Annotated in this window: 46 protein-coding genes and 3 pseudogenes (1 of these 49 running past the window's edge); 26 read left to right on the top strand and 23 right to left on the bottom strand. The window is 66.6% G+C overall.

From position 1 onward, the window contains the following. Positions 1-693, bottom strand: the 5' portion of a protein-coding gene (locus tag C487_RS07765) for a DUF4397 domain-containing protein (RefSeq protein ID WP_006185165.1). 21 nt of this gene lie to the left of the window's left edge; only the first 693 of its 714 coding nucleotides appear in the window; the start codon lies at positions 691-693; its stop codon lies beyond the left edge, outside the window. 287 nt (positions 694-980) lie between these two features. Here C487_RS07765 and C487_RS07760 point away from each other — a divergent pair, with 287 nt between their 5' ends. Genes C487_RS07760 through C487_RS07755 form a run of 3 tightly spaced genes read left to right on the top strand, consistent with a single transcriptional unit; the run spans position 981 to position 3,495 of the window. Beyond that, positions 981-1,250, top strand: a complete 270-nt coding sequence (locus C487_RS07760; protein WP_006185164.1) for a DUF7553 family protein — start codon at positions 981-983, stop codon at positions 1,248-1,250. A 28-nt stretch (positions 1,251-1,278) separates the two neighbouring features. Continuing rightward, entirely contained in the window at positions 1,279-1,434 is a 156-nt protein-coding gene (locus C487_RS20630; protein WP_161605709.1) for a hypothetical protein, read from the top strand. 21 nt (positions 1,435-1,455) lie between these two features. Beyond that, entirely contained in the window at positions 1,456-3,495 is a 2,040-nt protein-coding gene (locus C487_RS07755) for an SLC13 family permease (protein WP_006185163.1), read from the top strand. Positions 3,496-3,527: 32 nt separating this feature from the next. Here C487_RS07755 and C487_RS07750 read toward each other — a convergent pair whose 3' ends face one another. Further along, positions 3,528-4,658, bottom strand: a complete 1,131-nt coding sequence (locus C487_RS07750; RefSeq protein ID WP_006185162.1) for an ORC1-type DNA replication protein — start codon at positions 4,656-4,658, stop codon at positions 3,528-3,530. A 128-nt stretch (positions 4,659-4,786) separates the two neighbouring features. Here C487_RS07750 and C487_RS07745 point away from each other — a divergent pair, with 128 nt between their 5' ends. Further along, positions 4,787-5,107, top strand: a complete 321-nt coding sequence (locus C487_RS07745; protein WP_006185161.1) for a hypothetical protein — start codon at positions 4,787-4,789, stop codon at positions 5,105-5,107. Between the two features lie 154 nt (positions 5,108-5,261). On the opposite strand, the gene C487_RS07740 is transcribed toward C487_RS07745, so the two are convergent. Next, positions 5,262-5,957 carry a hypothetical protein gene (locus C487_RS07740; RefSeq protein ID WP_006185160.1) on the bottom strand — a complete coding sequence of 232 codons (696 nt, stop codon included), beginning with the start codon at positions 5,955-5,957 and terminating at the stop codon, positions 5,262-5,264. Between the two features lie 217 nt (positions 5,958-6,174). Between C487_RS07740 and C487_RS07735 the strand changes: the two genes are divergently transcribed. The 6 genes from C487_RS07735 (at position 6,175) to C487_RS07710 (ending at position 10,864) form a co-directional block, all read left to right on the top strand. Next, positions 6,175-6,945, top strand: coding sequence for a GTP cyclohydrolase IIa (locus tag C487_RS07735; RefSeq protein WP_049908023.1), 771 nt, complete (start codon positions 6,175-6,177; stop codon positions 6,943-6,945). Positions 6,946-6,949: 4 nt separating this feature from the next. Further along, the gene (locus C487_RS07730; protein WP_006185158.1) at positions 6,950-8,014 is read left to right on the top strand and encodes a zinc-dependent alcohol dehydrogenase; all 1,065 of its coding nucleotides are present in this window, start codon (positions 6,950-6,952) and stop codon (positions 8,012-8,014) included. Positions 8,015-8,112: 98 nt separating this feature from the next. Next, positions 8,113-8,490 carry a 6-pyruvoyl trahydropterin synthase family protein gene (locus tag C487_RS07725; protein ID WP_006185157.1) on the top strand — a complete coding sequence of 126 codons (378 nt, stop codon included), beginning with the start codon at positions 8,113-8,115 and terminating at the stop codon, positions 8,488-8,490. A gap of 4 nt (positions 8,491-8,494) precedes the next feature. Then, positions 8,495-9,583, top strand: coding sequence for a glycosyltransferase family 4 protein (locus C487_RS07720; protein ID WP_049908015.1), 1,089 nt, complete (start codon positions 8,495-8,497; stop codon positions 9,581-9,583). A 40-nt stretch (positions 9,584-9,623) separates the two neighbouring features. After that, positions 9,624-10,547: a class I SAM-dependent methyltransferase gene (locus tag C487_RS07715; RefSeq protein WP_006185155.1), complete on the top strand. Its 924-nt coding sequence runs from the start codon at positions 9,624-9,626 to the stop codon at positions 10,545-10,547. A gap of 65 nt (positions 10,548-10,612) precedes the next feature. Continuing rightward, a complete protein-coding gene (locus C487_RS07710; RefSeq protein ID WP_006185154.1) occupies positions 10,613-10,864 on the top strand; it encodes a hypothetical protein in 252 nt (83 codons plus the stop codon). 23 nt (positions 10,865-10,887) lie between these two features. On the opposite strand, the gene C487_RS07705 is transcribed toward C487_RS07710, so the two are convergent. Beyond that, positions 10,888-12,894 carry a MutS-related protein gene (locus tag C487_RS07705; RefSeq protein ID WP_006185153.1) on the bottom strand — a complete coding sequence of 669 codons (2,007 nt, stop codon included), beginning with the start codon at positions 12,892-12,894 and terminating at the stop codon, positions 10,888-10,890. 321 nt (positions 12,895-13,215) lie between these two features. Between C487_RS07705 and C487_RS07700 the strand changes: the two genes are divergently transcribed. Further along, positions 13,216-14,175 (top strand): DUF368 domain-containing protein, encoded by a 960-nt coding sequence (locus C487_RS07700; protein WP_006185152.1) that lies wholly within the window; start codon positions 13,216-13,218, stop codon positions 14,173-14,175. Positions 14,176-14,212: 37 nt separating this feature from the next. On the opposite strand, the gene C487_RS20795 is transcribed toward C487_RS07700, so the two are convergent. Beyond that, positions 14,213-14,440 carry a hypothetical protein gene (locus C487_RS20795; RefSeq protein WP_006185151.1) on the bottom strand — a complete coding sequence of 76 codons (228 nt, stop codon included), beginning with the start codon at positions 14,438-14,440 and terminating at the stop codon, positions 14,213-14,215. A 132-nt stretch (positions 14,441-14,572) separates the two neighbouring features. Here C487_RS20795 and C487_RS07690 point away from each other — a divergent pair, with 132 nt between their 5' ends. Together C487_RS07690 and C487_RS21470 are read left to right on the top strand one after the other, a co-directional pair. Further along, on the top strand, positions 14,573-15,061 hold the full coding sequence (locus tag C487_RS07690) for a YIP1 family protein (RefSeq protein WP_006185150.1): 489 nt from the start codon (positions 14,573-14,575) through the stop codon (positions 15,059-15,061). Then, positions 15,058-15,273: a hypothetical protein gene (locus C487_RS21470; RefSeq protein ID WP_006185149.1), complete on the top strand. Its 216-nt coding sequence runs from the start codon at positions 15,058-15,060 to the stop codon at positions 15,271-15,273. Before C487_RS07690 ends, C487_RS21470 begins: the two co-directional genes overlap by 4 nt. 61 nt (positions 15,274-15,334) lie before the next feature. On the opposite strand, the gene C487_RS07680 is transcribed toward C487_RS21470, so the two are convergent. Next, positions 15,335-15,904: a hypothetical protein gene (locus C487_RS07680; protein WP_006185148.1), complete on the bottom strand. Its 570-nt coding sequence runs from the start codon at positions 15,902-15,904 to the stop codon at positions 15,335-15,337. A gap of 476 nt (positions 15,905-16,380) precedes the next feature. Here C487_RS07680 and C487_RS07675 point away from each other — a divergent pair, with 476 nt between their 5' ends. Then, positions 16,381-16,737, top strand: a complete 357-nt coding sequence (locus C487_RS07675; RefSeq protein WP_006185147.1) for a hypothetical protein — start codon at positions 16,381-16,383, stop codon at positions 16,735-16,737. A 64-nt stretch (positions 16,738-16,801) separates the two neighbouring features. Here C487_RS07675 and C487_RS07670 read toward each other — a convergent pair whose 3' ends face one another. The 4 genes and pseudogenes from C487_RS07670 to tatC form a co-directional block, all read right to left on the bottom strand. Then, positions 16,802-17,086, bottom strand: a complete 285-nt coding sequence (locus C487_RS07670) for an amphi-Trp domain-containing protein (protein ID WP_006185146.1) — start codon at positions 17,084-17,086, stop codon at positions 16,802-16,804. An 83-nt stretch (positions 17,087-17,169) separates the two neighbouring features. Continuing rightward, complete coding sequence (locus C487_RS07665; RefSeq protein WP_006185145.1) at positions 17,170-19,077, bottom strand: nitrite/sulfite reductase; 1,908 nt, start codon at positions 19,075-19,077, stop codon at positions 17,170-17,172. Between the two features lie 446 nt (positions 19,078-19,523). Continuing rightward, positions 19,524-21,637, bottom strand: a pseudogene (gene nasA, locus C487_RS07660) (assimilatory nitrate reductase NasA). A gap of 349 nt (positions 21,638-21,986) precedes the next feature. Then, entirely contained in the window at positions 21,987-22,955 is a 969-nt protein-coding gene (tatC, locus tag C487_RS07655; RefSeq protein ID WP_006185143.1) for a twin-arginine translocase subunit TatC, read from the bottom strand. Positions 22,956-23,096: 141 nt separating this feature from the next. On the opposite strand from tatC, the gene C487_RS07650 reads away from it, so the two are divergent. After that, entirely contained in the window at positions 23,097-25,433 is a 2,337-nt protein-coding gene (locus tag C487_RS07650; protein ID WP_006185142.1) for a twin-arginine translocase subunit TatC, read from the top strand. Between the two features lie 184 nt (positions 25,434-25,617). Beyond that, complete coding sequence (locus C487_RS07645) at positions 25,618-25,794, top strand: hypothetical protein (protein WP_006185141.1); 177 nt, start codon at positions 25,618-25,620, stop codon at positions 25,792-25,794. A gap of 62 nt (positions 25,795-25,856) precedes the next feature. Here C487_RS07645 and C487_RS07640 read toward each other — a convergent pair whose 3' ends face one another. Both C487_RS07640 and C487_RS07635 read right to left on the bottom strand, forming a co-directional pair. Next, the gene (locus tag C487_RS07640; protein ID WP_006185140.1) at positions 25,857-26,630 is read right to left on the bottom strand and encodes a 23S rRNA (uridine(2552)-2'-O)-methyltransferase; all 774 of its coding nucleotides are present in this window, start codon (positions 26,628-26,630) and stop codon (positions 25,857-25,859) included. A gap of 175 nt (positions 26,631-26,805) precedes the next feature. Further along, complete coding sequence (locus tag C487_RS07635) at positions 26,806-27,807, bottom strand: arsenic resistance protein (RefSeq protein WP_006185139.1); 1,002 nt, start codon at positions 27,805-27,807, stop codon at positions 26,806-26,808. A gap of 287 nt (positions 27,808-28,094) precedes the next feature. On the opposite strand from C487_RS07635, the gene C487_RS07630 reads away from it, so the two are divergent. Together C487_RS07630 and C487_RS07625 are read left to right on the top strand one after the other, a co-directional pair. Next, on the top strand, positions 28,095-28,838 hold the full coding sequence (locus C487_RS07630; RefSeq protein WP_006185138.1) for a DNA polymerase sliding clamp: 744 nt from the start codon (positions 28,095-28,097) through the stop codon (positions 28,836-28,838). Positions 28,839-29,218: 380 nt separating this feature from the next. Continuing rightward, positions 29,219-33,154, top strand: coding sequence for a S8 family serine peptidase (locus C487_RS07625; RefSeq protein WP_006185137.1), 3,936 nt, complete (start codon positions 29,219-29,221; stop codon positions 33,152-33,154). Between the two features lie 26 nt (positions 33,155-33,180). Here C487_RS07625 and C487_RS07620 read toward each other — a convergent pair whose 3' ends face one another. Beyond that, positions 33,181-34,050 carry an alpha/beta fold hydrolase gene (locus C487_RS07620; protein WP_006185136.1) on the bottom strand — a complete coding sequence of 290 codons (870 nt, stop codon included), beginning with the start codon at positions 34,048-34,050 and terminating at the stop codon, positions 33,181-33,183. 218 nt (positions 34,051-34,268) lie between these two features. On the opposite strand from C487_RS07620, the gene priL reads away from it, so the two are divergent. Beyond that, positions 34,269-35,357 (top strand): DNA primase regulatory subunit PriL, encoded by a 1,089-nt coding sequence (gene priL, locus C487_RS07615; protein ID WP_006185135.1) that lies wholly within the window; start codon positions 34,269-34,271, stop codon positions 35,355-35,357. A gap of 72 nt (positions 35,358-35,429) precedes the next feature. On the opposite strand, the gene C487_RS07610 is transcribed toward priL, so the two are convergent. After that, the gene (locus C487_RS07610; protein WP_006185134.1) at positions 35,430-35,699 is read right to left on the bottom strand and encodes a DUF7472 family protein; all 270 of its coding nucleotides are present in this window, start codon (positions 35,697-35,699) and stop codon (positions 35,430-35,432) included. 184 nt (positions 35,700-35,883) lie between these two features. On the opposite strand from C487_RS07610, the gene C487_RS07605 reads away from it, so the two are divergent. After that, positions 35,884-36,516, top strand: a complete 633-nt coding sequence (locus C487_RS07605) for an SWIM zinc finger family protein (protein WP_049908014.1) — start codon at positions 35,884-35,886, stop codon at positions 36,514-36,516. A gap of 126 nt (positions 36,517-36,642) precedes the next feature. Here the strand turns inward: C487_RS07605 and hjc are convergent, their stop codons facing one another. From hjc to C487_RS07590, 3 genes are all read right to left on the bottom strand, one after another. Next, the gene (gene hjc / locus C487_RS07600; RefSeq protein ID WP_006185131.1) at positions 36,643-37,161 is read right to left on the bottom strand and encodes a Holliday junction resolvase Hjc; all 519 of its coding nucleotides are present in this window, start codon (positions 37,159-37,161) and stop codon (positions 36,643-36,645) included. A 55-nt stretch (positions 37,162-37,216) separates the two neighbouring features. Further along, positions 37,217-38,029 carry a CPBP family intramembrane glutamic endopeptidase gene (locus C487_RS07595; protein ID WP_006185130.1) on the bottom strand — a complete coding sequence of 271 codons (813 nt, stop codon included), beginning with the start codon at positions 38,027-38,029 and terminating at the stop codon, positions 37,217-37,219. Positions 38,030-38,103: 74 nt separating this feature from the next. After that, positions 38,104-42,567, bottom strand: a complete 4,464-nt coding sequence (locus C487_RS07590; RefSeq protein WP_006185129.1) for a PAS domain S-box protein — start codon at positions 42,565-42,567, stop codon at positions 38,104-38,106. 271 nt (positions 42,568-42,838) lie between these two features. On the opposite strand from C487_RS07590, the gene C487_RS07585 reads away from it, so the two are divergent. Both C487_RS07585 and C487_RS07580 read left to right on the top strand, forming a co-directional pair. Then, positions 42,839-43,117 (top strand): HalOD1 output domain-containing protein, encoded by a 279-nt coding sequence (locus C487_RS07585; protein ID WP_006185128.1) that lies wholly within the window; start codon positions 42,839-42,841, stop codon positions 43,115-43,117. Between the two features lie 94 nt (positions 43,118-43,211). Then, entirely contained in the window at positions 43,212-44,030 is an 819-nt protein-coding gene (locus tag C487_RS07580) for a PAS domain S-box protein (protein WP_049908013.1), read from the top strand. A gap of 43 nt (positions 44,031-44,073) precedes the next feature. On the opposite strand, the gene C487_RS07575 is transcribed toward C487_RS07580, so the two are convergent. From C487_RS07575 to C487_RS07565, 3 genes are all read right to left on the bottom strand, one after another. Then, on the bottom strand, positions 44,074-45,363 hold the full coding sequence (locus tag C487_RS07575; protein WP_006185126.1) for an adenosylhomocysteinase: 1,290 nt from the start codon (positions 45,361-45,363) through the stop codon (positions 44,074-44,076). Between the two features lie 253 nt (positions 45,364-45,616). Beyond that, positions 45,617-46,411, bottom strand: a complete 795-nt coding sequence (locus C487_RS07570; RefSeq protein WP_006185125.1) for a hypothetical protein — start codon at positions 46,409-46,411, stop codon at positions 45,617-45,619. Positions 46,412-46,591: 180 nt separating this feature from the next. Then, positions 46,592-47,890, bottom strand: a complete 1,299-nt coding sequence (locus tag C487_RS07565) for an amidohydrolase (RefSeq protein ID WP_006185124.1) — start codon at positions 47,888-47,890, stop codon at positions 46,592-46,594. Positions 47,891-47,991: 101 nt separating this feature from the next. Here C487_RS07565 and C487_RS07560 point away from each other — a divergent pair, with 101 nt between their 5' ends. Beyond that, a complete protein-coding gene (locus C487_RS07560; RefSeq protein WP_006185123.1) occupies positions 47,992-48,663 on the top strand; it encodes a stage II sporulation protein M in 672 nt (223 codons plus the stop codon). 115 nt (positions 48,664-48,778) lie between these two features. Beyond that, positions 48,779-49,498: pseudogene (locus C487_RS07555) on the top strand (DUF4382 domain-containing protein); the annotation flags it as partial. Between the two features lie 520 nt (positions 49,499-50,018). On the opposite strand, the gene C487_RS07550 reads toward C487_RS07555, so the two are convergent. Then, positions 50,019-52,604, bottom strand: coding sequence for a heavy metal translocating P-type ATPase (locus C487_RS07550; protein WP_006185122.1), 2,586 nt, complete (start codon positions 52,602-52,604; stop codon positions 50,019-50,021). Positions 52,605-52,688: 84 nt separating this feature from the next. Continuing rightward, positions 52,689-53,279, bottom strand: a complete 591-nt coding sequence (locus C487_RS07545) for a winged helix-turn-helix transcriptional regulator (protein ID WP_006185121.1) — start codon at positions 53,277-53,279, stop codon at positions 52,689-52,691. A gap of 127 nt (positions 53,280-53,406) precedes the next feature. On the opposite strand from C487_RS07545, the gene C487_RS07540 reads away from it, so the two are divergent. Continuing rightward, positions 53,407-53,604, top strand: coding sequence for a CopZ family metallochaperone (locus tag C487_RS07540; protein ID WP_006185120.1), 198 nt, complete (start codon positions 53,407-53,409; stop codon positions 53,602-53,604). A gap of 100 nt (positions 53,605-53,704) precedes the next feature. On the opposite strand, the gene C487_RS07535 is transcribed toward C487_RS07540, so the two are convergent. Next, positions 53,705-55,102 (bottom strand): permease, encoded by a 1,398-nt coding sequence (locus C487_RS07535; protein WP_006185119.1) that lies wholly within the window; start codon positions 55,100-55,102, stop codon positions 53,705-53,707. A gap of 1,595 nt (positions 55,103-56,697) precedes the next feature. On the opposite strand from C487_RS07535, the pseudogene C487_RS21295 reads away from it, so the two are divergent. Continuing rightward, positions 56,698-57,671 (top strand): annotated as a pseudogene (locus tag C487_RS21295) (eCIS core domain-containing protein); the annotation flags it as partial.

Below are 57,671 nucleotides of genomic sequence, written 5' to 3'. Positions count from 1 at the left end.
CATCGGGCCGTCGACAGTCACTTCGACGGTGAGCTCGCGATCCGCCACGTCCGTTGGCGGCTCGAGGTAGCCGATCGCGTACCCGGTGTAGGCGATGCCCCGCTCGAGCGTCACGTCGAACGAAGCCACGGCCTCCGTCCCGCCTGTCGGCCTGACCGAGAGGGTGTTCTGGCCGGCGGGAACCGGAACGTAATCGGTCGAGTCGGTAAACGAGACGTCTTCGAAGAGCAGGGTGTCGTCGGCGTAGACGTCGACAGCGGGTGCGTCGGGCGAGGCGTGGACGAGACGGACGAGTACCGATCCGGCGTCTACCAACACCGCCGGCTGGAAGGTATCGGCACCGAACTCGCCGATCGCGGCGACGGTGTAGAACGCAGCGCCGAACGTCACCTCGCCCTCGAACGCGACCGTCTCCCGATCGCCGGCGGCCGTAATCGTCACCGTGTACGTTCCCGGCTCGATCTCGAGGTACGGCGAGACGTCGCCGTAGGCGACGTCCGCGAGCACGCGATCGTCGTCGATGTAGACGTCGACGTTCGGTGCATCCGGTGAGAAGTGCGCGATCCGGACGGCCGCGCCCGGAGCCATGTCATCGGTCGGTTTCTCGTCGGCGGTCGACCGTTCGTCGTGTTCGTGTTCACCGGCGGCCAGAACGGTTCCACCCGCTGCAGTCAGTCCACCCGCGATCCCCATCGTTTTCAGGGCAGTTCGTCGTGTTACTGGCATGATGCACCCGAATCGGGGGACTACGGTCGAAAAAAGCCGAGAGTTCGTCTCACGAGTAGTGCTGACGTTTCCGATCCGTGACGGTCGCGTATACGTTCCCTGTTGCCGGAAGGACGCGCGTATCGCGACGCGGCAACGGTCTGATGGAACCTACAGCCGCCGATTGGACCTCCGCCTCCCCGTCGTTTCGGGACCGACCGGACGTGGCCATTGCTCGCCCAATCGTTATGCATCGGGTCGGAGAGGTGATGCCTATGACGGAGCAACTCCAGCGGGCCCGCGACGACCTCGAGGAAGCGGCGAAGTCGGCCGACAGCGACGACGTTCGGGAAGACATTCACGAAACGACGGACGCGTTCGCCGACTACGCGATGGGCGACACCACACCGGATCACGCGATCCTCGACGAGCGACTCAACACGCTCCGGCAGGTCCGCGAACGGGCGGACGGTGACACCGCGGACAAGGTGGAATCGGCGATCGAAACGGTCGAAGACTATCGCGAAACCGTCGATCAAGCGTAATGACGGCACCCACGGGCCAGTCCCCGTCTTGCGAACGACCCACACCGTCGACATCGGCAGTCGTCTCCGCGAGCAACTCGTCGAAGCGATCCTGATCGACGACTGCCCCGCGTTCGCTCGCGTCGACTTCCTCTCGAAACATAGATTTATCAATAGCTCACAGACACGAGGGTATGACTGGTGACGGTCCACCGGACGGTACACGATGATCAGCGCGGAGCTATCGGGGGGCGTGCTGGTGGTGTTCGGACTCATCGCCGTCGCCCTCGTCCTGTTCGTTTCCGAACTCATTCCCAACGACGTGACGGCGATCGGGATCATCGTCTCGCTGGCGGCACTCGAGCCGCTGACCGGCGTGGGCCACCGGGCGGCGATTTCGGGGTTCGCCAACACCGCGACGGTGACGATCATCGCAATGTACATGCTCAGCGCGGGTATCCAACGGACGGGCGTTGTCCAGCGGCTCGGTCTCTCGCTCGCTGCGTTCACGGACGGCGACGAAACCCGGGCGCTGGCGGCGACGATCGCCACGACGGGGCCGATCGCGGGCTTTATCAACAACACGCCGGTCGTCGCGATCTTCATTCCGATGATCTCCGATCTCGCCAAGAAGACCGGCATCTCGCCGTCGAAACTGCTCTTGCCACTCTCGTACGCGGCGATCCTCGGCGGCACACTGACGCTCGTCGGCACCTCGACGAACCTGCTGGCGAGCGAGTTCGCCGCCAGCCTGCTCGATCGGGGGCCGATCAGCATGTTCGAGTTCTCGGGGCTCGGACTCATGATCCTGGTCGTCGGCTTGGCATACCTCATGACCGTCGGCCGGTGGCTGACGCCCGCACGTATCCCGGTCGACGCGGACCTCGTCGAGGAGTTCGATCTCGAGGACCACCTCACGCAGGTCCGCGTCGACGCCGATTCGACGCCGGTCGGCCTCACGGTCGCGGAATTCGAGGAGCGGATTGGGACGGACGTGCGCGTGCTCCAGCACCGTCGGGACGGGAGCCACGAAGCCAGCCCTGCGGAAAACGAGCGTGTGTTCGAGTACGATGGCGACGACGAACTCGAGTCGAACAGCGACGCCGCTTCGGAGGCCGGCGTCGACGGGGCGGAGCGTGAGACGCAGCCCCACGGCGAGAGAGCCGTCGAATCACGACGCGACGTGAACGCAGCGGGCCAGCAGCGTGTCCGGGAGGGCGAACCGACCGCAGTGCTCGAGTCGGGCCGGCGGATCCGTGAGGGTGACGTACTCACGGTACACGGCACGCTGCAGGCAGTCAATCGATTCGTCGAGCGCCAGAACCTGCGGCAACTCCATCGTGAATCCGTCACCGAGGAGACGTTCGACGAATCCACAGGCGAGGAGCAACTCGCAAAGACGATCGTCCCGATCGATTCGCCGTTCGTCGGGAAGACGCTCTCGGAGACGCACCTGCGGCAGTTCTACCAGTTGACTGTGCTCGCGATCCGTCGCGACGGCGAACTGCTCCGGACCGATCTCGAGGAGCGGACGCTCGAGACAGGCGATCTCCTCCTGGTCCAGACGCTTCCCAGCACGCTCGAGTACGTGACCGAAACCGGCGATCTCGTCGTGGTCGAAGACGATGCCTACGACCGACTGCTCGAGGAGGAGGTCGAGGAAATCGCGCCGCTGTCGCCGAAGACGCCGGTCGCGCTCGCCATCATGGCCGGCGTGGTCGGTACCGCCGCGCTCGGTCTCATCTCCATCGTTATCGCGGCGTTCGCCGGAGTCTTCCTTATGATCGTGACCGGCTGTCTGTCGACGAGCGAGGCGTACGATGCCGTCTCGTGGAACATCGTGTTCCTGCTGGCGGGCGTGATCCCCCTCGGTGTCGCCCTCGAGGCGACCGGCGGCTCGGAGGTCATCGCCGGTGGACTGGTCGCCACTGCGGACGTTCTCCCGCTCGTCGCAGTCCTGTTACTGTTTACCATTGTGACCGGGCTGCTCGCGAACGTCATCACGCCGGTCGCGACGGTGGTCCTGATGATCCCCGTCGCGGTCGACGCTGCGGGGAGTCTGGGCGCAGCACCGTTTTCCTTCCTCCTCGCAGTGATGTTCGCCTCCGCGACCTCCTTCATGACGCCGGTGGGGTACCAGACGAATCTGATGGTCTACGGTCCCGGCGGGTACAAATTCACCGACTTCCTGAAAGTCGGCGGGCCGCTCCAGTTACTGCTCGCGATCGTGACGACAGTCGGAATCGCCTACATCTGGGGCGTCTGAGGAGATCGTCCCGAACCGCCTTCGGCCGAAGATCACTCGAGCCGCTCCAGCACTGCCGCTTTTTCGTAGGACAACGTGAGCGACCGCGAGCGACCCCGTCCCTCGACGTCCGCGTAGTCGGCGTCGATGAGTCCGAGCTGGTCGAGTTTGTTGACGATCTCGGAGTAGCGGGTGTAGCCCAGCTCGGTCCGATCGTGGAAGGCGTCGTAGACCTCGCCGGCCTGTTCGCCGTCGTGTTCGGCGATGACCTCGAGCAGCGTCCGCTCGGTGTCGGTGAGCCCCGAAAGGCTCCGCGAGAGGTTGATGTACTTGGACTTCTCGTAGGCGTCTTCGACGTCCTGGTGCTCGACGGTGCGACTGGCCCGCATCTCCGCGTTCAGCCCGGCGCGGCGCAACAGGTCGATACCGACACGGAGATCGCCGCTCTCGGCGGTGAGTTCGGCGACGTACTCGAGCGTGTCCCGATCGATGACGCCGTCGTTGAAGCCGCGCTTGACGCGCTCGGCGAGGATGTCGACGATTTCGGGCTGGTCGTAGACCGGGAAGTAGACGTCCTCCGGGCGGAAGACGCTCTGGACCCGGGAGTCGAGGTCGTCGATCACGTCGAGTGCGGGGTCGGAGGAGACCACGACGACGCCGATTTTCGCACCGGGGTACTCTTCGTGGGCGCGCAGAAGCGAGTAGAGCGTGTCCGAGGCCTCGTTCTCGTAGAAGAGATAGTTGATGTCGTCCAAGGCGACGACCAGTACCTTGTCCTCCTCGACGAGTTTCTCGGCGATCTGGCCGAACAGCTTCTTGAACGAGATCCCCGAGGAGGGGGGCTCGTAGTCGAACGTCCCCTCGAACAGCCGGGAGAACACCGAGTAGCGGGTGGCGTTGACCTGACAGTTGACCCGGATCGTCCGAACCTCGCTCGTCTGGGCACCGACCTCGTCGAACAGTTTCTGGATCGCCGTCGTCTTCCCGGTTCCGGGCGGGCCACGAACGACGACGTTCAACGGCCGCGACCCCCGCACCGCCGGGCGCAGCGCGTACGTCAGACTCTGGGTCTGGCCCTCGCGGTGCTTGAACGTCTCGGGAACGTAGTCGATTTCGAAGACGTGCTCGTTTCTGAACACGGATTCGTCCCACGACAACATCCCCTCATCGGGGTCGTCTCCCATCACTTTCACCCTGCTTCCGCAGCGTCTTAACCCTTCGGTGGACCCACAACGTCGAGCACCTGTGCTGTATGTTATGTTTTTACAGAGCCACAATACTTACTGTGCAGTATATTCATTTCGGTAGCAGCATGGCATCACCGACCCCACCGGATGCGATCCCGGACTTCCTGATCGAACAGTTCGACGATCTCTCTCCGGAAACCCTGCGGGGCACCGCGGACTACGCGCGAGAGGAGACGTACCTCGCGCCCGACGAGATGCCTGATAAAATAAAGGAAGCGTTCGTCCTACAGGACGACGACACGGTGGCGGCGGTCGCGGACTACGCCGACGAACTCGCCGCGTTCTTGGAGGCACGGGATGCCGACTCGCTCAGAGGGACCGTCGCCAACGCGAGTGGCGGCGACGAGTCGTGGGGACACCGACGGATTCTACAGTGGCACGAGTAACGACGGTGGGCCACGAACGCGGACGAAGCGACGCCGGTCGGGGGATGTCAGGTCGAGCAGATCGAGACGCACGGGCCGCCACGCCGGGCCGATCGTCGCCGAGGTAAACGGAGCATCACACGGTCGTTTCCCGCCGGCTACCCGGCGCGCAGAGTCAGGGCCCTCGGCGACCGCACCGGCCGATGGAGCGACCGGCCAGTCGCTGGAGCAGGCCCCGGGCACGGTCGACTATCGGCTCGAGAACCGGGTTCGCGGTGACGGCGACGTACGCCGGCATGGGGTCGTATCGGCCGGTTTCGAGGGCATGGAGCGCCGCCGCCGTCGCCCGATGGTTCCCGTCGGCGACGAACCACGGGGTTGCGCCGCGTCTGGTCCGGACGATCAGCGGGTCGAACCGCGTTCCGGCGGCCAGCTCGTCGCGGTAGGTTCGGATCGCCTCGGCGTCGATACCCGCTGCGTCGAGCGGATCGATCCCCTCGGTGTGGACCCGCTCGGCCACGCCGAAGAGGGTGCCGTCCGTAGAGACGTCCCGCCACAGGAGGTCGTCCGGCCCGTCTACCGGACGAAGAGCGACGAAGCGGTCCCGATCGAGGACGAGTCGGTACCACCGGATCGGTTGCTCGCGCCAGAGGAACGCAGCCGCTCCCGGCTTCGCCGAGAGGAGCGCGTCGAGCAGCGCCGTCGCGTTCGTTGGGACCGTCCCCGAATCGACGACACCAGCGTTGCGTTCGATCTCCCGTGCGAGCCAGTCCCGGAGTACGCGCTCCTCGGGGACCCGGACGGGCAGTCGGCGTTCCAGTGGCGGCGACTCCGAAATGGGACTGTCGCTCGAGGCGTCTATGCGAGACACGAGCCGTTCCGGACGATCCCTACGATGGTGCGCGGCATATAGCTGGGGCCGGGGCCGAACGGACACGGCACGGGGACGGGGAGTCAGCTAGCGGCGCGACTGAACCGAGTCGCGCACTGATCGCACACCCGTCGTGCGAGCGGGTGGGCAGCCACCGCAGTCGAGACGACAGCGCCCATACATTATACCGATGGACATGGTACGGGGGGGAGTGACCGTGACCGAAACGCAGGTAACGTTGATCCAGATCGACAACTACGGGCCGTGGACGGTGTCGCCATCGCCGAGACGGGAACCGGACCTGCAGACGCTCCAGTCCCGGCTGTACGCGGACCTCTCACAACTCGTCGCCCATTACGACGGCTACGTGTTTTCCACGCGATTCGATAACATGATCGCCGTCACCAACGGGATCGACCTGGCGGGTCACCGACGCATTCAGGCTGCCGTCCGCAACCGCTATCCCGTGACGGTGAGCCTCGGTGTCGCCACGGGGTCCTCGCCGCGGGAGGCGGTCGGCGAGGCGACGGCGACGCTCCAGGCGGCCGGGAGCGCCCAGGACAGCGACCGGACCGAAATCCTGCGCGGCGAGCCGCTGTGCGAGGACGGGTCCGTCCAGATCGCCCACTTCGACGTCAACGACGCGACGAGCCGGTACACCGACGAACTCAACGCGTTCGACGTGTTCCGGCACATCGACCGCGGGTATTCGGCGCTGCTCGAGTACATGTACGACGCCCACGACTCGCTGTCGTTTTTCATCGGCGGTGACAACGTCATCTCGGTAACCCCTGGTCTCGACCGGGCGGCGTTCGTCGAGACGATCGAGCACGTCGATGAGGCGGCGGGGATCGAACTCAAAGTCGGCGTCGGCCGCGATCGCACGGCCGGCGACGCCGGAATGGCGGCCAAGGAGGCGCTCGAGCGCTGCCGGAACCGGGGGACTCGCGTCGAAATCGGCACCGGTGAGAGCGCGGGGAGGGCGTAATCCGATGGCGGCCCAGTCGGTGTACTTCACGGGTCCCCGTGAGGTCGACGTTCGGGAGACGGCGGTCCCCGACCCCGGCCCGGACGAACTCGAGGTGACGGCGACGGTATCGGCCATCAGCCCCGGGACGGAGCTGTTACTCTACCGCGGGGAGATGGACCCGGAGATCGCCGCGGACGAGACGCTCGAGGCGTTGTCGGGGTCGTTCTCCTACCCGTTTCCGTACGGCTACGCGGTCGTCGGGACGGTGACCGCCGTCGGCGCGGCCGTGGACCCAGCGTGGCGCGGCGAGACGGTGCTCGCCTTCCATCCCCACGCCAGCGAGTTCGTCGTCGGAGTCGACGAGGTCAGCGTCGTGCCGGCCGACGTGCCGCCCGCGGCGGCGGCGTTTCTCCCGAACGTCGAGACGGCGGTCAACCTGGTTCTCGACGGCGGGCCGCGCATCGGCGAGCGGGCGGTCGTGTTCGGCCAGGGCGTCGTGGGGCTGTTGACGACGGCACTGCTGGCCGAAACGCCGCTCTCGTCGCTCGTGACCGTGGACTGCTACGAGGAGCGACGACGGCTCTCGGCGGCGTTCGGGGCGGACCGGAGTCTCGAGCCCGACGGAACGGACCCGATCGCGGCGCTCCACGAACGGCCGACAGCGCCCGCCCGACCGGGGTCGCCATCCGGGCGGACCGACGGGGACCAGCCCCCGCGCCGGGCGGACCTGACCTACGAACTCTCGGGCAACCCCGCGGCACTCGACGCCGCCGTCGATGCGACCGGATACGGAGGCCGCGTCGTCGTCGGGTCGTGGTACGGGACCAAGACGGCCGAACTCTCGCTCGACGGGCGGTTCCACCGGAGCCGCATCCGGCTGATCAGCAGCCAGGTAAGTACCATCGCCCCGGAGCGGCGCGGGCGCTGGACCGTGGCGCGCCGGCTGGCGACCGCGTGGCGACGGCTCGAGGGCCTCGAGACCGACCGGCTGGTCACCCACCGCGTCCCGATCGCGGACGCCCCGAAGGCCTACGAACTGCTGGACGAGCGTCCGGACGAGACCGTGCAGGTGTTGTTGACGTACTGATCCCCACGACCCGATCGACTGTGCGCCGTCGGCGCGGGTCGAGCCGTGCTGCCTCGTCCCACCCCAGGTTTTAGTTGCCATACGTGGTCCGACGGGGTATGTATACGGTGACAGTCACCCGAGAGTTCGTCGCCCAACACTGGCTCACGGTCCCCGATCCCGGTCCCGAGGGAGCCCTCCACTCCCATCACCTGACGGTGGAAGTCGAGGTCGAGGGCGACCAGCTCGGCGAGTACGGCTACCTCGTCGATATCGACGACCTCAAAGCGGTCGTCGACGCGCTGGTCGACCGCTACCGGGACGCGACGCTCAACGACCTCCCGGAGTTCGAGGGGCGCAACCCGAGCGTAGAGCACTTCTCGCGGTGCTTCGCCGAGCGGGTCGCCGACGGGATCGAGACCGACCGTCTCGACGCCGTCGCGGTGACGACGTGGGAAGAGGACGCGGCGGCCGCCTCCTACGCTGCGAGCGTCTGATTCGATGCGGCTGGGAGTGATCGTCTACGACGGACTCGAGGAAACGTCCGGCGGCTATCGCTACGATCGACGGCTCGTGGCGGGACTTCGCGACCGGGGCCACGAGGTCACGGTCGTCACGATCCCGAGAGGGCGCTACGGGGCGAACCTGGTCGATAACGTCTCCAGGGACATCGCCGCCGAACTGGCTGCGCTCGAGGTCGACGTGCTGTTGCAAGACGAACTCTGTCACCCGTCGCTCGTCGGACACAACCGCCGGCGCGACGACGCCACGCCGATAGTCTCGGTCGTCCACCACCTCCGGTGTCGGGAGCCCCGGGCAGCGTGGCGAAACGCGTGCTACAGGGCGATCGAGCGGCGCTATCTCGAGACCGTCGACGCGTTCGTGTACAACAGCGAGACCACCCGGGAAACAGTCGAGGCGCTCGTCGGACCGACGCAGGGCGTCGTCGCGTACCCCGGCAGAGACCACGTCGAGCCGGATATCACGCGGGCGGGAATCCGGACGCGCGCTCACGATTCCGGCCCGTTGCGACTCGTCTTCGTGGGGACGCTCGTCGAGCGGAAGGGGCTCCACACGCTGCTCCGAGGACTGGCCGCTCGCCCGGCCGACGAGTGGACCCTGACCGTCGTCGGCGACCCGACGGTCGATCCGGAGTACGCCCGGCGCATCGGCCGGCTGATCGACGCGCTGGGCGTCGCGGAGTCGGTGACGGTCGCAGGCCGACAGCCCGACGCGGCGCTGGCGTCGACGCTGCGTGAGAGCCACGTCCTCGCCGTCCCCTCCGGCTACGAGGGGTTCGGCATCGTCTACCTCGAGGGGATGGGGTTCGGACTGCCGGCGATCGCCGCAGCCGCGGGCGGCGCGAGCGAGGTCGTGACCGACGGAAAGACGGGGATACTGGTTCCACCGGGCGAGCCGCGGGCCGTGACGGACGCGATACGGTCGCTCGCGACGGATCGCGATCGCCTCGCGGAGATGGGACGTACCGCCCGGGACGCCTACGACGCTCATCCGACCTGGGGCGAGACCGTCGACCGCGTCGCATCGTTGACGACTCGACTCCGCGACGGCGCGAGGGTGCCCCCATGACGCCCGAGGTTACGACGCCGCGACCCGAGGAGGGAAAGACGTGACCGAGCCCGACCGCTACTCGTTTCGGCGCTACCTCGACGCCAAACGGACCGTCGACCGTCGCGCCCGGAATCGGCGTGTCGCGGCGGCGTTCCGCCGTTCGCTCGCGGCGATCGACGAGCCCGTCGAACTCTGCGAGATCGGTGCCGGGACGGGGACGATGATCGAAACGGTCCTCGAGTGGACGCCCGACACCGAGGTTCGGTATACGGCCATCGACGCCGACCCGACCCTCGTCGACGCCGCGACTGACCGCATCGCCGACCGCGCGGCGGATCGGAACCGCGAACCCGACCGCTCGGGCGAGCCGGTCCGCATCGACCGTGACGGAGCGGCGTTCGAAGTCGAGTTCCGCGTGGAAGACGCACTCGCCCACCTCGCGGCTCACGCGGGGGCCTACGATGTCGTCGTCGCCCAGGCCTTCCTCGATCTGACGGCCGTACGGACGGCGCTGGAAACGATCGCCGACGGGCTTTGCCCGGGCGGAATCGCCTACTTCCCGATCACGTTCGATGGTGTGACATCGCTGTTACCTCCGGTCGACGCCGATCTCGAGGACCGCATCGAACGGCGGTTTCACCGCCGGATGGACACGACCGAGAAGGTCGGCGGCGAGACTGGTGACAGCACCGCCGGCCGCCACCTCCTCACGGCGGTCCCGGCGACCGGTGGCCGGATCGTCGCGGCCGGCGGCTCCGACTGGGTGGTCCGGCCGACCGAGGGCGGCTACGAGGGCGACGAAGCGTACTTCCTCCATCACATCGTCGACACCATCGAATCCGCGCTCGTGGCGGACGGAGCAATAGCCGCCGAGCGAGTCGGTGCGTGGGCGGCGGCTCGTCACGAACAGGTCGACGCGGAAGCCCTCGTCTACCTCGCCCACCAGCTAGACGTCCTCGCCAAGTGGCCGGAAACAGCGTAGCGGGCGATCCGCGCCAGCGGCGGCCCCGCCCCGGTTATACGGCGTTCGGCCTCGTAGCTCGAGCCATGCACTGGTCCCGGCGACGCGATCTCGAGGGCGGCAAGGAACTGGGTATCTGGCTCCTCGTCGACGACGGGACGGTCGAAGCGGAACTGTACGTCGAAAGCCACGAGTACCGCGGCGGCGGGTTCGACGTCTACACCGCCACTCCGGACGGGGAGTGGACGCACGAAGGCGAGTTCGAGGACGCCGAGGCCGCCTTCGAGCGGGCGCTCGACGTGATCGGCGAGAGCCCCCATCCGTCGGCGGCTCCGTAGTCGGCCGGGCCGAGACGCGACCGCTACTCGAACTTCTCCAGCAGGGCCCCGTAGAACGCGCTGTCGTGTTCGCCAGCCAGTTTCTCGACGATCAACTCCGGCGTCGACCGCGCGAGGTGGTCTTTGACCGGCGAGCGATTCACCTCGAGTTCCCCATCCACGAGTCCGACGGCTTCGATCCCGTCGACGGTCACGTCGAAGTCGGCCATCTCGCGGATCTCGTCGGCCAGATGTGAGACGAACACCGCCGTCGCCCCGTTTTCGGAGAGCGCTTCGAGGATGCCCGCGATGATCCTCGCCGACGCGCCGGGTTCGGTGATGCTCTCGAGTTCGTCGACCAGGACGAGCGAGCCCTCGCCGCCCTGTGCGAGATCGGCGAACGCCCGGACGGTCGACTCGAACGCTCCCGCATCCAGGGTACCCTGGGTCTTCGCGTGGTAGTGCAGATCGTCGAACCGCCGCAGTCGGACGCGTTCGGCGGGGACGGGCAATCCCATATGTGCCAGTACGACCACGCTCGCGACCAGATCGAGCGTGGCGGTCTTGCCGCCGCTGTTGACCCCCGAGAGCAGGGCGACGCCCGACACCTCGTAGTCGACGGGATCGATTCGCTCGAGCGGTTCGTCGAGTACGGGCGAGCGACCGCCCTCGATCGCGAAGCCGACGCCCGCGGCGGTCTCGTCTTCGACAGCGGCCGGTTCGACGACCGTCGGCATCGTACACGCGAAGTCGTCGGCGAAGCGGGCGATCGCGAGTTCGACATCCAGTTCGAGGGCGTCACGGACGAGTCGGCGAGCCCCCTCGCGCCGGTCGGCGAGGTCCGCCGCGAGGTCGCGTTTGAGCCTGCCCGCGCGCCGTTCCTTGGCCGCCGTCAACTCCTCGCGCAGTCGGCCGATCACGTCCTCGTCGCGCTCGACCGGAAACGTCGGCTCGTCGCTGAACGCGCGGCGAGCGATCTCGCTTTCCCCCTGGTCGAGATCGAGCGCGTCGACGAGGTGGTCGCGGGCCGCCGCGACCGCGCGAGCGTACTCGTCGGCGAGTTCGCGGGACAGCAGCGAGTCGACGCCGGCCCCGCGCTCGACCAGCGACAGCAGGTCCGACCCCTCGATCGTCACGTCCTGCTCGCGGATCGCCGCCCGAAGCTGATCGTTGGCGACGCCCTCGGCCGCACTCGCCGCCGCGTCGAGGTCGTCGATCGCCGTCGTCAACCGGTCGAGTTCGTCGTCGCCCGCGACCGTCCCGTCTTCCGTCAGCCGCGAGAGACCGTCCTCGAGCGCTGCGAGATCGCAGGGTGCCTCGAGATCGGCGGCCCGGTGGACCGCGATGGCGGCCTGCAGTCGGTCGCGGTTGCGCGCGAAGAACGCGAGCGGCCGCTCGGGGACCACCTCGGCCGGGGTCTCGAGGGCATCGGGCCGGACCTGCACGTCCCCATCGAGGGTGACGCCGGCGAAGGACTCGTCGAGGGCGATCACCGTCGAGTACCCCCGCGCGAGTTCGGCCAACCCCTGCGCGTCCTCGACGACCTCGACGGAGAGTTCCGGAATCATCTCCCGGGCCTCGCTGTAGCGCTCGGCGTCGGTCGTCGCCAGACATCGCTCGCGAACCCGCACGTCGCCCGGCTCCCGAAGCGGCGCTACCCCCTCGAGCGCCGCGAGCACGTCGGGGTCGGGATCGCGCTCGAGGGCTTCGCGGGCGAACGCCTGCACTTCCGCGATGCGTGACCGGCAGGGACTCGGATAGATGGTCGCGAGTCGCTGGGCGGCGTAGTCGGTGACCGTCCGCGCCTCGAGCAGCGAGCGAACCGTCCGGTAGACCTCGCGGGCGCGGTCGGTCGCGAGGAAGCCGCCGGGATCGTCGTGCTCGAGTCGGATCGCGCCGCGGGCGATCCGGGCGGCCCGGCCCTGGGAAATCCCCGGCGCGGTCGCGATCGTCGCCACGTCGCCCGTCCGCAGCGCGCGCTCGGGATCGTCGAGTTCGGACAGCGCTCGGGCCGTCTTCTCGCCGACGCCCGGAATCGACTCGAGGTCCATGGTCTCGAGGTGCGTATCAAACCGAAGCGAGAAAAACCTCCCGCCCCGGCGGTTCGTGACCGATGTGATAGCTCGGCACATGATTCCCGGAGGCGACCGCCACAGCGGCCGGCGCTGTCGGCGATCGCCAAGACGACCCGCCTGGAACGCGAGCATGGTCGACGAGCAACGCGCGCTGACGGCGTTGTCGCACTTTTATACGCCCCCACGTCGCCCATTCGAGCATGCAGCCGAAACGACAGCCCCGTCCGGTGGGCGCGACCCGGCGGCGTCGAGTGCGACCCGTCCGCGACTCGAGGCAGCTATGCCAGGAGCGAACGCATGGAGTATGAGCGATCCGACATCGCGGTCGATCGCCTCGAACTACTGCGAACCTACGGCTACGGGCTCTGTATGGGTGCCGCGGACGCCCTCCCGGGCGTTTCTGGCGGGACCGTCGCGCTCCTGCTTGGCTTCTACGGCCGACTGATCGCCGCGGTCACCGCGCTCACGCCCCGCCGAGCGATCGCCGTGCTCCGTGGCTACCGGCGCGAGAACCGGCCACGAGCACGGAAAGCGCTCCTCGAAATGGACCTGCAGTTTCTGCTCCCGCTGGGCGTCGGCGTGATCACCTCGGTCGTCCTCATCGCCGAACTCGTCTCATCGCTCGCGGAATCGAACCCGATCGCGATGTTCGGCTTCTTCACCGGGTTGATCGCCGCCTCGGCGATCACGCTCGGCCGGAGCCTCGCGTTCGACTCGCCGACCCGTATCGGTGCCGCAATCGTAGGGACGACGCTCGCATTGTTGGTCGCCGCCGATGTCGTCCACCTCCCCGGCAGCGGACCCATCGTCATCGTCATCGCCGGCGCGATCGCGGTCAGCGCGATGATTCTGCCCGGCGTGTCCGGCTCGCTGCTCTTGATCCTGTTTGGCCAGTACGTCTTCCTCTCGAGCGAGTTGAGCGCGTTCGTCCACGCGATCAGCGACCTACTCAGTGGCGGCTCGGTCGCGGCCGTGATCGATCCGGGAACGACCGTCGCCCTGTTCGTCGTCGGCGGTGCCGTCGGCCTCGTTACGATCGCCCGCGTCGTCCGCACCGCGCTGGCCCGCAACCGCGGGCTGACCCTCGTCTTTCTGGTGAGTCTCATCGCCGGCTCGGTCCCCGCTCCCCTGCACAACATCGGGGACATGCACGCCTGGACCACGGAGACGATCGCGCTGACGGCCGCGTGGGCCGCACTCGGCGCGATCGCCCTGTTCGCCCTCGAGCACCTGGTCGGCGGGTTCGAGCCGGAATAAGCGGGTCTCGCCCCGGACTTGCCAGCGAGTTCCGGGCTTAGTCGCCGAACGCGACCGATTCGAAGCGTTCGTTCGCGAGGTCGTCGATCAGTGCCTCGATAGCCGCTCGCTTGTCGTCATCGAGGTCCGCGACCACGCCGACGCCGTGGCCGCCGCTTTTCGCCGTCCGCAGGGCGTTCTTGTTGCGTTTGCCGTCCGGATCGACACGAGGAGTTGCAGGTCCGTGAAGTGCTCCGGCGGGGATCGACGCGGCCCCTGCAGTCACAACGCGATCGGCCCCGGCTCGAGGCGCGCCGACCGGATCACCCCGAACGGCGTCTCGGTCGGCCCGGGCCGCCGTCGGCTCCCCGTCGACCGACCAGTAGCATTATTGATGCGATGTTAGTAGCTGGGATCGATGGTTCGATCCGCCCTGCAATCGTTCCCCCTGTTCCTCCGCGATCCGGCTGCGTTCTTCGACGAGCACGACCCCGCGACGACGCTCCCGATCGCCCTGATTCTCGTGGTCGGTCTGGCCGTCGCCCTCGGGCTCTCGACCGTCGCGGTGGGGTCGATGCTCGCCGGGTCGATGGACGCGACGGTAACGATGGACAACCCCGACCGGCCCCCAGAGTGGGCCTGCGAACAACACGGGTCCGGCCTGCCGGTCGACAATTGCGACGAACCCGCCACGATCGACCGCGACGCCGGGATGCTCGTCTCCGAGGCGGTAACTGACTACCTCGGATTCGCGGTGATCGTACCGTTCGTCCTCTGGGCACTCGGGAGCGTCGTCCTGTTCGGTGCCGCGCGACTCGCGGGCGGCGCGCCGTCCATCCGCGGGACGGTCGCGCTGGCCGGCTGGGCGTCGGACTCCTCGCGTTACGCCTCGCCATCGCGGACGTGACCATCACCGATCCCCAGCGGGGCGTGGCGGTCCTCGAGTCGGCGCTCGTTCCGATCGAGCCGTTCGTGGCGGCCGCGACCGTCCTTACCGTGCTCTGGCAGTGGTGTCTCCTCACCGGCGGGCTCGAACGAGCGGCGGCCCTCTCTCGCGCGGCCGCGGCGACGGCCGTCGGCGTGCCGCTTGGCATCTGGCTCCTGTTGGCACTCGTCTGAAGCGTCGCGGTGACACTCACCGTGAAGCCGTCCTCGACGACGAGCCGAGCGAGGCGGACGGTTAGTTGCCGTCGTCGTACTCGTACTCCCGGTCGGGGTTCTCGACACCCTCGGTGCGGGACCCGACCCAGGCACCGAGCGAGAGCCCGTATACGAGGTGGCCGGCGTGAAACAACGCGAGTTCGTCGGCCTCGAGACGGATATCGAGCAGTGCGTGCAGCATGACCTGTACGCCGAACGCGGACAGGACCATCCCGTAGATCGAGCCCCAGACGAGCCCGCGCCCTTCGGGTTCGATGGACCGGCCGGCGGTATACAGGGAGAACAGTCCGCCGAAGAGCGCGCCCGAGCCGACGCCGTAGAGCAGATGGAGGACGAGACCGGCGACCGGGTGGTCGTCCGGCTCGCCATCGGCGATGTACTGCGACCAGAAGTTCGCCGACGGCGGCAGCGATCGGAGAAGCGGGAGTCGGAACGCAGTCATCATCAGCGTCGCAACGAACCCGCCCTGAATCCCGCGGGCAACCGCGTCGGCGAGGTGTACCTCGCGGGAGTCGTCGTCGACATCGCTGGTGTGTCCCTCCGTGTCAGTGATCGAACGCAGTCGCCCCAATCGATCTGAGACAGCCATAGTAGTCCGGATGGCACTTCTACCACGGACGCCGTCTTAACCGTCCGGCACGCTGTTTACTGGTGGCCCCGTCATGGCCGTGAACGGACCGCCGGAGGCGGGTGGGGCTGGGACGATCGGAACAGCCGTCGACGGCTCGAGCGACCGCGGACAGCGCCACGGGTAGACAGCCGGAGGGCGGGACCGTGCCGACGACAACGCGCTTTTGCCCGTCGGACTCGACCCGAGTTCGTGACGGCGGTCGAGGCGAAACTCGAGGGCGCTCCCGGAGATGGCGGAACCGTCGGCGGAACGGACTGTCGGAGCGCGTGTGGATTCGCCGATCGGTCGGATTATAGCCGCGAATAGAAACGGGCAGCCAAAATATAACCGTGTTTCGCACGGAGAACCCACCATTGGTAGAGTGTGTGGACCTTCGTTCGATAATATTGCTCGTTGCGATACGAACGTATCGATAGGGTCGGTATCAGTGATCGATGGAAACCGACGTGCCGCCCGAGTGGACGACCGAAACGTGCCGGACGTACACGCCGGCCGACACGGATCGGGAACTGCAGTATCGGACGTATCTCCACGAGTCAGGGGATCTGCGGCTGAAGGTCGCGCCCGCCTCGCTCGATGGCGAGGATCATCCCGGCTACGCGCTGACGGCGACGAGCTATCCGGGGCTCGATCTCTCCGAGACGGTCCGGGTTAGAACCGTCCTGATGTTCGACCGGTGTACCCGGATCGCCGGCCATTTCATGGACCTGTTCTCGGCCAGCTACGACGGCCCCGGCTCGCTCGAGGACGCGCTTGACTACGCCTACGAGCGGACCCGCAAGCATCGGTGACCGCCGGCTCGAGCGCGGTCGCAAGTTTCCGTGCCCCAACCTCGGAACACGACTCGAAGACGCCTCACTCGATTTCGAGCGCGTCGCCGCCGTCGTCCGTCCCGTCGGTTTCGTCCCACTCGAGTTCGAACTCGACGCTCAACTCGCCCGGGCCGTCGGCCGGCCCCTCCCGTTCGGCTTTGACCTCGAAGGTGGGCCGGGCGGGCGGCTCGAGCGTCACGGAGTCGGTCCCCGCTGTGAGCGTGATCGACTCGCCGTCCTCCAAGTTGTCCGCGACGCGACGGAGCAGCGACGCGATTTCGGCTCGGCTCCGATCGGTTTCCGATTTGAAGAGTACGTCTTCGGGCATCGGAGACAGTACGATCTAGGAACAGATAAAGACACGCTCGAGAATCGGGCCGAGTTTCGCGGGAGCGCGGAGCCGTCGGCGTCTCAGTCGTCCGATGGGGCCGCGGAGTCGTCGGCCGCTGGGGCCGCGGCGGAGTCACCCTCGGCGAAGGGGTACCACGACTGCTTGGCGTCGGCCATGTAGGGCGCTTCGAAGTCCGTCTCCTCGGGCACACAGAACTCGACGAGTTGCTCCTCGGCGGTGGCATCGACCCACTCGCGGAACGACTGGCCCCGGACGGCTTCTGCTCGCGGGCCCTGCCCGCTCGCACGGCTCGAGGCGCTTCGCGCCTCGCTGTCGCCGTCCTCCCGAGACTCCTCCGGAGTCTCGCACGCCCGGTGGGCCGCGTAGGCCTCGAGCAGGTTCCGGATCGCACCGGGCGCTTCATCGGCCGGCACGCGCTGTTGCACCCAGTCGATGAAGGAGGGGTTCTCGCCGACGCCGCCGCCGACGCCGATGTCGAAGGCCTCGACCATCTCGCCGTCCTTGCGGGCGCGCATCCCCTGTAGGCCGATATCGGCGGTCATCGCCTGCCCGCAGTCCGCGGTACAGCCGGAGTAGTGCATCTTGATCGTGCCGACGTCGTCGGGCAACTCGACGTTCTCGTTGAACCAGCGCAGCATGCGGGCCATCCGCGCTTTCGTCTCGGTCAGTGCGATCGAGCAGAATTCCGTTCCCGTACAGGCCATCGCGCCGCGCTCGAAGGGGCTCGGTTCGGCGGGGTACGTCTCGAGCAGCGGTTCCGCGAGTAGGGCCTCGAGATCGTCGGCCGCGACATCGACGATGACGGGGTTCTGACGCCGGGTGAGCCGGACCTCGCCGGAGCCGTACTCGTCGGCGAGATCGGCCAGTTCGATGGCGTCTTCGGCCGGGAGCCGGCCGACGGGTACGCTCAGGCCGACGTAGTTTCCCCCGTCTTTCTGGTCGCCGACGCCGACGTGGTCATGCTGGCCCGCCTCGACCGGTTTCCCGGCGTTGTAGGTGTACTCCTCGCGGACGTCCTCGCCCGCGGTGTGCATCTCGAAGTCGACGTACTCCGCCTGGAGCGTCTCGCGGATCTTTGCCATCCCCCAGTCCTCGGCGAAGAACCGCGCCCGGTTCTTCGAGCGGTTCTGGCGGTCGCCGTAGTCGTGATACAACTCGACGAAGCCACGGCCGACCTCGTAGGCGTTCTCCGGGCGGACAAAGACGTCGAGCGGCGTCGCGGCGCGGGGCTGGCGACCGCCGAGTCCGCCGCCGATCCGGACGTTGAACCCGCGGACTTCCTCGCCACCGTCGGACGAGTCCGACGAGCCTCCGGCTTCGCCGGAGACCCCGATCTCCTTGGTCGCCGGCTCGAACCCGATGTCGTTGAGCGAGTCCTGTGCGCAGCCGACCGTACAGCCCGACACGCTGATGTTGAACTTCCGGGGCATGTTCGCCAGCGCGTCGTCCGTGCGAAGTTCCTCCTCGAAGCGCTCGAGCAGGGGACCCGCCGCGACGAACTCTTCGGCTTTCCCGTGGAGCGGACAGCCCGAGATGTTGCGCATCGTGTCCCCGCCCGCCGAGCGAGAGTGGACGCCGACCGACTCGAGTTCCTCCCAGATTTCGGGGACGCCCTCGAGTTCGAGCCAGTGGAGTTGTACCGACTGGCGCGTCGTCAGGTCGATCCAGCCGTTGCCGAACTCGGGGTTCGCGACGGGGCCGTTGGCGTACTCGCGGGCGACCTCGCCGATCGCCCGGAGCTGGCCGGGCTCCAGAACGCCGCTGGCGTTAGTCAGCCGCATCATGAAGTACGATTCCTGCCCGTCGCGCTGGTGGAACAGCCCCCAGAACTTGAATCGGGTGAACCACGTGTCGCGTTCGTCCTCTGGGATGGCCTCGTAGCCGCCGTTCGCCGCGAACTCGAGGATGTGCTCGCGAACGTCGTCGCCGTAACAGCCCTCCTTGAGCGCTTCTTTGTTATGCGCCATCGGGACCCACCTCGTCGACCGTACGATCGGGGTTGAAACGCCGGGTTTGGCTTCCAAACATGCCGTAATACACGTTTCAAACCCATGTTCTTAAACTATATAACCATAATCGTTTACATATATTTGTTTTTGTGCCGGGTTCAGGGGCGGACGTGTCATCTCCAATGGGATATGGTCTGTATAAGGACGTACATCGCGAGTCGAACGGGCTCGGAATTGGGTATTTCAAGCGCTGCCGGCGTGGTTCGTCCGCCCGTGTGGCAGGTCGGTGCAGTGTTCCGGTCGGAGTTGGCGGCCGCGCGCGAGGGACGCGTCCACCAGCGGGTTCGAACCGACAGGCGGGCAAACCGGAACCCGGCACGCAAAACAGCGGCGGAGTCGATCGTCGGACAAGCCTGAACTCAAAGGTCTGACGCTGATTCGGGGGTCGATCACGTCATCGGCGTTCAGGCGCTCGCTTCCGCGACCGCCCTGACGTCCCGTTCCCGCGGCGGCTCGAGGCGCACTGCACACTGCTTGAAATTGGGTTCGTTTGAGCGCGGGTCGACATCGGACAGCGTGAGATCGTTCACCTCGGGGTGGTGGATCGGCAGCCAGACGACCCCGTCAGGAATCGCCTCGTCGGCCTCGAGTCTGGCAGTGACCGACGCCCGCCGAGAGACGACGCGAGCGTACCGCTCGGTGTCGCCGGTCTCGCGGTCAGTTCTGGCCTCGAGTTCAGCCGCGACTGCTGCTGCCGTCGCCGGGCTGATCCGCGCCGTCGGCGGTCCGTCCTCGCGGGTCCGAACGCCGGTGTTGTACGCGTCCGGGCGGCGGGCGGTCGTCAGCGTGAACGGGTACGTCTCGTCCGTCGGTTCTGGAAGCGGGCGGGCCTCACCGGTCGAGAACCGCGCATGGCCCGACTGCGTGTCGAACGACCAGCTTGGATCGACCGATTCCGATGCGACGTCGTCCGGTGCGTTCCCGTTGGCCTCGTAGTACCGGTAGCCGCCCGACGCGCCGGCATCCGGTGCCGGCCAGCGGACCGCCGTCTCGGCCTCGAGACGGTCGTAACTGATCCCCGAACAATCGGCCGGGGTGCCCGCGGTCAGCGCGGTGAACTCGTCGAAAACCGTTTCGGGGTCCGGCCGGCGGTCGGACAGCCCGGGAACGAGGCGATCGGCGAGTTGGCCGATCAGCGTGAGATCCGACCGCACTCCGCTGGGTGTCTCCGTCGCGGCTCGCACCCGGGAGACGGTCCGTTCCATGTTGATCGTCGTCCCCTCGGACTCTCCCCACGTCGCCGCGGGCAGGACGACATCGGCGTAGTCGACCGTCTCGCTGTGGAACGCGTCCTGAACGACGAGGAACGCGTCAGCGAACGTCTCGCGGACGCGCGCGGCATCGGGCATGCCCGCGACGGGATTGGTCGCAACCGCGTAGACGGCCGCGACGTCGTCGCCGATCGCGTCGACGATGCCGACCGGCCCCGGGCCCGGCTCGTCCGGCAACCGCGAGACCGGCACGTCCCACGCCTCGGCGACCTCCCGGCGGTGGTCCCCCTCCGTAAACGGCCGGTGGCCCGGCCAGGTTCCCTTCGAAGCGCAGACGCGGGTCCCCATCGAGTTGGCCTGTCCGGTCAGCGAAAACGGTCCCGAACCCGGCTGGAGGTTGCCGGTCGCGAGGCACAGATCGATCAGCGCGCCCGCGGCCGCGGTCCCGTTGACGCTCTGGTTGATTCCCATCCCCCAGTAGAGCAGTGTCGGCTCCTCGAGCGCCGCCGCGAGGCGGTCGACGTCGTCCATCGAGACGCCCGCCATCTCGGCGGCGACGGCCGCGTCGAGGAGGTCCGCGCGGAGTCCGTCGAAGCCGACCGTCGCCTCGGCGACGAAGTCCTCGGCGACGCCGTCCGTCTCGATCACGCGAGCGAGAACGGCGCGGGCGAGCGCGAGGTCGCCGCCGGGCTCGAGGGGGACGTGGTGGTCGGCGGCCGCGGCGGTCTCGCTGTGGACGGGATCGACCACGATCAGTTCGGAGTCGTCCCGCTGGGCCGATTGACGGATCCAGCGGAACATGACCGGATGAGCGGCCGCGGGGTTCGCACCCCAGACGACGTGGCGCTGGGCCTCGGGGATGTCGTCGTAGGTCGGCGGCGGCGCGTCGCTCCCGAACGCATCGTAGTACGCTGTGACGGCCGACGCCATACACAGCGTCGTATTGGCGTCGTAGTACCGCGTACCGAAGCCGCCGCGGGCGAGCTTGCCCAGGGCGTAGGCGGCTTCGTTCGTCTGCTGCCCGCTGCCCAGCACGGCGACGCTGTCGCCGCCGTCGGCGAGCGCGGTGCCGAGCCCGTCGGCCGCATGCTGAAGCGCCGCTTCCCAGGTCGTCGGCACGAGTCCGCCATCCTCGCGAACGAGCGGCCGGGTCAGCCACTCGCCATCCGGGCTGGCCGTTTCGCTGACGCCGCGCTGACACGCAAGCCCTTGATTGACCGGGTGTCCGGGATCGCCGCGGACGCTCTCGAGCCCGTACCCCCGGTCGGGACCTGCTGGACGTGCCCGCAGCCGACCGCACACCGCATACAGGTGGTCGGCACGAGATCGGTCACGGCGGCCACCCCGCCGTATCGGATCGAACGAGGATGCGTGAGTTACAACCACACCCGAATGAGGGAAGACGGCTGACTATCATTCACTGATTCACGGGATAGGAGAACGGACACAACTACTAAACCATAATCGTTTACGGATAACGAATTTTGCAGTCCGAGGGCGGTGGAGTCCGCGATATGCGAACGGATAAGGGGAATATAAGGCCATTATACGACGGAGACGGCCCGATCGGCGACCGAACGGTCACCCCATCGCTGCCGGTGTGGCTGCTCGGTACGGGGACGCACATCGGCAAAACGGGACGGGACTGGCGCGCGATTACTCCTGTCCGACCCACTTGAGGATCAGCAACGTTCCCTCGAACAGCAGGATCATCGTGACGGCGACGAGGATGGGAGCCATCATCGTCGGATCGATCGTGAACATAAACGAGAGGCCGGCGAAGGCCGCCCAGAAGTATAGTCGCTTCTGGGCCAGCCAGCGACGGGTCGTCACGCCCATCATGATCGCCAGCATGATGAACAGCGGGATCTGGAAGACGATGGCGAGAAAGCCGGTCAACGTGATGATCAGATTGAACGTATCACCGAGCGCGTACGCGATCTCCGCGCTCCCCTCCGCGTAGTACGTGAAGTACTCGAAGAGCAGCGGCAACACCAGCACGTACGAGAACACCATCCCGCCCGCCGCCAACACGACGCTCGTCGGCACGGCCGCGAGATAGTACTTGCGCTCGTTGGGGTAGAGTCCCGGCCGCATGAACAGGTAACACTCGTAGACGAACGCCGGCAACGCGATCATGATCCCCAACAGCGAGGAGATCTTGATCCGCGTCAACCACAACTCGAGCGGGTTGTAGAGGTGTGGCGGCGGGGCGTCACCACCCTGTGGAAAGACGGTGAACCAGACGAATTCGATGGCATCGGAGGCCCACAGCAGGCCGATCGCCGTCCCGCCGGCACCGAACAGGAGGACGACCGCCAGTCGGAGAACCATCTCCTCGATGTGGTCCGCTAGCGGCATCTCCTCGTCGTCCGGCGGCGTCGAGATTCCGCCGATATCGTCGTCGCGCTCGGGATAGGTCGGCTCGGGGTTGTGCCGATCGCTGACGACGCCTTCGCCGTCGGTCTCGAGACTGGGGCCGTCCGCGTCGTCGATCTTAGTCAGCCCGTCTCCGGAATCGGTGGGGTCGGAATCGGAGCCGGACGCGACTGACCGTCGCTCGTCAGGGTCATCACCCGGCTCTCGGGGGCCCTCGGCATCGCGATCGTCCGGTTCGTCCGACATCTACAGGATATTGATAGGCCGCTGGTTATAGGCCTTTTTCTTACGGACCCCCATCGAAAAGCGAGAAGGTCGTTCGAGCGGCCCTCGAACCGGGTACCCACTCGAAAGGTTGATAACTGGATGTCAGTTACCGTGTATCCAATGAGTTCTGCCGTCGACGAAGACACTGCCAAGGCCCTCAACAACGGCCGGGAGACGATCGGCGCACTACTCTCGGGTGCCCAACAGCACCTTCAGAAGGTGTTTATCGTCTTTCTTGTTGGCTTCGTCGGCTCCTTCTACGCGCTGCGCGTGGTCGTCTGGGACTTCCTCAAGGCGACCGCGACGGCCAAGATGGGCCAGACTGTCGCCGGCTCGACCGACGTCATCACCCGGACGCCGTTCGAAGTGATCCTGCTCCAGGCGAAGATCGGTATGGTGACAGGGGTCATCGTCGCGATTCCGGCCTTACTCTTTTTCTCTCGGAAAGCGCTCCGCCGCCGTGGCTACACCAGCGCCATCCCGATTTCGAAGGGTTACATCGCCGGCTTCATCCTGATGGCGCTGTCGTTGTTCATCGCGGGCGTCGTCTACGCCTACAATATCTTCTTCCCGTACGCCTTCGGGTTCCTCGCGAAAAACGCCGTCAGCGCTGGCATCAAACCCAGCTACGGCATTACCGAGTTCACCGAGTTCATGGCGCTGCTGACGCTGTCGTTCGGCCTCGCCGCCCAGCTGCCGCTGTTGATGGGCGTGTTGTCCTACACCGAGATCGTTCCCTACGAGACCTTCCGCGACAAGTGGCGACACGCCGTCGTCGGAATCGTCGTCTTCGGGGCTCTATTCTCGCCGCCGGACCCGTTTACGCAGGTCATGTGGGCGATGCCGATGGTCGTCCTCTACGTGTTCAGCCTCGGGCTGGCCAAGGTAGTCACCAACGTCCGCCGGCGCGGCGCGGCGAAATCCCCCGGCACGGGGACGGCCCACGTGAAGCGCCGTCTCCTCCAGTTCGGCGGCGTCCTCGCCGTCGTCGCTCTCGGGACCACCGCCGCGGTCAGCCAAGGCGGCTTCGGCTACCTCCGCGAGTCGGTCTACCCCACGTTCCCATCGTGGCTGCGACCCAGCGGGACGACCGGCCTCGAGACGATGGTGATCGAACACGGTCTCCTCGGCGAGATCGGGGTCGGCCTGGTCGTCGCCGCCGGCGTCGGTTTCGTCGTCCTGCTCGGCTACACGATTCACGTGCTCCAACAGCCCGTTTACCCGCGACAGGACGACATTCGACGGGCCGACTCCCACGAAGACGTCGACTTCGAGACGCTCGCGGTCGAGGACATCGAGGACGTGTCGACGCAGGTCTTCCGGACGATGAGCGAGGATCAGGCCCTCGAATACTCCCGGCAGGCCATGTACGACGACGACCGGGCGAAAGCCGAGGCGATCCTCGACCGGTTCGACACGATCGAGGAGATGGACGACGAGTCGGCGGCAGCAGCGGGAGGCGCGGCCGCGACGGGAGCGGCGGGGAGCCAGGAGGACGAGGGTGGCTTCGTCGCGAGCACCGCCGCCGGCATGCTCGATCCGTTCACCGAGGACGAGACGACCGAGGACGACATCGGCGGCTACGCCTACGACATCGCCTTCATCTTCAACAGCCTCACCTCGAAGGTGTTCCGCATCGTCGGGCTCTTCATGGTCGTCATGGGAGGGACCTTCTTCTGGCTGTACTCGGGCGGCATCAAGGAGATATTCAAACTCTTCCTCGCTCAAGTACCTCGAGACGTGCTCAATGAAGTCGCTGGCAAAGACTTTGATCCGACCGCGATCCCCGATGGCGAGTACCTGCAGAGCCTCATCGAGCAGTTAGATATCGTCGTCGCCTTGCATCCGGTCGAGGTGCTCATTTTCGAGGCGAAGGTGAGCGCCCTCGCTGGCCTCGTCGCCGCGTTGCCCGTGATCCTGTTTTATGCCTGGGAGCCGGCCAAGGAGCGCGGCCTGGTCTACGGCGACCGTCGCACGTTCATCATCTGGGGCGGCGGTCTGCTGGCCGGCTTCGCCGTCGGGACCTATCTCGGATTCTTCTGGGTCGCACCATCGATCATTTCGTATCTCGTTTCGGATGGGCTCCGTAACCAGATGGTCATCTCCTACCGGATCAAGAGCTTCTTCTGGCTCGTGCTCTTCACCACCGTCGGCATCGGCTTCCTGTTGAACATCATCGTCACGATGGCCCTGTTCCACGTCGGCGGCATCGTCAGCTACCGCTCGATGCTCGAGCGCTGGCGGCCGGTTGTGGTCGGCATCTTCGTCGTCGCCGCCTTCTTCAGCCCGAAGGGAATCCTCATGATGTTGCTGTTCGCCATTCCGATCTCGCTCACCTACCTGCTCGGGCTCGCCATCCTCTACGTGTTGACCGCCGGCGGACGGCTGTTCGGCGGCGGTGGCGGATCGGCAGCCGAGCCCGATGCCGAGGACACCGGCGTCGCTGCCACGGAGTAACGGCTCCCACGCCTTCTGTGACGGTCGGCTCGAGATACGTGCCAGTTGGGAGTCCCGTTCGGTGTGATGTGGAGCCCAGGCGGCCGCCGGTGCAGTGAGCGGTCGCCCGACGGCGAAGCCGGCTGCCGAACCCGTGCGAGTGACTACTGTTAAGTCGGCGACTTGCGAACGCCCAGCCAGACTGATGCCCAAGATCAGCGTCGAAATCCCACAGGAACTCCTCGACGATCTGGACGATCACGTCGGCGACGACGGCAAGTTCGTCAACCGCAGCGACGCGATTCGATCCTCGATCAGGAAGAATCTGGATATCCTAGACGAGATCGACAAACGACACGACCGCCTCGGGGAGCAAGAATAGCGGTCGTCAGCGGCCGAAACGGGAGCACGCGGCACGAGCGGGACGACCGGCGGGGCACGGCTTCAATCCTGATCGAGTCGCTGGGCGAACCCGAAGTTCGGCTTGACGTCTTCGACGCGCACCTCGACCGTCTCCCCTTCGTCGGCCCCGGACACGAACAGCCGGTAGCCGTCGACGGACGCGATGCCGTCGCCCTCGTCCCCGACGCTTTCGATCTCGACCTCGAGTTCGTCGCCCGACCGTACCGGGGCAGTGAGCCGGCCCTTCCCGATGAAGTAGATTTCGGAGGACTCGTCGCGGCTGGCTTTCGGCGAGGTCGCGCGAACGTACTGGAACTCCGCTTCGACATCGGCCCGGAAGTCGTCGACGTCCGGCCCTTCGAAGACCTTCACGACGAAGTCGCCGCCGCTGTCGAGGAGTTCGAGGGCGGTCTGGAAGGCCTGCCGCGCGAGGTGCAGCGAACGGGCCTGGTCCAGCGAGTACTCGCCGGACATGTTAGGTGCCATGTCCGACACGACTACGTCGACGGGTCCGCCGGCGGCGTCGACGACCCGCTTGCGGGTCTTGTCCTCGGTCATGTCCCCGCGGAGCGTCTCGACGGTGTCGTGGTCAGCGAAGTCGTCGATCCGCTGGAAGTCGACGCCGATGACGTTCCCCTCGGGGCCGACTTCCTCGGCGGCCACCTCGAGCCACCCGCCGGGTGCGGCCCCGAGGTCGACAACGGTGTCGCCGCGGTCGATGACGTTCTCGAGGGCGTCGAGCTGTTTGAGCTTGTAGGCTGCCCGTGACCGGTAACCTTCCTGTTTCGCCTTGTTGTAGTAGTGATCGCGCGTCATGGCATCCCTCCCGGCGTTCGTGGCGTTTTCGGTCTCCTCGTCGTCCGTCTCGTCGTACGAGAGTGCGCGTCAATCATACCCTGAGAAATGCGTCGTGCGGTGAAAGGGCTGACGCAACTCGCGTGCGCGGCCGGGGAGCGAGCGCGCCGACGGGGTCAGCGGCCCGACCGCGGTTTCAGTCGTTGCGCAGAACGGACCGTCCGAACGCGTCGCTCGGTTCCTCGGGGACGAGCCACGCCGGCACCGCACGCGTGAGGACGACCATCCCGGCTAGTTCGACGAGCGTCTGGGTCACGACGACCGCGGGCGCGAGTTCGTAGCCCGCCGGCAACGCGAGCGCGAGGGGCAACACGACGAGCGAGTTCCGCGTCGTCGCCGTGAACACGAGCGCGCGGGCCTCGCCGGTCGCCATTCCCAGGCGGTCGGCCGCGAACCGGCCGAGCAACGGCATCACGACGAGAAACGCGACGTAAACGGGGACGACCGATGCGATGCGGTCGATGGAGTCCTGCACGCGGGGCAGTTGCGAGGCGATGACGACCAGCAGCGTCGCCGCCATCATCGGGACGGGCAGCCAACCCATCGCCGACTGGAAGCGACGCCCCGGATCGGCGCGGGCTGCCCACGCCTCGGTCAGCCACGCCAGCGTCAACGGCAGCACGATGAGCGTCGCGAAGGCCTCCACGAACGGCCCGGGATCGACGATGTCGGCGATTTGACCGCCCATGAACAGCCAGAGATACGCCGGTAACAGGAGCAATTGAACGATCAACAGCGCCGGCGTCGCGGCGGTGATCTGCTCGGCGTCGCCGTCCGCGAGGTCGGTAAACGCGATGACGTAGTCGATACACGGCGTCAGCAACACCATGAACGCGCCGACGAGGAGGACGGGTTCGTGCGGGAGGACGCGAGTCAGCCCGTAGACGACCGCCGGCACGACGACGAAGTTCATCCCGAGGGCGGCGGCCATAAACCGGCCGTTCGTGAAAGCGCGACTGAACCGGACAAACGGAACCTCGAGGAAGGTCACGTACAGGAGAACCGCCAGCACGGGCGTGATGAGCCGCTCGAAGAACGACGCGGTGGCGGGTGCCCCGAGTCCGACCCCGAGCGCGAGGAGGACGGCGATCGCGTAAAGGGCGATCTGGTGTCGCCGGAGCCAACGCGGACCGATCATGTGACGTGGATTGGGTCGTGAGCGGGAAAACACCGTGGTCTCCGGCGGCGGGGCACCGTCGTATAGGAGCCACTGATAGCCGAGCCACACCGACTCGCACGACGAGGTTGGGGGTCGTGTCGAAACCGTGTCGGTGGTTCCGATCGTCTCGCGGCCCGTCCGGACGGGCCGCGACTCGAGGCGGTGCGGGCTGTCGGTCCGCCGCCGATCACGAGTCGAGAGCGACCTCGAGCAGGGCCGCGCGTAAAGGGTGGCTTTTTATGTCGACCGTCCGTACGCCGACCTATATGTTCAAGGCCATCGTGAGCGCCGAAACGCTCACCAGCGCGCTCGATTCGGTGAGCGTGTTGGTCGACGAGTGCAAGATTCACCTCGAGGAAGACGGGCTGGAGATCCGGGCCGTCGATCCGGCGAACGTCGGGATGGTCGACCTCTCGCTCGATGCGGCTGCGTTCGAGTCCTACGAAGCGGACGGCGGGCTGATCGGTGTCGACCTCTCGCGGCTCGAGGATATCGCTGGCATGGCCGATTCCGGCCAACTCATCCAGCTCGAACTCGACGAGGAGACCCGCAAACTCCACATCCAGATCGACGGGCTCGAGTACACGCTTGCGCTCATCGATCCCGATTCGATCCGCCAGGAGCCGGACATTCCGGACCTCGATCTACCCGCGGAGGTCGTCCTCGAGGGCAACGATGTCAACCGCTCGGTGACCGCCGCCGACATGGTCTCCGATCACATCGCGCTCGGCGTCGACGAGACCGAGGAGTACTTTTACGTCGATGCGGAGGGCGATACCGACGACGTACACCTCGAACTCACCCAGGACGATCTGATCGACCTGCAGATCGGCCCCGCACACTCGCTGTTCTCGCTGGACTATCTCAAAGACATGAACAAGGCGATTCCAAGGGACACCGAGGTCACGCTTGACCTCGGCGAGGAGTTCCCCGTCAAGATCTACTTCGGGTTCGGGGAGGGGCAGGGACAGGTCACGTACATGCTCGCACCGCGAATCCAGAGCGACTGACGAACGCACCGTTCGAGCAGTAGCGCCGATTTTCCCGTGAGAACCGATGTCTCGAGCGGTAGCGACCGAGTGCGTCGGTCTTCTCCAGGCCGCCCGTCCCGGCCGTTCGAGAGCGGATGTGATGCCCGGCGTGTCGGCGCTCGACACCGCTCGAGGGAAGCCTGTGTGTCCCGGGTGGCGATCCGGCCTCTCGGTGACGCGGCGACTGTCGCTTGGACGGGGCCGCTCCGATAGGCGCGGGTAAGCGTGCCCGTATCGGCCACCACCGGGATTCGCCAAAGCGGATAGTATACACTTCTGTAGCTGATTGAATTAGAATCTTATAATTCCGGATTGCATACTTTTATTGCTTTTAGTAATGTCGGTTGCCAACCGTAACGATGAACGGCCCCAGTCGACCGACCGTATTCGTGGCGCTGATGACGCTGTTGCTGGTGACGTCACCAGTCGTCGCGGCAACGGGAAGCCTCACGGATGCGAGTACCGGGACGGACGAAGACGCGCTCACGGTTTCGGATGTACAGACACAGTCAGGAACGGACGTTCGGATCGAGTCCGAACTCGAGCAGTCAGCGGCCGCGGCGGACACCGTCGAGGTGTTCGTACGCATGGACGCCGAGGTATCGGAGTTCGCAACCGCAACTGACGCCGCGAGCGCGACCGCGCTCAAGCGGGAGGCAGCCGCGACACAGCGGCCCCTCGAGACGTATGCCGACGGCGTCGCTGGCGTCGAAATCGTCACCGAGTTCTGGCTCACGAACGCGGCCCTCGTCGAAATCGACACGACGCGGGTCGATCTCACGGACCTCGCGCGGGTCGACGGAGTGACCGAACTCCACCCGAACTACGAGGTCGAACTCGGCGAACCGACCGTGACCAACGGGTCGCCCGCCGACGGCGAGGTCACCTACGGCCTCGATCAGGTGAACGCGCCCGCGGTGTGGGAGGAGTTCGACGCGACCGGTGAGGGCGTCTCGGTCGCCGTCGTCGACACCGGACTAACGGCGTCCCACGAGCAGTTCGCGGACCGGAAGGACGTCGCGGACAACTGGGCGGAGTTCGACTTCGACGGCAGCGAAATCGAGAGCGAGCCCTACGATCGGAACGGGCACGGTACCCACGTCGCCGGGACGATCCTGGGCGGTGACGCCGACGGCCAGCGGATCGGCGTCGCACCCGACGCGGAACTGATCCCGATCGGCGTCTTCCCGGGGATGCCCGATCGGGAGTCGACAACGCTCGCGGCGATCGTCGCCGGACTACAGGAAGCGGTCGAGCAGGACGCCGACGTGGCAAACTTCAGCCTCGGCGGGAGCGGGTTCGCGGCGATCTACGTCGACGTGATCCGAAACGCGCAGATGGCGGGGACGCTCGTCGTCAGTTCCGCCGGCAACGACGGCCCGGCGTCCGAAGGAACGCCGGCGAACGTCTACGACGCGCTGGCGATCGGTGCGACGGACGCGAACGAGCAGATTGCCGACTTCTCGACCGGTGGGACGGTGGCCACCGACGAGGACTGGGGCCCGGTCGCGCCGGACGACTGGCCCGAGACGTACGTGACGCCGGACGTCTCCGCCCCCGGCGTGGACGTCCGGAGTTCCGACACCGGCGGCGACGACGCCTACGCGGAACTGTCCGGCACCAGTATGGCCGCGCCACATACCAGCGGGGTGGCCGCGCTCCTGGCCGCTCAGGGTGCCGACGATCCAGCCGAGATCAAAACGCTCCTCGAGGAGACGGCGACGAAGCCCGCTCCCGATCGGATCAGTAAGCAGGTCGCCGCGGACGCGAAGGCGGTGAGCGACGCGCAGTACGAGACCCTGTACACCGATACCGAACGCGACGTCCGGTACGGGTACGGCATCATCGATGCGTACGCAGCGTCCGCAGCGCTGGCGGACGACGGCCGGATCGAGGGAACCGTAGTCGACGGCGACGGGACCCCGATCACGGATCGCTCGGAGGACGTGCCCGACGGGAGCGGCCCGTCAGTTACGATCCACGACGCGGATCGGACACAGTACGCCGCCGACGGAACCTTCGCGTTCGACGTGACCGAGGGCCGATACAACGTAACCGCCGCCGGCGCGTTCGGCTACGAGAATGCGACGGCCACGGTCGATGCGAGCGGATCGGTCGAACGGGATATCGTCCTCGACGAGCAGTTCGCTCTCGAGGTCGGGCAAGGACAACCCAGCGAACTCGAAGCGGGACAGACGGCCGACGTTGCGGTCAATGTCGCCCACGCAGAGGCACTCACCGTCGAACTGAGTAACGAATCGACGGTCGACGAGGCGAACGTGACCGTCGACCTCGCCGGCATCGAATCCGACGTGCTGGGCGACACCGTTACGTTCGACGAACCGATGACCGCGACGCCCGCGACGCTCGAGGTGACAGTCGACGGAGCGGACACCGCGGGCGAAACGATCGTGCTCGAACACACGTTCGTCGGGAGCGACGGGACGACCGAGACGGTCACGACCGGGCCGACGACCGTCGTCACCGAGGTCACCGAGGCCGACCCCCTTCGGATCGTCGAGACGGACATCGTCGAGGAGGCGCTGGCCAGCGAGCAGATCGCACCGGGTGAAGTCGTCGTCAAGAATACGGACGATGAAGTCACCCAGAACGGCACCGTGGTCTGGAAGACGCCGATCGGGGACTTCGCTTCCGAGGAGTTCGAACTCGAGCCGGGCGAAACCACGACGTACAATCGAACCCTCTCGTACGGTGACGGCACGCCGACGCCGTGGTCGTACATCGCCGACACCGGCGAGACCGTCGACCACCGGTTCGTGCTCCTCGACGGCACGCTGGCACCGATCCAGGAGGAGCAGTTCACCACCGAAATCGTCGGCGGCGAACTCGCCGGCACGGTGACCGACGCGGACACGGGCAACCCACTGCCCGGCATCGAGATCACGGCGACGAACGGCGACAGACGGGTCAGTGCCGTCACCGATAGCGCCGGCGAGTACGCCGTCATCGTCGACGCGCCCGGCGAGTGGACGGTCACTGCGAACGCGACTAGCTACGGACCGACGAGCACGACGGCCCGGTTCAACGAGGACCTCGACCCGATCGAACGGAATCTCACGGTCGGCAGCGATCCGACGTTCGAACTCTCGATGGAGGGCGGGAGGGTCTACTCCGTCGGGCTGCCGGGCCCGGTCGAGGGCGGCACTGTCGGTGACGTGGTTCCGAACGGGACCAACGCCATGGTCTTGATGTACAATGAAACGACGAAGGGCTGGGAGCAACCGAGCCGGGACGACGAAGTCGAGCCGCTCGACGCGCTCCTCGTTCGTCCGGTCGAAGACACGACGATGACCGTCGAAATAGCCGGGACACCCGGTACCGGCGACGGAGTGACCGAACCGCGCGACATCGAGCGGGGCTGGAACTTCGTCGCGCCGCCCGTCTACGACGACCCCGAGGCGGCGTTCGATCACGATTCGGACGCCATCCGGAGCGTGACCCGGGTTCAGCGGGCCCCCGACTCGAAGATGGTTCCCGAGAGCGAGTTCGACGGTATCGAGCTCTTCGACGAGACCACCAACGCAGTTAGTCCGTTCTCCGGCTACCTCGTGTTCGCGACGAAGGACGGCCAACTCGAGCCCACCGTCGCCGAGGGAACGACGCTCGACGCGGCCTACGAAGACCTCGAGATCGACGCCGAACGACGGACGGGGACCGTCCAGCGGCGCGCCGACGGTGCGCCCGTCGCAGGGGCAACCGTTCACGTGACCAACACCACCGTCTCGGCGACGACCGGAGCCGACGGGACCTTCACGCTCCCGGCACTCCCGACCGACATCGAACAGGAGGTGACCGTCACCGCCGAGGACTTCGAACAGAAGACCGTTCGTCTGGACGAGAGCGAAACTATCGCACTCGAGTCGAACGCGTTCTTCGATATCACGGCTGTCTCCGTGAACGAGACGGATCTCGACATCGGCGACGAGTACACGGTCACGTACGAACTCGAGAACCGGGGCACCGAACGGGCGTCACAGATCGTCGACGTCGAGTTCGGTCCGGGTCTCGAAGACGGGAAGCGGGCACGGCTGGCCGACGATATCGTCTCGATCAATAGTACGGTCGTCGATCTCGAAGCCGGCGAGACGACGACGCTCGAGATCGAGTCCGAAGTACTCGACGAACAGGCCACCGGAACCAGTCGGATCGGCGTCTTCACCGCGGACGACCGCGTGCTCCGAACCGTCACGGTCAACGATGAGACCGACGGTGGGAGCGAGCTCGTGGCCCCACCGAGCGAACAACCTGTCTCGCCGACACCGAGCGCCGCGTAATCCCCGTCCCCGCTCGAGTCCGGCGGTCAGTCCTGTGCGTCGATGAACGACAGCACCGTCTCGGTGACTTCGTCGGCGTCTTCGATGAAGAACAGGTGTGAGCCGCCCTCGACGAGTTCGAGGCGGCTGTCCGCGATTTGCTCTTCGAGGAGCCGCGCGTTCTCGACGGGGACGACCCGATCGGCCGTCCCGTGGAGGATCAGCGTCGGCACGCGAAGCCCGTCGAGACGGCCGCTGACGTCGAAGTTCTGGACTGCGGCGGCCTGGGCCTCGCGAGCCGGGTCGTCGGCGTCCTGTTCGAGTCGCCACTCGAGGAGCCGATCGATGAGGTGGGGGTTCCGGTTCGTGAACCGCTCGTTGAACGCGGGTCGCATCCGGTGGCGGAGCGTCTCCCGCTGGCTGGCTCCGTCGGGGGTGTCGAACATGTGTGCCTGTGTCTCGTCGGGGACCGGAGCGGCATCGGGGCCGCCGTGGCTCGTACAGCACAGCGTCAGCGACTTCGCCCGGGAGTACTCGAGGGCGTATTGCTGGGCGATCATCCCGCCCATGCTCGTGCCGACGACGTGGGCGTCGTAGATCCCCGCGTCGTCGAGGACGGCCTCGAGATCGGCCGCCAGCCCGCCGATCGAGTAGCCGGCCAACTTGAGCAACACGAGCCCTCGAAGCGTCCTGGGGAGGCGCGCAACGAGCGGCGGGAGGCCGACAGCCGAGCGGCCGGTCCCCCGGTTGTCGGGGGCGACCACGTCGTATTCGTCGGCGACGGCCTCACGCTGCCAGCGCCACATCCACCGTCCGAACCCGAGCCCCTGTACGAAGACGACCGGCGACCTGCCCTCACCGTCGCTCCGCTCGTACTCGTAATAGATCGACACGCCGTCTCTCGTCGCCTGTGGCATGTCCGACCCGACGTGTCGAACGCCCTTGAAATCGATCCTCCGACGGTCGGCTCGACGTCACTGGCCGGGGACTTCGGTTTGCCCCGCCGTGACGGGCGGACTCCGACAGTACCGGCGACGACCGGGCCCGATAGCGAGCCGGCGACCCCAGCGTCGCTGATAACACGTGATTAGGATAATCAGCGCGTTTATCCCGTCGGAGTAAAATCGTCTTACCGATGCAGCGACTCCACGCCCGGTACCCGTTTCTCGAGGCGGCCCGCGAGTCCGTCGCGACGGAGGCGGTCGATCTTGCAACCGTCGTCGAGCAGGACCGGGCGGTCGTCGACCGCGCGCGCCAACGCGTTATTACCGCGCTCGAGGCGGGGTCGACCGGGGACCCACACCGCGACGCCCGCATCGAGTTGCTCTCCTACCCGGTCGCACGGGTGCTCGTTTCGATGGTCGGCGAACGCGTGCTCGTCCGCAAGTACGCCCGCGCCGAGGCCGCGACGGCCTACGAGCGGTTCACCACCGACATGGCCGACACCACCGAACTGAAAAGCGTCGAGTCGACGGGGCTCGCGCTCGAGGACCTGCTCGCTGAGTTCGACCTGCAGGACGCCGTCCGCGAGTCGGGCGGCGACGACGGCTACCGGATCGACGTCGGCACCTATCTGCCGCTGGCGGCGGACCTGTGGGACGACGAGTGGCGACTCGTCAATCAGCCGCTGAACGCGGGCGACGTGCCCGTCGACGAGGACGCCCTCCTGACGCTTCTGCGGGAGGCGATCCGGAGCCGTATCGAGGACGGGCTTCCATTCGACGTCCCCGAGACGATCGGGACCGGCCTCGAGGACGACGCCGCCGAGATCCGAGAGGTGTTGGCGGACCTCGATCTCACCCAGGATATCGACACCGTCGTGCCGGACCTGTTCCCGCCCTGTATGAAGGCACTGCTCGATCAGATTCAGAAGGGCGAACACCTCTCCCATCACTCCCGCTTTGCGATCACCGCCTTCCTGACGAGTATCGGCATGACGACCGACGAGATCGTCGACCTCTACCGAGTCAACTCGTCGTTCGGCGAGGAGATGACCCGCTATCAGACCGACCACATCCGCGGGGACAGTTCGCCGACGGAGTACTCCGCGCCCTCCTGTGCGACCATGCAGTCCTACGGCGACTGCGTCAACAAGGACGATCTCTGTGAGCGCATTCCCCACCCGATGGCGTACTACGAACAGCGGATCGACGACGCCGACGACGAGGAACTCGAGGACTGGCGGGAAAACGAGACCGACGGCCAGTCCGCGAGCGGGGACTGACGGCGTTTCGAAGTCGGAGCGGCGGTCGGGGGCGGCGACGGTCGGGCAACGAACGAAAGCATCTCGACGGTCTCAGGCCGTTCCCTGCGCGTCGCCGTTCTCGTCATCGCTCGCGTCGAGATCGTCCTCGGGATCGTTCAGCGTGTAGGCCAGTCCGACGCCGACCGCGGTCATCAGGAAGATGAAGCCGATGATCACGCCGACGAGCATCTGCCCACCCGTGGGTGAGAGCGTACTGTTCTCGGCTCCGTAGGCGGACCCGATGGTGAGCATGGCTGCCAGCATCACGGCGACGGCAGCGACGGCCACGCCGATTTCGATGACCTGTTCGCGTTCGACCATTGGCTAATCGCTTTCTCCGGCCCGGTGAAAAGCGCTTCGAAGGGGGCCTCGAGCGGCGACTGATCCGAAACGATCACCCGCATAAACGCCGCCCTTGCGATCGCAGGCGGGGCGGTTAAGATTCCCGAGCCCCTACCGACACCGAATAGCCAGCCGACCAGCGAGGTTCCCCTTCGACGCATCCATGAAAACAACAGCGTCACCGAAAGCACCGCTGCCAGTCCCGTCTCCGGACCACCTCACGGAGCGATCGCGCCGCGCGCGCACCGAGCCGATGTCGGTGCGCCCGCTCGGCGACGGCCTCTACGAGGTCGAGTCCGCGAGCGACCACACCTATCTCGTCGATCTCGAGGCGGGGCGGTGCACCTGTCCGGATCACGTCTTCCGCGGGGTCCGTTGCAAGCACGTGCGCCGGGTCGCGATCGAGATCACGGGCGGGCGTACCCCGCCACCGGGCGAGATCGCCGTCGCGTGTCACGACTGCGACGAGCCGATAGTCGTCGACGAGGACGCGTCCGGCCCGTATTACTGTACCGAACACGCGATCGCCCCGGGCGATGTCGTCGTCGACCGCGAGACGGGCGACCGTCTCACCGTCGTCGACGTCTCGGAACTGCGAGCCGATGCCGTCGAACTCGAGGCGGCCGGCTGTACCGTCGCCGAGTACGGGACGAACGAGGCCTACGAGCCGGACGTTCCCGTCGTCGGCGCGGTCTACCACCACGCCACAGTCGCCAGCAACGGCGTCGTCCCCGCATCGCTGAAGGTCTACGTCTTCCCGCGGACGCGGCTGCGACGAGTCACCGACTCGGCGTGAGAGTCGGGCCATCCAGCGCGATCGCTTCCGCGCCGGAGTAGGGCGATCAGCGTACAGTTCGAGTCGTAATCGGCGCACCGAGCGCGGCCAAGGCGGGCCACAGACGGCTCGCACTCGCCGCGTGGCTTACTCGAGCAGACCCGCGGCCTCGTCGACATCCATGACGCCCTGTTCGACCGCGTTCAGGACGCGGACGATCTCCTCGTCCGGGCCGTCGTCGCCGTCGCCGACCTCCTCGAGCGTGACCTTCTCCGACCGGCCGGTAAACTCGGGGAAGTCGGTGCCCTCGGCCAGTGCGGTCTCCTTCTTGACGCGGTAGTTGCCGCCGTCGGTGACGTAGAGGTCCCCGGGGTGGAAGAAGTACCAGTCCTCGCGGTCGAAGCGGACGCCGATGCGGGGTTTCGCGCCGAAGTTCCGGGCGAAGAACGTCAGCGCTTCGACTTCCTCGCCGGTGAGATAGATCGGATCGCCCGAACTCGATTTCGCCTCGATCGCGTAGAACTGCTCGCCGTCGCCGGCGAGCACGTCGGGGAGGTCGCGGTCGGTCGCGGAGCCGCTCGCGGGCGCGCGCATCACCGCGAAGCCGGCCTCGTCGAGTTCGTTGACGAGTTCCCGCTCGCGACGGTCACCCTTCGCCTGGGACATACCACCCTCTCACCGTCCGGCGATATTAAAGAATCGGACCCGATCCGGGGGGCGATTACGGGAGGGCGGTCGCGACGACCGCGACGAGCAGCGACGTGGCGGCCTCCGGTTCCTCGAGATCGTACTGCAGTGCGATGTAGAGCAGGCCGAACTGGAGGGCGTTGAACACGGCGTGGGCGGCGATCGGAACGAAGAGGTTGTCCGTTTTGGCATAGAGGAAGCCGAAGATGAGCGCGCCGCCGAAGACGACGACGATGGGGACCACGGTCGCGAGCCGCGACTCGGACAGCAGGGCGTACGACAGCAGGTGGACGAGCGCGAAGATCGCGCTGGCGATGACGATCGCGTTCGTCCGGCTAAAGGCGTCGTAGAGGCGCTTTTGCACGACGTTCCGGAAGAGGAACTCCTCGGCCGGCGCGTTGAAGAAGAAGACGATGCCGATCATGATCAGCACCATCTGCGGATCGTTATCGATGAGCGACATGACCTGGTTGTCGGCCGACGGCAGGGAAAGCAACTGGACGGCGGCGTTGACGAGGACGTAGAACGCGATGATGCCGACGATACCGCCGACGACGTACAGCCACCCCCGCCTCGTCGGGGCCCGCAGGTCGACGTACGACCAGCCGCGGTCGGTCACGGCGAGATAGAGCCCGCCGGCAAGGGCGAATCCAAGGAAGTTCAGGATCATGAATACCGTTCGGGCGGTGATCGACGCCTCCGCCGGCGACTCGATCAGCAACGGATCGAGCGCGATGGCCGGAAGCGTGGCCAGATTCGCGGCGAGAAGGCCGAACGCCGTCAGTCCGACGGCGATGAGTGTCGATCGGAGCGGCCCGTCCTGGCGCTGCCGGTCGGATGGTTCCATGGGCGCGGCTACGACCACCGGCCCCTTGGGCGTTCCTCTCTCGGAAACGGGTCGGCCGGGGGCCGTCCGGACGGTCATTCCCCAGTCGTCAGCAGTTCGTCCTCGAACAACCGTGCCAACACCCGCTGCTGGCCGATCCGCAGGTGTCGGTTGACCGTCGGCTGCGTCACGTCGAGCATCGCAGCGATCTCCTCGCCGGTGCTCTCTCGAGGCCAGTCGAAGAAGCCGGCAAAGTAGGCCGTCCGCAACACCTCGAGTTGCCGATCCGTGAGGGCGTCGAACAGGGAAGTCACGAGTTCGCTCCCCGTTCCCATCGAGCGCTCGACGTGGTGGCGAGCCTGCAGTTCGACGGTCGCGTACTGATCCCGAAGCGTCTCGACGAACTCGCGGACATCGGTTCCCGTCGGGACATCGACGGTCACCTCGATGCCGTCGTCGGTCGCGTGCATCGAGCGCGGGCTGGCACCGTGGCGGACCAGCCGCGAGGCGACGACATCGCCGGCGACGGTCGCCTCGAAGCGACACTCGTCGTCGGCCTCGGTGAGCAGCCGATAGTCGGTGACCGAGACGAGGTCGTCGAGTACCGACCGCACGTCGTCGGCCGGGACGCCGCTCGTTTCGAAGAACAACAGCGTCTCGTCGGTCGAGTGTGAGCCGAGCCCCTCGTACTCGACGCGGGCTCCCGTGGCCGTCGCGATGCGAGAGAGCAGATCGTCCGCGCCGCCGATCCGGAGCGTGAGTTCGAGCAACCGCTCGGCGTGGAGCGCCTCCCGCGTTTTCACCGCCGTAATCGCGTTCGCGATCCCCGCTCCGAGTTCCGTCAGCACCGTCCGCTCGAGGTCCCCGAACGCGTCGGGCTCGTCGGCGTACACCGTGAGCACGCCGTAGGTGTACTCCGCGTAGGACAGCGGGACGCTGATGACCGACTGGAACCCACAATCCAGGGCATGTCGCCGCCACCCCTCGCCCTGCAGCCCCTCGACGGCGTTCGAGACGACCGACGTGGTTTCGGTTCGTGCGGTTCGGACGGCGGGTTCCATCGACGCGTCGTACTCGAGGGACACGTCGTCCAAATACGTCTGTCGCTGCCCGGCCCAGGCGCGGGGCTCGAGCCGCGTGCCGCTGGCGTCGAGGGTCCCGATCCACGCGAACGCGACGTTGCCAGCCTCGAGCAGGCGGTCGGGAACGGTGCGCTCGATTTCGGCCCTGCTGTCGGCCCCGATGAGTAACTGATCGATCCGCCTGATGAGTTCCGTGCTCTCGATCTGGCGGTTGAGCCGCCGGTTTCGTTCCTCGAGCTCCGCTTCCCGCTCGCGGAGGCTGGCCTCGCTCTCGAGGCGGTCGAACGCGGCCTCGGTCGTGGCGACGAGCGTCTCGATCAGTCGCCGGGCGTCGGCGTCGATCGGGGTCTCGCCCGACGCGACCGCGAAAACGCCGTGATCGCCGATCGGGACGACGGCTCCGCTCTCGACCGCCGAGCCGAAGACCCGCGACTGATCGAACGACATCGGATCGTCGACCACGGTCCCCGTTCCCGTTACGTAGGCGTTCCAGAGGACGGAATCGTCGTCGCCGACGGCGACCGACGGCGGACCGTCAGAGAGCGTCTCGAACCCGTCCGTGTAGACGACCGGCTCGAACCGGTTCACGTCGGAATCGAGCCGGTAGACGGCCACGCCAGCGGCATCGAGGATCTCCGCGGCGGTGTCGACGACCAGCTCAGCGATCTCCGTATCGGTCTCGGTTCCGAGCAGATCGCGGGCGGCGCTGTGGAGCGACTCGAGTGCCAGTTCGCGTTCCTTGTGCGCGGTGATGTCCTGAATCGTCCCGCGGACGCCGACGATGTCGTCGGACTGGCCGCCGGATCGGCGGCCGTCCGCTCGGACGGGCTCGCCGATCGACTGAACCCACCGCTCGTTCCCCGCGACCGTCTGCATGCGGTGTTCGATCTCGTAGCTCTCGCCGTCCTCGAGCGCCGCGTCGACGATCTCGAGGACGGCAGGTCGATCCTCCGGATGGGGGAACGAGGATGCCAGGTCCGAATCGAGCGTCACGTCGGACGGGAGTTCGTACAGGCGACGCAGCCCGTCGGTGAAGGTCACCTCCCGCGAGTCCCCGCTGATGTCGAGTTCCCAGCCGCCGATGCCGGCGAGGCGTTCGGCCTGTTTGAGCAATTCCGTCGTTCGCTCGAGTTCGCGTTCGCGTTCCTTGCGATCGGTGATGTCCCGGACGACGCCCGCTGTTCCGGCGAACCCGTCCTCGGAACTCGGCAACAGCGCGATGTGGTTTTCGGCATCGATCCGTTCGTCATCGGCCGTCTCGAGGATGATCTCGACGGTTCGAGAGGGCTCGTCGAACCGCAGCAGTTCCCGAATCATGTCCCGGGCCCGTTCGATGTCGTCCGATGGAATGATCGCTGCAGCGTGTTCACCGATCAGCTCCTCGGGGTCGTAGCCGAGTATCGGCTTGGCGGCGTCGTTCAGGAAGGTGAACCGTCCCGTGGCGTCGAGCGTATACACCAGTTCGTCCAGCGCCTGAACGATCGTCTCGAAGCGCTCGAGGTCACGTTCGCGCTCCTTGCGCTCGGTAATGTCACGGATGACGCCCGCGGTTCCGGCGAACTCGCCGTCGGCCATCGGCAACAGCGCCATGTGGTTCTCCGTATCGATCACGTCGCCGTCGACGGTCTCGAGTTCCATCTCGAACGTCCGAGAGGGGTCCCCGGCACGCAGCAGGTCACGGACCCGGTCGCGAGCCGTCTCGAGGTCGTCCTCGTCCATCACGGTCGAGACGTGCTCGCCGATCAGGTCCTCGGGATCGTAGCCGGTGATCGACGTGAGAGCGTCGTTCAGGAAGGTAAAGTGCCCCGTCTCGTCGATCGTGTACACCAGTTCGTCCAGCGCCTGAATGATCGTCTCGGACCGCTCGAGTTCCCGTTCGCGCTCCTTGCGCTCGGTGATATCCTGAAACGAGCCCCGAAGCTTGACGATTTCGCCGTCGTCGGACCCCGACCGACGGTCGTCGGGGTGCGGGGTCTCTTCGCCGTCTCGGATGGGTTCACCGATCGTCCGAACCCACCGCTGCTCCCCGTCATCCGTGACCAGACGAACTTCGAGATCGTACGGCTCGCCGTCCTCGATCGCGCGCTCGATCGCCCCCTCGATCAGCGGCCGGTCCGCCGGATGATAGAACTCGAGGGCCCGATCCAGACCGATCTCCGCGTCGGGCGGCAGGCCGTGGATTCGGTTGACCTCGTCGGTCCACCGGGGTTCGAGCGACTCCGCGGTGACGTCGAGTTCCCAGGCCCCGACGTTGGCCAGCCGCTGGGACTGCTCGAGCATGTGCATGGTCCGCTCGAGGCTCGTTTCGCGCTCGCGAAGCCGCCGCTCCGTTGCCTTGCGATCGGTGATGTCCCGGCCGATCCCGACTTCGACCGCGTTGCCGTCGGGGTCCTCGAGCACCGAGGCGACGAACTCGTACGGTATCGATTCGCCGGATTTCGTTTGCAACGCCGCTTCGACGTGCGTATCGCCCGTCTCGAAGGCATCCTCGATCGAGTCCCGGATCACTGCCTGGTTCGCCTCGTCGAAGAAATCCAGGGCGTGTCTCTCCCTGATCTCGGCGTCCGAATAGCCCGATACCTCGACCAGCGTCTCGTTCCAGCGCCGGAGGTTCCCGTCCTCGTCGAGGATGTAGAACACGTCGTCTAACGCGTCGATGATATCGTTCATGAACGCCTCGTGGCGCTCGAGGCGCTGTTCTTTCGCCCTGCGGTCGCTGATGTCGCGGCCGATGCCGGCGATGACCGCGTTGCCGGCCGGATCGTCGAGCGGCGAGGCGACGAACTCGTACGGTATCGATTCGCCGGATTTCGTTCGTAACGCCACTTCGACGCGTGTACCGCCCGTCTCGAGTACGTCCTCGATCGCGGTCGTGACAAGTTCGTGATCCGCTTCGTCGAAGAAGTCAAGCGCGTGCATCTCGCCGATTTCGGCGTCCGAGTAGCCCGATGCCGCGCCCAGCGCCTCGTTCCAGCGCTGTACCTGCCCGTCCTCGTCGAGCAGGTAGACGATGTCGGTGACGGCATCGAGCATATCATCGGTGAACGCACGGACCTGCTCGAGACGACGGTCGCGGGTGCGGGCCACGGTCGCGAGGTCGTCGACGGCTTCCGAGAGCCGGCCGATCTCGTCGTCCCGGTCGATCGTGAACTCGATCGGCTCGTCGATGGTCGCGTCCTCAGCATCGGTATCGTTGCCGGCCGACGCGGCTGCGTCGCCGTCGAGACGTGAGACGAATCGACGGAGATCGTCGGTTAGTCGTTCGATATCGGTCGATCGATCGGGACCGCTGCGCGCGGCGAGCCCGAAGACGACCAGCCCGGGCTCCGGCCCCAATCCGAGTCCGAGGGTCGTGCTGTCGAAGATTACCACGCCGATGCTGACAGCGCCCAGCACGACGACTGCCCCGAGTAGCAGTGCGACCGGCTTCCGTGTAGCGCCGTCGAGCGTTCCAGTGTGAACCGCGGCGACGACCATACCCCGCCTATGGGACGACTGACAATGATACGCGCGGTTGATTCCATCCCGCGATATTCGTCTTTCTAGAACGGTTCACCGCGGGCGGCCGGCCGCCGGACCGAGTCGCTCACCACGATCGAATTCGGCCCGCTCAACCCGTGAGGACGGGGTCTGGACAGTTCGATCCCCGTGGCGGATCGCGACACTATACACGTAGTGTCGCCCTCGACGCGAAATAACGTGTATAACGGGCAAGCCGATACCGGTCGCTGACGTTCCTTCGACCAAGATGACCGGTACTACACTCGATTACCACAGTGATTCGATCAGCCTGCGCGTCGTCGAGGCGCTCGCGGACGCGACCAACACAGATGCACACGAACTCGAGCCGCTGTACAACGTCGTCGATCCCGAGGCGCTCGATCAACTCTTCCAGTCCGGCTCGACCGCGGATGTCAGCGTCGAGTTCGAGTACCACGGCGTACTTGTTGCGGTTCGAAGCGACGGGACCGTCACGATCGATGGGAGGACCTACGACAGTGGCAGCGACATCAGCCCGTCACGATGACCACTGAGAGCGACGAGCGACGACCGTTCGTCCGCTCACGTCGGGACGAGCGGCGACGGGACGCCCGATCGGAGACCGATCGACGGTGGTCTCCATGGTAGTTCCAACCACAATCCCAGCGGAGCCGACCGTTCGAACGCGACCGACGCGGGTGACCGTCCTGGTCGTCGGCGGGGAGACGGTCCGGGACCGCGTCGAACGGGCGTTCACCGACGAGGGGACCGAAACCATCGTCGAAACAGCCGCCACGCTCGCGGACGCCATCACGGAACTCGAGACCGACGGCATCGACTGCCTCGTCGTCTCACTGCCACGAGCGGCGGCGAGTGCGGACGCAGCAGGGGAGGCCGAGACAGCCACCGAAACGCTGGATACCCACCTCGAGACGGTCAGGTCCGCTACGCCGGACCTCCCGATCGTCGTCCTCGCGGCCGAGCGGACGCCTGCCCTCGCGGAGACGGTCCGGTCGTACGACTGGACCGCCGTGATCGAACGGGACGAGACGTGCACGCGGCTCGCCGACCGCGTCCACGACCTCCTCGAGCGCCATCGACTGACCACCCTCTCGCGACGGTCGCTTGCGAGCATCGAGTTCGCCGGGGACGCCATCGCCATCGTCGACGCCGGCGAGATCCAGTTCGCGAGCCGCGCCTTCGCCATGCAGTTCGGCTACGAGCACGACGCCATCCCTGGCACCTCCTGGCAGGCCCTGTTCACCGACGACGCCGTCTGCCATCTCGAATCGACCGCGATTCCGACCGTTGCGGAGGGATGGCGGTGGACCGGCAGCTGTGCCGGCCGGCGAAAAACAGGAACGACGTTCGCGGTACGGGTTCGCCTCGGCGGACTCGAGGACGGGAGCCTCGTGTTCGTGATCGAGGAAGCCGACGGGAGCGACGGCTCCGGGAAGTGAACCAGTTCCGGGAGCGATTCGACGGGACGACCGGCGTGAGCGCTTACGTGCCGTGGTCCCAGGCGTCCATGTACTCGCGCTGCGTGTCGGTCAGCGAATCGAAGTCGACGCCCTCGGCCTCGAGTTTGATCTCGGCGATCTCCCTGTCGAGGTCGTCGGGGACGTCGTAGACGCCGGCGTCGTACTCCTCGCCGTTCTCGAGCATCTCGCGCACACAGACGGCCTGGATACCGAACGACTGGTCCATGACCTCGACGGGGTGGCCCAGCGAGACGGGCGCGGCGAGGTTGACCAGGCGGCCCTCGGCGATCACGTTCAGCGTGCGACCGTCGTCCAGTTCGTAGGCCTCGACGCCGTCGCGGGCCTCGTAGCGGTCGACCGCGAGGTCGTCGAGCGCGTCGAGGTCGATTTCGATGTCGAAGTGGCCGGCGTTGGCCAGCAGGACGCCGTCTCCCATCTTCTCGAAGTGTTCCTCGACGATGACGTCGCGGTTGCCGGTCGTCGTCAGGAAGACGTCGCCGACCTCGGCGGCCTCGGCCATCGGCATGACCTCGTAGCCCTCCATGTGGGCCTCGAGGGCGCGACGAGGCTCGACCTCGGTGACGATGACGTTGGCGTTCTGTCCGGCGGCTTTCTTCGCGACACCTTTGCCGCAGTAGCCGTAGCCCGAGACGACGACGTTCTTGCCGGCCCACGAGAGGTTCGTGGTCATGGCGATCGACGCCAGCGAGGACTCGCCGGTGCCGTGGACGTTATCGAACAGCCGCTTCATCGGGGTGTCGTTGACCGCGAAGACGGGATACTCGAGCGCGCCGTCGTCGTCCATCGCACGGAGGCGGTGGACGCCCGTCGTGGTCTCCTCCGCGCCGCCGATGATGCCGTCGATCAGTTCGGGGTAGTCCTCGTGGATGGCGGCGACGAGGTCCATCCCGTCGTCGACGGTGATCGTCGGTTCGTGGGCGATGACGGCCTCGATCGCGGCGTAGTACTCGTCGTCGTCGACGCCGCGTTTGGCGTAGCTGGTGATATTCTCGTGGGTGTCGAGCGCCGCCGATACGTCGTCGTGGGTCGAGAGCGGGTTACAGCCGGTGACGGCGACCTCCGCACCGCCCTCCGCCAGCGTCTCGACGAGCATCGCCGTCTTGGCCTCGACGTGCATCGCCATGCCGATCCGCTCGCCCTCGAAGGGCTGCTCCGCGACGAACTCCTCGCGAACGTGCTCGAGGATCGGCATATGTTGAGCGGCCCAGTCCATCTTCCGGCGTCCCTCCTCGCGAGCGGACTCGAGGTCGTCCAGTTGCTCGCTGATCGGTGGGTACTCGGTCTCGGTCATGGGTTGACTGAGTGCGAGCGGGGCAAAAACGCTACCGAAGCGTTCTCGTCACGGCGAGAGCGAAAGTGGGGCAACTGGAGAAGAGTCGAATCCGCGCCGGTCGCTGGTACGGGCATCGGTCGGCTCACCGACCACCGCGCGCGACCGTGTTCCGACGCCGCCGAAGATCGTGCCTCTGACAACCCAGTATCGTCGAGCGGCGTCTCTCGGACGCGGATCGAATCCGGTCGGTCCGGATCAGGTGCGGTCGCCGTTACTTCGGTCCGGCGTGAGACGGCGGGCCGCCGCCGTTTCCGCTAGTGTCGTCGCCATCATCGTCATCGTCGGAATCATCCGTGTCGTCGTCGCTGTCATCGGCATCGTCATCGCTGTCGTCGGCATCGTCGGCATCGTCATCGCTGTCGTCGGCATCGTCGGCATCAGCGTCGCTGTCGTCGGCATCGTCGGCATCAGCGTCGCTGTCGTCGGTATCGTCCGCGTCGTCGCCGGACTGTCCAGCATGCTCGGGTGGACCCCGTTCGTCATCGCTCGATGGGCCGGCATGTTCGGGCGGTCCTCGTTCGTCATCGTCGTCCTCGGCTTCGTCGTCGCCGTCATCATCGCTTGGCGGACCGGCATGGGCCGGCGGACCAGCGTGGTCGGGCGCGTTACCCGGGTTGTTCGCAACGACGAAGCTCGCGACGGAGAGACCGTTCGGGCCGTCGGACTCGTTGTCGGCGTTCTCGGCGAACTCCGAGACGAGCGAACCGAAGTTCGAGACATCGGTTTCGTTGCCCTCAGTCTCGTTGTCGTCGAGGTCGTCCTCGGTCTCGTTGTCGTCGAGGTCGTCCTCGGTCTCGTTGTCGTCGAGGTCGTCCTCGGTCTCGTTGTCGTCGAGGTCGCCCTCGGTCTCGTTGTCGTCGAGAGTATCGTCCGTTTCGTTCGCGTCGGCCGTAACGAGGAGGTGCTCGCCATCGCCGTCCATCTCGGGGACGCCATCGCCCGTCTGCGCTGCCGCCGTTCCCAGCGGTGCGATCACGGACAGGGCCATCATGGCGACCAGTGCCATCGTGAGTAGTCGGTGGTGCTTCATCCGAGCGGAACATTCCCTGATTCCTGAATAAACCCCCACGGACGTTCTCGTCGTTTGCACACCGAAACAACGCTTCGAAAATCGTTTTGAGTGTTTATAAACTGATCTGAGTGTTTATCTCAGCAATCGTCTCGCTCGTCGAACCGGCCGGATCGACTACGCGTCGGCCCGCTCGACCACCGCTTCCGCCGCCTCGAGCGCCCGCTCTCGGACCGCCGTGGCCTCGAGCGTCAGGACCTCGCGGTCGCGCATGAGCACGCGGCCGTCGCAAACGGTGTGGCGAACGTCGGCCGCCGCGACCGCATAGGCGAGGTGACTCACGAGGTCGTGTGGCGGCGTCAAGTGGGGTTGCTCGAGGTCGATCACCGCGAGATCGGCCGGCGCACCCACCTCGAGCCGTCCGGACTCGAAGCCGATGGCGTCGGCGCTGCCCCGCGTCATCATCTCGACGACCGCCTCCGCGGGCACTGCGCTGGCGTCGTCGGCGGCGAGTTTGCCCAGCATGGCCGCGTCGCGAGCCTCGTCGAGCATGGAGAGATCGTTGTTCGAGGCCGCGCCGTCGGTACCGAGTCCGACGGTGACGCCCGCCTCGCGCAGCCGCTCGACCGGTGCCATCCCGCTGGCGAGTTTCATGTTCGAGGCCGGACAGTGAATCACGCCGGTACCGACCTCGGCGAGGAGTTCGATCTCGGTCTCGTCGACGTGAACGCCGTGTGCGACGAAGTCATCGGGCTCGAGGAGGCCGCGATCGGCGGCGTACTCGAGCGGCCGGACCCCGTGCTCGTCGACGATCGGCGCGACCTCGTCCGCGGTCTCGTTGGCGTGGTAGTGGATCGGAACGCCCGCCTCCCGCGCTTTGGGAACGAATTCCGTCAGGTACTCGCTGCCGACGGTCGTCAGCGAGTGGGGCATAAACGCCGTCGAAATCCGCCCGTCGGCCGCGCCGTCGTACTCGCGGGCGATCTCGAGGCCCGTCGCTGCGTCCTCACGAGCGGTCTCGCCGTCCTTGCCGACGGTGACGATACCGTGTCCGAGCCGGGCCCGGAGCCCGGCAGTTTCGACCGCAGCGGCGACTTCGGGGACCTGGAAGTACATGTCAGCGAACCCAGTGACGCCCGATTTGATCAGTTCGAGCAGGCCCAACTCGGCACCGGCGCGGATGTCCGCAGCCGTCAGCTCCCCCTCGGCGGGCCAGATATCCTCACGGAGCCACGTCTCGAGGGGCTTGTCGTCGGCGTACCCGCGCAGGAGCGTCATGGCGACGTGACAGTGGCCGTTGACGAACCCCGGCGTGACGAGCGAGTTCGCGGCGTCGAGCGTGTCGTCGGCCTCGCTCGCGAGATCGGGACCGATCTCGCGGATTTCGCCGCTGTCCTGATCGATCAGTACGTCCGCGGCCGTCACCGTCAGGTCGGGCCGGAGCACACGCCCATCGGTGATCGCAAGCGTCGTCATTAGCTCGGAGTTCTCCTCGGGCCGCCTTATACTGTCGATACGCCGACGGGCGTCCCGAGACGAGTCGCCGGGTTTATGGCTTCTTTCGAAGACGTGTCGATATGGAATCAGGATCGCAGCGCGACGGCACGCGCCCCACCGGCGGGTATCCGCCGAGCGAGGCGCTCACGGACGCCTGGAACGAGCACCGCCGATACGTCGGGTTCGCCGCCGGCCTGTTCGCGGTCGGGATCGTCATCGGCGTCCTCCTCATGCTCGCGGGCTACAACCTGCTCGAGATCATCCAGGAACTGGTCGGGGAACCGCTGTTTCCGGACATCGACGGCGGTGGGTTCGATCTGGCACGCTTTTTACTCGTGAACAACAGCCGCGCGTTCCTGCTCTCGATCGTCGGCGCGTTGAGCCTCGGCCTCGTGACGGCCTGGGCGATGCTGTTCAACGGGATCATCATCGGGAACGTCGGTGCATACGTCACCAGGGATGTCGGTCTCGATTACATCCTCGTGGGGCTGCTTCCCCACGGAATCTTCGAACTTCCGGCGCTGTTTATCGCCGCCGGCATCGGCTTCCGACTCCTCTATCGGATCGGCCAGCGGGTTCGCGGCACCCGCGACGCGATCTTTCCGAAACCCTACCTCTACCGGACCGGACTCCTCGTCCTCGCCGGCTGGCTGCTACTGGTCGTGGCCGCCCTCGTCGAGGCCTTCGTCACGCCCGTCCTCCTCGAGACTCTCTTCGCCGAGCGGCTTGACGGAATAGGGGCGACCGTCTGACCGACACTCCGCCGGCGCAAGCGTACCGTTTCGGCCAGTTCAGCCACGGATGAACGATCGTAAACGGACCCAAGCGTCGGACCCCTTTTTCCCTCCCGGATGACTGTCAGCGGATATGAACAGACGGACAGTCCAACTGGTACTCGTGGCAGCCCTCGTCGCCGTCGCCGGCTGTGCCGGTGGAATGGGTGGGGAACCGCAGAACGACGCGACGACCGACGATTCGTCCACGATCGACGCCGACGGGGACACGGGAACGGCCGCGTTCTACGTCAGTGACGAGCCAAACGTGATCGACGACTTCGAACACCTCAACGTGACGATCACGAAGGTCGGCTTCAAGAAGACCGGCAACGGAAGCGACGGTGACTCCGACGGGACCGACGGGGACGCCGAGAACGAGTCGTCGAACGAAACGACTGACGAGACGACAGACGAAGATGGCGATGCCGACGGCACCGAGGGGACCGTGTCCGACGGCGAGGCGGAGAACGAAACGGGCGAAGGGAACGAGACGGACGGGAAAGACGATGACGGCGCGACCGACGAACGCTGGATCGAGCACGATGTCGACGACCGGACGATCGATCTCACCGAACTGAAAGGCGCGAACGCGTCGCTGATCGACGAGTTCGAGCTTCCGGCGGGCGACTACGAGACGGTTTTCATCTACGTCAGCGACACCGAGGGCGTCTTGACGGACGGGAGCACGACGAGGGTGAAACTGCCGAGCAACAAGCTCCAGTTACACACGGCTTTCACCGTCGCTACCGACGAGCGGGTCGACTTCGTCTACGACATCGCACCCCACAAGGCCGGCAAGAGCGGCAAGTACGTCCTCAAACCGGTGATCAGCGAGAGCGGAACGGGTGACGACGTCGAGATCCGCGACGTCGACGCGGACGACGCGGACGAGAACCGCGGCAACGGCGGCGACGGTGGAAGCGACGGGAACGGAACCGGTGCGCCCGACGCGAACGCCGCGGACGAGAACCGCGGCAACGGCGGCGACGGTGGAAGCGACGGGAACGGAACCGGTGCGCCCGACGCGAACGCCGCGGACGNCCCGACGCGAACGCCGCGGACGAGAACCGCGGCAACGGCGGCGACGGGGGAAGCGACGGGAACGGAACCGGTGCGCCCGACGCGAACGCCGCGGACGAGAACCGCGGCAACGGCGGCGACGGTGGAAGCGACGGGAACGGAACCGGTGCGCCCGACGCGAACGCCGCGGACGACTGATCGACGACGCCGTGAGGTCGCCTCGAGCGCGCCCTCGTTCCGGGCTCGAGGGTCCGAACGTATCGGACTGCGTTTCGAGTGGGGCGACACGCTGACGGCCGCTTGGGTGCCGGTCAGCGCCGGAGCCGACCGAGCAGTTCGTAGTCGCGATCCGGCGTGTACCGGCGGAACAGCAGGCTGTTCGAGAGGACCGACACCGACGACAGCGCCATCGCGCCGGCCGCGAGGACGGGCTGGAGCAGTCCCAGCGAGGCCAGCGGGATCATCGCGGTGTTGTACCCCAGCGCCCAAACGAGGTTCTGCTTGATCTTCGCCAGCGTGGCCTCGGAGATCCGGATCGCCTTCACCACGTCGAGCGGGTCGTCGCGCATCAGGGTCACGTCCGCGGCCTCGATGGCCACGTCAGTCCCGGAGCCGATTGCACAGCCGACGTGGGCGACCGCCAGCGCGGGCGCGTCGTTGACCCCGTCGCCGACCATCATCGCCTTGCGACCCGTCGACTGGACGTCCTCGAGGGCGTCGGCCTTGTCCTCGGGGAGGACCCCCGCGCGGACGTTGTCGGGGTCGATCCCCACGCGCTCGGCGACGGCGCGGGCCGTCCGCTCGTTGTCGCCGGTAATCAGCATGACGTCGAGGCCGCGCTCGCGCAGGGCCGCGACCGCGTCCGCGGAACTGTCCTTGACGGTATCGGCGTCCGCGACCACGCCCGCAACCGCGCCGTCAACCGCGACCAGCATCGCCGTCTTGCCCTCGCGCTCCAAGCGTTCCATCTCGGCGGCTGCCGGCGCGGGATCGACACCCCGCCCCTCGAGCAGCCGCCGGTTGCCGACCAGTACCTCGCGGCCCTCGACGGTCGTCCGGACGCCCTGTCCGGGGACGTTCTCGAAGTCCTCGGGATCGGCTAGCTCGAGACCACGCTCTTGGGCCCCCTCGACGATCGCCTGCGCGAGCGGGTGTTCGCTGTTGCGCTCGGCGCTGGCGGCGAGGCGGAGGACGGCGTCCTCATCGAGGTCAGGGCGCGTCGCCAGTGTCCCTCCGTCGGCCGCCACCGCATCGGTGTCGCGCCCCTCGAGTGCGACCACGTCGGTTAGCGTCATCTCGCCGGTGGTCAGCGTCCCGGTCTTGTCGAAAACGACGGTGTCGACGTCTCGAGCCCGTTCCAAGATATCACCACCCTTGAACAGGACGCCGTTCTGTGCGCCCAGCGTGGAGCCGACCATCGTCGCGGCGGGAGTCGCCAGCCCCAGCGCGCAGGGACAGGCGATCAGGACCGCGGAGGCGAAGACGACGATCGCGAACTCGAACGTCGAGAGCGCGTCCGGGCCGCCGCCGACCAGATCCAGCACCGGTACGGCGTCGACGACGCCGGCGAGCGTCGTGGGGAACAGGAACCAGACCAGCCCCCAGAAGATCGCGTTGAGGATGACCGCGGGGACGAAGTACGCCGAGATGCGGTCCGCGAGGTTCTGGATCTCCGGCTGGCGCGATTGAGCCTCCTTGACGGTCTGGACGATCCCCTGCAGGGCCGTGTCCTCGCCGACCTTCGTCGCCTCGACGATCAACACGCCGTTCTCGTTGATCGTCGAGCCGATCACCTCGTCGCCCTCGCCCGTTTCGACCGGGACGGACTCGCCGGTGACCATCGATTCGTCGACCGCCGACTGGCCGTCCACGACGACGCCGTCAGTCGGGACCTTTTCGCCGGGCCGGACCTTCATCCGGTCGCCGACCGTGACGTCCTCGAGCGGAACCTCCTCCTCGGTGCCTTCCTCGTCGACCAGCGTGGCCGTCTCGGCCTCCATCTCGAGCAGTTTCCGCAAGGCCTCGCCGGCCTGGCCCTTCGAACGGGCCTCGAGATAGTTGCCCAGCGTGATGAACACGAGGATCATCGCGGCGGTGTCGAAGTAGAGGTTCCCCGCCAGCAGACCGAGCAGGACGACGAGGCTGTAGAAGTACGCCGTCGAGGACCCGAGCGCGATCAGCACGTCCATGTTGGCGGTTCGGTTCCGCACGAGGGCCGTGTAGGAATTGACGAGGAACTCCCGCCCCAGCAGGACGTAGACCGGCGTCGCGAGCAGGAACTCGACCCAGCCGAACGAGACCCCCAAGACCGTCTCGGGAACGTACGCCCCGCCGAGCAGGAACTTGTCGGCGAGGAAGAACAGGAACGGGGCGGAAAGCACCGCGCCGAAGACCGTCAGCCGGAGCTGTTTGCGAATCTCCGCCTGTCGGGCCGCGTCGCGGCGGTCCTGATCGGACGTCTCGTCGTCACCGCCCTCGTCGCGGACGGGGGTATAACCGGCCGATTCGATGGCCTCGTAGAGTGACTCGAGCGAGGCGTCGGCCGGGTTGTACGCGACGGTCGCCTCGTCGGTCGCGTAGTTGACCTCCGCGTCGATGACGCCGGGGACGGACTCGAGAGCCGTCTCGTTGGTCTCAGCGCAGTTCGCACAGCTCATGTCCGTGATCCCGATCGAGCGGCTCGCACGGTCCGCCTCGTAGCCGGCCTCGTCGATCGTCTCGTAGATTTCGGCGAGCGATACTTCGTCAGGGTCGTACTCGACGGTCCCCTCGTCCGTGGCGAAGTTCACGCTCGCCGCATGAACGCCGTCGAGGGAGTCCAGGGCATCGCTGATCGTCTGCGAACAGTTCGCACAGCTCATACCCCGAATATCCAAGTGTGTCGTCCGAGTGCTCATTAACAGCTAGTAGGGACTCCCGTCTTACCCCCTTTACTAGTCGAAACTCAAAGTCAGACGGGATCGGTTCCTTGGAATCAAAACTCAGATGCCTTCCTCGAGCCGATCGTATCGCTCCTCGAACCGACCCTGACAGGACGAACAGCAGAAGTGGTACACGTCCCCATCGATGCGGGTCGATTCGCCCTCGCTGTCGACGGTGTTGCCACACTCCGCGCAGGTGAGCGCGAACTGCGTCCCGTCGAGCGACGGCGTCCATTCGGCGTCGTCGATCAGCGTGACATCGTACTCGACGCCGTCCGCGTCGGGGAGCAGCCCCTCGAGCCACTCGTGAACCCGCTGGACCTGCGCGCGGGCATAGAACCAGAGCTCGCCGTCGGCGGTAACGAACAGGTGCTCGACGGCGTCGGCGTCCGCGATCGCCGCCCGACAGCCGTCCACGTCGCCCGCCGGAACGGTCGCCCGCACGAACACGGGAATCCCCGCCCGAAGCTGTGACTGATCGACGTCGACCGTGAATCGGTTGATGACGCCCGCCTGCTCGAGACGCTCGACGCGGTCTGAGACCGCCGGTCCGGAGAGATCGACCGCCTCGGCGATATCGCTGTAGGGTCGCCGTGCGTCGTCGCCCAGCAGTCGCAGGATTTCCAGGTCCGTTTCGTCGAGATCGCGCATAGTTCCCCGTCGTAGCCGACGATCAAAGAACGTGACGGTGACTGCTTTGGAACCCAAAGTCGGCCCCGGTGTTGTGCTCGCATCGAAAGCAGTAACGTACAAAGAACAGCCGCCCGTAAAGCTGCGTATGAGCCGGACGATCACTGTCGAAGGCATGTCCTGTGAGCACTGCGAACAAACCGTCGAGGAGGCGATCGAAGCGGTATCGGGCGTCGAATCGGTCGCAGTCGACCGCGAGGCGGGCCGAGCCACAGTCGAAGGGGACGCGGACCCGCAGGCACTCGTCAGCGCGGTCGACGAGGCCGGCTACGACGCGTCCGCGTAACTCGAGCGCGAGCCGCGGACGGCCGCTTGCAACCGCCCGTCGTCCGGTACCGATGCCGGAACCCGACGGGGAACTCGTTTTTCGGCGACTGACAGCGGTGTCAGTGGTGGTCGTGTGACGACTCGTCGTCCGGCACCCGCGGCGGGTGCGCCGCGAAGTCGGTCGGTGCGTCCTCGAACGCCCGCTTGCAGGTAGTCGAACAGAAGTAGTAGGTCTCGCCGTCGTGTGCGGCGCTCGGGCCGTCGTCGTCGGTTCGCATCCCACAGACCGGATCACGGTACTGTCCGGGAGCACCGAGCCCGCGACGGTACACGTACAGGAGGAACCCGGAGAGGGCAACGGCGACGAGGTTGAGATAAAAGGTGTAGTTCACCTCGAAGTACCGCTGCTCGGTCGCCGTCTCGCCGCCGGCCAGGTTCGGAACGATGCCGAGCGCGTCGAACAGCAGTTCCATGAGAAAGCCGGTAAACGCCATCGTCACGAAAAAGACGCCGAGGATGTACAGCATGACCGACCAGCCGTAGTACTTCCGGTAGACGTTCAACACCGGAACCGTGATGAGATCGGCGTAGACGAACGCGATGACGCCGGCGAAGCTGATCCCGCCGCCCCAGAGGGCGACCGCGAACGGGACGTTGCCCATGCTCCCGACGAAGCTGACGACGGCGATCGTGACGCCCATGACCGCGTTCTCGGCGGTCACGAGCAAGCCGTCGCCCCCGAGGAACAGCGCGTTCCAGACCGACTGGGGAACGAACACGATGACGAACCCCGAGACGAGAAACCCCGCAACGATGTCCGTCCAAATCATCGACCACTCCTTCCGGTACTGGTTCGCGATCCTGTACCAGCCGCCCCACGAGCGGAGGTCGTCGTACCACGTGCCGCCGCTGGCCGTCTGCTGCCGGTAGGTTTCCAGACAGCCCTCGGAGCAGAACCGCAGCGTCTCGCCGCCGTCGGTCACGATCGTGTGCTCGTCCGACCCCTCCATGCCGCAGGTCGGGTCCGTCATCCCGCCGCTCTCCCGCTCCGCGCGCTCGAGTTCCGTGCGGACCTCGTCGAACAGCGGCTCCGGGAGCGTCAGCCGGACGATGATCGCCATGACCGCGATGAGGACGAGGCCGCCGAACAGTTCCGCGACGAGGAACTCCCAGCCCAGCAAGAGCAGGATCATCAGGCCGAGTTCGACGATGAGGTTCGTCGAGGCGAACATGAACGCGAGGACGTTCACCGCGTGCGCGCCCTTCGTGAACAGCCCCTTCCCGATGGCGACGGCACCGAAACTACAGCCGCTGCTGGCCGCGCCGAACGCCGTCGCCGTCGCGAGACTCGAGACGTCGCTTTCCCCGAGAACGCGCGCCATCCGCTCCTTCGAGACGTACACCTGCACGAGGCTGGTGATCGTCAGTCCCATGATGATCGCCCACGCCGCCGTCCAGAGGAATCCGAGACCGATCCGGAGCGACTCGAGGAACCCCTGAATGAGTGCTGGGTCCATGTGTTGGTCATCGGGAGAATCGGCTATTGCAATTGCCCTTAAAAAACCGATGCGTTCGCCGTCCGAAACGACGGATTCGAAAGCGGTCGGCGATCGGACAGCGGCGGCGGCCCGACCGAGTAGGACGGGGGGGCGTTCCGAACTGCGGGGCTCGTGGCACCGCCGGGTCCGCCCGCTCTCCCGCTCGCTTCCCGAATGGGAGGAATCCGGTGTCGCCCCGACCCGTGGCTCGGCGACTCCCGCTCGCTTCCCGATCCGTGCCCGAGGGCGGATCGTTCCAGTCGGTCGCCACTAGATATAAGTCACTATAGGTAATAGCTCCTGGTGGAAGCTATCGTCTCCAGAACAGTCGCGGGGGGCATGCGCTGAAATGCCCCGGGTGCTAGCACACCCGAGACGTGGCTTCCAACCCGGAAAGGTCGAAGCCATGCTTGCGTATCCGCTCCCGAGACATAAACGTCTCGCCCGACAGTCCGTTCGCTCGAGACGAAGAGCGGTGCGTCCGNAGGTCGAAGCCATGCTTGCGTATCCGCTCCCGAGACATAAACGTCTCGCCCGACAGTCCGTTCGCTCGAGACGAAGAGCGGTGCGTCCGAGGTGCGTTTTCGAGTCATTTCCGACCGGAAGCGATAGCCCTGTCGGCTGGCTCGGACGGCGGCGGCACCGGCGAGGGTGCACCTCGCCGCGCTCGCTCGAGCGGCCGCGTCATGGCGGCGACCGATCCGGACCGCTGCGCTGGACCGCGACCCACGGCCGGACCCGACTCCTCCTCCCCCGTCGACATCGATCCCGGCCGTGACGATCGCGGACGCTTCCAGCCCTGTCTCTTATACACANTCCGACCGGGAGCGATAGCCCTGTCGGCTGGCTCGGACGACGGCGGCACCGGCGAGGGTGCACCTCGCCGCGCTCGCTCGAGCGGCCGCGTCATGGCGGCGACCGATCCGGACCGCTGCGCTGGACCGCGACCCACGGCCGGACCCGACTCCTCCTCCCCCCGTCGACATCGATCCCGGCCGTGACGATCGCGGACGCTTCCAGCCCTCTCCGCCGCCGTCTCGACTACCGATCCGTCACGTAGCGGCGACGGTCTCGCGCTCGCCTCGAGTCGAGCAGTCTCGGCGGACCGATATCTCGGCGTCGATTCTTCAACGGGTGTCGCCCNCCTCCCCCCGTCGACATCGATCCCGGCCGTGACGATCGCGGACGCTTCCAGCCCTCTCCGCCGCCGTCTCGACTGCCGATCCGTCACGTAGCGGCGACGGTCTCGCGCTCGCCTCGAGTCGAGCAGTCTCGGCGGACCGATATCTCGGCGTCGATTCTTCAACGGGTGTCGCCCGTGTACTACGCGGAGAGAAAGTATTATACTATGATAGGAGCAAGTGGAAGCAAATGAGCCGTCGATTCCGCGACGGACCCGGGACGGTCCGCTACGGCGGGCGGGGAGGGAACAGCGATGGGACATAAGAACCGCACCCGGTCGAAACGCGAGTCCGAGGCCGAATCCGAGGCCGAGTCCTCGAGCAGGACCACAACGACGACGAGTTCGGTCCAGCGGACGCGCAAGCAGCACCCGGATGCGGTCGACCGGCCGGATGTCGTCGAGCATCCGGCCGCCGTTGAGTACCCGGACGCTGTCGAGCATCCGGGCGCAGTCGAGCACCCGGCCGCCGTCCCCGCTCTCGGGGGCGACGACTTCTCGATCCGNCCCGGACGCTGTCGAGCATCCGGGCGCAGTCGAGCACCCGGCCGCCGTCCCCGCTCTCGGGGACGACGACTTCTCGATCCGCGAGGAGAACATCCAGCGCGCGCTCAAGGGTGCGGACACGACCGAAGACGAGGTCCCCGACGAGGTCCTGGACGTCATCGGTAGCGGCGGCATGCCCCTCGACTTCTCGATCCAGCGCGAACTCGGCGAGCGGATGGACGCGGACTTCTCGGACGTACGCATCCACACCGGCGGGAAAGCCGCTCAGGCCGCCGAATCCATCGACGCGAAGGCGTTTACCNCTTCTCGGACGTACGCATCCACACCGGCGGGAAAGCCGCTCAGGCCGCCGAATCCATCGACGCGAAGGCGTTTACCTGCGGCAACGCGATCGTCTTCAATTCGGGCGAGTACGATCCCCGGTCAGCCGACGGCCAGTTCCTGCTGGCCCACGAACTCGCCCACGTCACACAACAGGACGGCAGCGCACCGCTCTCGATGATGCCCCAAGAGGACGCCGACCTCGAGATCGATCCCGANAACTCGCCCACGTCACACAACAGGACGGCAGCGCACCGCTCTCGATGATGCCCCAAGAGGACGCCGACCTCGAGATCGATCCCGACCCGCAGTTAGAGCGGGAAGCCGACGAGGCCGCAACGGAGGCACTCTCGGGTGAGGAACCGCTGGTCGTGAATCGGATGGGGACAGATGTACACGTTCAGCGGTATCCCGGCGAGGGAGTGGTTGCCAAAGCCGGCACTCTCCTCGAGAACGGGACGGAGACAGTCGACGACGCCACACGCAAACGATACCGGCTCAGCAAGGAGCAACTCCTGGATGTCGTTACGTCCGTCGAAA

It is taken from the genome of Natrinema pallidum DSM 3751, from assembly GCF_000337615.1.
Classification (GTDB): domain Archaea; phylum Halobacteriota; class Halobacteria; order Halobacteriales; family Natrialbaceae; genus Natrinema; species Natrinema pallidum.
The sequence above is the reverse complement of the archived record's forward strand: the minus strand, read 5'-3'. Positions and strand labels throughout refer to the sequence as shown.

Excerpts from the sequence above, each read along its gene's own strand:
- C487_RS07560 (WP_006185123.1), top strand. The coding sequence starts at position 47,992 with ATGGAATCAGGATCGCAGCGCGACGGCACGCGCCCCACCGGCGGGTAT.
- C487_RS07635 (WP_006185139.1), bottom strand. The coding sequence starts at position 27,807 with ATGATCGGTCCGCGTTGGCTCCGGCGACACCAGATCGCCCTTTACGCG.
- C487_RS07625 (WP_006185137.1), top strand. The coding sequence starts at position 29,219 with ATGAACGGCCCCAGTCGACCGACCGTATTCGTGGCGCTGATGACGCTG.
- C487_RS07670 (WP_006185146.1), bottom strand. The coding sequence starts at position 17,086 with ATGCCCGAAGACGTACTCTTCAAATCGGAAACCGATCGGAGCCGAGCC.
- C487_RS07595 (WP_006185130.1), bottom strand. The coding sequence starts at position 38,029 with ATGGAACCATCCGACCGGCAGCGCCAGGACGGGCCGCTCCGATCGACA.
- C487_RS07745 (WP_006185161.1), top strand. The coding sequence starts at position 4,787 with ATGGCATCACCGACCCCACCGGATGCGATCCCGGACTTCCTGATCGAA.
- priL (WP_006185135.1), top strand. The coding sequence starts at position 34,269 with ATGCAGCGACTCCACGCCCGGTACCCGTTTCTCGAGGCGGCCCGCGAG.
- C487_RS07690 (WP_006185150.1), top strand. The coding sequence starts at position 14,573 with ATGGTTCGATCCGCCCTGCAATCGTTCCCCCTGTTCCTCCGCGATCCG.
- C487_RS07535 (WP_006185119.1), bottom strand. The coding sequence starts at position 55,102 with ATGGACCCAGCACTCATTCAGGGGTTCCTCGAGTCGCTCCGGATCGGT.
- C487_RS07680 (WP_006185148.1), bottom strand. The coding sequence starts at position 15,904 with ATGGCTGTCTCAGATCGATTGGGGCGACTGCGTTCGATCACTGACACG.
- C487_RS07725 (WP_006185157.1), top strand. The coding sequence starts at position 8,113 with ATGTATACGGTGACAGTCACCCGAGAGTTCGTCGCCCAACACTGGCTC.
- C487_RS07710 (WP_006185154.1), top strand. The coding sequence starts at position 10,613 with ATGCACTGGTCCCGGCGACGCGATCTCGAGGGCGGCAAGGAACTGGGT.
- C487_RS07585 (WP_006185128.1), top strand. The coding sequence starts at position 42,839 with ATGACCGGTACTACACTCGATTACCACAGTGATTCGATCAGCCTGCGC.
- C487_RS07665 (WP_006185145.1), bottom strand. The coding sequence starts at position 19,077 with ATGGCGCATAACAAAGAAGCGCTCAAGGAGGGCTGTTACGGCGACGAC.
- C487_RS07730 (WP_006185158.1), top strand. The coding sequence starts at position 6,950 with ATGGCGGCCCAGTCGGTGTACTTCACGGGTCCCCGTGAGGTCGACGTT.
- hjc (WP_006185131.1), bottom strand. The coding sequence starts at position 37,161 with ATGTCCCAGGCGAAGGGTGACCGTCGCGAGCGGGAACTCGTCAACGAA.
- C487_RS07610 (WP_006185134.1), bottom strand. The coding sequence starts at position 35,699 with ATGGTCGAACGCGAACAGGTCATCGAAATCGGCGTGGCCGTCGCTGCC.
- C487_RS07640 (WP_006185140.1), bottom strand. The coding sequence starts at position 26,630 with ATGACGCGCGATCACTACTACAACAAGGCGAAACAGGAAGGTTACCGG.
- tatC (WP_006185143.1), bottom strand. The coding sequence starts at position 22,955 with ATGTCGGACGAACCGGACGATCGCGATGCCGAGGGCCCCCGAGAGCCG.
- C487_RS07705 (WP_006185153.1), bottom strand. The coding sequence starts at position 12,894 with ATGGACCTCGAGTCGATTCCGGGCGTCGGCGAGAAGACGGCCCGAGCG.
- C487_RS07760 (WP_006185164.1), top strand. The coding sequence starts at position 981 with ATGACGGAGCAACTCCAGCGGGCCCGCGACGACCTCGAGGAAGCGGCG.
- C487_RS07750 (WP_006185162.1), bottom strand. The coding sequence starts at position 4,658 with ATGGGAGACGACCCCGATGAGGGGATGTTGTCGTGGGACGAATCCGTG.
- C487_RS07550 (WP_006185122.1), bottom strand. The coding sequence starts at position 52,604 with ATGAGCACTCGGACGACACACTTGGATATTCGGGGTATGAGCTGTGCG.
- C487_RS07565 (WP_006185124.1), bottom strand. The coding sequence starts at position 47,890 with ATGACGACGCTTGCGATCACCGATGGGCGTGTGCTCCGGCCCGACCTG.
- C487_RS07720 (WP_049908015.1), top strand. The coding sequence starts at position 8,495 with ATGCGGCTGGGAGTGATCGTCTACGACGGACTCGAGGAAACGTCCGGC.
- C487_RS07540 (WP_006185120.1), top strand. The coding sequence starts at position 53,407 with ATGAGCCGGACGATCACTGTCGAAGGCATGTCCTGTGAGCACTGCGAA.
- C487_RS07590 (WP_006185129.1), bottom strand. The coding sequence starts at position 42,567 with ATGGTCGTCGCCGCGGTTCACACTGGAACGCTCGACGGCGCTACACGG.
- C487_RS07650 (WP_006185142.1), top strand. The coding sequence starts at position 23,097 with ATGAGTTCTGCCGTCGACGAAGACACTGCCAAGGCCCTCAACAACGGC.
- C487_RS07545 (WP_006185121.1), bottom strand. The coding sequence starts at position 53,279 with ATGCGCGATCTCGACGAAACGGACCTGGAAATCCTGCGACTGCTGGGC.
- C487_RS07630 (WP_006185138.1), top strand. The coding sequence starts at position 28,095 with ATGTTCAAGGCCATCGTGAGCGCCGAAACGCTCACCAGCGCGCTCGAT.
- C487_RS07575 (WP_006185126.1), bottom strand. The coding sequence starts at position 45,363 with ATGACCGAGACCGAGTACCCACCGATCAGCGAGCAACTGGACGACCTC.
- C487_RS07755 (WP_006185163.1), top strand. The coding sequence starts at position 1,456 with ATGATCAGCGCGGAGCTATCGGGGGGCGTGCTGGTGGTGTTCGGACTC.
- C487_RS07605 (WP_049908014.1), top strand. The coding sequence starts at position 35,884 with ATGAAAACAACAGCGTCACCGAAAGCACCGCTGCCAGTCCCGTCTCCG.
- C487_RS07580 (WP_049908013.1), top strand. The coding sequence starts at position 43,212 with ATGGTAGTTCCAACCACAATCCCAGCGGAGCCGACCGTTCGAACGCGA.
- C487_RS07675 (WP_006185147.1), top strand. The coding sequence starts at position 16,381 with ATGGAAACCGACGTGCCGCCCGAGTGGACGACCGAAACGTGCCGGACG.
- C487_RS07645 (WP_006185141.1), top strand. The coding sequence starts at position 25,618 with ATGCCCAAGATCAGCGTCGAAATCCCACAGGAACTCCTCGACGATCTG.
- C487_RS07700 (WP_006185152.1), top strand. The coding sequence starts at position 13,216 with ATGGAGTATGAGCGATCCGACATCGCGGTCGATCGCCTCGAACTACTG.
- C487_RS07570 (WP_006185125.1), bottom strand. The coding sequence starts at position 46,411 with ATGGCACTGGTCGCCATGATGGCCCTGTCCGTGATCGCACCGCTGGGA.
- C487_RS07620 (WP_006185136.1), bottom strand. The coding sequence starts at position 34,050 with ATGCCACAGGCGACGAGAGACGGCGTGTCGATCTATTACGAGTACGAG.